The organism is Streptomyces sp. TRM68367 (genome assembly GCF_014495685.1).
Lineage (GTDB): Bacteria > Actinomycetota > Actinomycetes > Streptomycetales > Streptomycetaceae > Streptomyces.
Genome location: NZ_JACTVI010000010.1, coordinates 1 through 57,671, shown reverse-complemented (window position 1 = coordinate 57,671; position 57,671 = coordinate 1). Strand labels below are relative to the sequence as shown.

At 71.3% G+C, this 57,671-nt stretch carries 38 protein-coding genes and 6 pseudogenes; 17 read left to right on the top strand and 27 right to left on the bottom strand.

What is annotated here, in order from left to right; genetic code table 11:
- Positions 1 to 2: 2 nt before the first annotated feature.
- Positions 3 to 1,250, bottom strand: a pseudogene (locus tag H8R17_RS10120) (beta-ketoacyl-[acyl-carrier-protein] synthase family protein); the annotation flags it as partial.
- Positions 1,251 to 1,663: 413 nt separating this feature from the next.
- Here H8R17_RS10120 and H8R17_RS10115 point away from each other — a divergent pair.
- From H8R17_RS10115 to H8R17_RS10105, 4 genes and pseudogenes are all read left to right on the top strand, one after another.
- A complete protein-coding gene (locus tag H8R17_RS10115) occupies positions 1,664 to 1,834 on the top strand; it encodes a hypothetical protein (RefSeq protein WP_187822810.1) in 171 nt (56 codons plus the stop codon).
- Positions 1,831 to 2,241, top strand: a pseudogene (locus H8R17_RS48610) (gluconolaconase); the annotation flags it as partial. The gene H8R17_RS10115 and the pseudogene H8R17_RS48610, both read left to right, overlap by 4 nt.
- Before the next feature lie 62 nt (positions 2,242 to 2,303).
- Positions 2,304 to 2,669 carry a hypothetical protein gene (locus tag H8R17_RS48605; RefSeq protein ID WP_316959371.1) on the top strand — a complete coding sequence of 122 codons (366 nt, stop codon included), beginning with the start codon at positions 2,304 to 2,306 and terminating at the stop codon, positions 2,667 to 2,669.
- 361 nt (positions 2,670 to 3,030) lie between these two features.
- Entirely contained in the window at positions 3,031 to 4,092 is a 1,062-nt protein-coding gene (locus H8R17_RS10105) for a CdaR family transcriptional regulator (protein ID WP_187822809.1), read from the top strand.
- 193 nt (positions 4,093 to 4,285) lie between these two features.
- On the opposite strand, the gene H8R17_RS10100 is transcribed toward H8R17_RS10105, so the two are convergent.
- Positions 4,286 to 5,983: an amidohydrolase gene (locus H8R17_RS10100; RefSeq protein ID WP_187822808.1), complete on the bottom strand. Its 1,698-nt coding sequence runs from the start codon at positions 5,981 to 5,983 to the stop codon at positions 4,286 to 4,288.
- A gap of 89 nt (positions 5,984 to 6,072) precedes the next feature.
- The gene (locus H8R17_RS10095) at positions 6,073 to 6,549 is read right to left on the bottom strand and encodes an ABC transporter permease subunit (protein WP_316959369.1); all 477 of its coding nucleotides are present in this window, start codon (positions 6,547 to 6,549) and stop codon (positions 6,073 to 6,075) included.
- A gap of 516 nt (positions 6,550 to 7,065) precedes the next feature.
- Here H8R17_RS10095 and H8R17_RS10090 point away from each other — a divergent pair.
- Positions 7,066 to 8,091, top strand: a complete 1,026-nt coding sequence (locus H8R17_RS10090) for a LuxR C-terminal-related transcriptional regulator (RefSeq protein WP_187822807.1) — start codon at positions 7,066 to 7,068, stop codon at positions 8,089 to 8,091.
- A gap of 36 nt (positions 8,092 to 8,127) precedes the next feature.
- Here H8R17_RS10090 and H8R17_RS10085 read toward each other — a convergent pair whose 3' ends face one another.
- A complete protein-coding gene (locus H8R17_RS10085) occupies positions 8,128 to 9,774 on the bottom strand; it encodes a cytosine permease (protein ID WP_187822806.1) in 1,647 nt (548 codons plus the stop codon).
- A gap of 198 nt (positions 9,775 to 9,972) precedes the next feature.
- Positions 9,973 to 10,500: an ATP-binding cassette domain-containing protein gene (locus tag H8R17_RS10080; RefSeq protein WP_262505169.1), complete on the bottom strand. Its 528-nt coding sequence runs from the start codon at positions 10,498 to 10,500 to the stop codon at positions 9,973 to 9,975.
- A 98-nt stretch (positions 10,501 to 10,598) separates the two neighbouring features.
- Between H8R17_RS10080 and H8R17_RS10075 the strand changes: the two genes are divergently transcribed.
- Positions 10,599 to 11,201: a hypothetical protein gene (locus H8R17_RS10075; RefSeq protein ID WP_187822805.1), complete on the top strand. Its 603-nt coding sequence runs from the start codon at positions 10,599 to 10,601 to the stop codon at positions 11,199 to 11,201.
- 413 nt (positions 11,202 to 11,614) lie between these two features.
- Here H8R17_RS10075 and H8R17_RS10070 read toward each other — a convergent pair whose 3' ends face one another.
- The 7 genes and pseudogenes from H8R17_RS10070 to H8R17_RS10040 form a co-directional block, all read right to left on the bottom strand.
- Complete coding sequence (locus H8R17_RS10070; RefSeq protein WP_187822804.1) at positions 11,615 to 13,219, bottom strand: ABC transporter substrate-binding protein; 1,605 nt, start codon at positions 13,217 to 13,219, stop codon at positions 11,615 to 11,617.
- Between the two features lie 6 nt (positions 13,220 to 13,225).
- A complete protein-coding gene (locus H8R17_RS10065; protein WP_262505157.1) occupies positions 13,226 to 15,388 on the bottom strand; it encodes a collagen-like protein in 2,163 nt (720 codons plus the stop codon).
- 312 nt (positions 15,389 to 15,700) lie between these two features.
- A complete protein-coding gene (locus H8R17_RS10060) occupies positions 15,701 to 18,919 on the bottom strand; it encodes an NACHT domain-containing NTPase (protein WP_187822802.1) in 3,219 nt (1,072 codons plus the stop codon).
- A 205-nt stretch (positions 18,920 to 19,124) separates the two neighbouring features.
- Complete coding sequence (locus H8R17_RS10055; protein ID WP_187822801.1) at positions 19,125 to 20,471, bottom strand: sensor histidine kinase KdpD; 1,347 nt, start codon at positions 20,469 to 20,471, stop codon at positions 19,125 to 19,127.
- Positions 20,472 to 20,518: 47 nt separating this feature from the next.
- The gene (locus H8R17_RS10050) at positions 20,519 to 21,181 is read right to left on the bottom strand and encodes a response regulator transcription factor (RefSeq protein WP_187822800.1); all 663 of its coding nucleotides are present in this window, start codon (positions 21,179 to 21,181) and stop codon (positions 20,519 to 20,521) included.
- Complete coding sequence (locus tag H8R17_RS10045) at positions 21,135 to 21,911, bottom strand: phosphatase PAP2 family protein (RefSeq protein WP_187822799.1); 777 nt, start codon at positions 21,909 to 21,911, stop codon at positions 21,135 to 21,137. Before H8R17_RS10045 ends, H8R17_RS10050 begins: the two co-directional genes overlap by 47 nt.
- A 38-nt stretch (positions 21,912 to 21,949) precedes the next feature.
- Positions 21,950 to 22,237, bottom strand: a pseudogene (locus H8R17_RS10040) (DedA family protein); the annotation flags it as partial.
- 112 nt (positions 22,238 to 22,349) lie between these two features.
- Between H8R17_RS10040 and H8R17_RS10035 the strand changes: the two are divergent.
- Positions 22,350 to 22,721, top strand: coding sequence for a BlaI/MecI/CopY family transcriptional regulator (locus H8R17_RS10035; RefSeq protein WP_187822798.1), 372 nt, complete (start codon positions 22,350 to 22,352; stop codon positions 22,719 to 22,721).
- A complete protein-coding gene (locus H8R17_RS10030; RefSeq protein WP_187822797.1) occupies positions 22,718 to 23,647 on the top strand; it encodes a M48 family metalloprotease in 930 nt (309 codons plus the stop codon). The genes H8R17_RS10035 and H8R17_RS10030 overlap by 4 nt, the downstream gene beginning before the upstream one ends.
- A gap of 357 nt (positions 23,648 to 24,004) precedes the next feature.
- Here H8R17_RS10030 and H8R17_RS10025 read toward each other — a convergent pair whose 3' ends face one another.
- The 6 genes from H8R17_RS10025 to H8R17_RS10000 all read right to left on the bottom strand — a co-directional run bounded on the left by H8R17_RS10025 (position 24,005) and on the right by H8R17_RS10000 (position 30,572).
- The gene (locus tag H8R17_RS10025; RefSeq protein WP_187822796.1) at positions 24,005 to 24,850 is read right to left on the bottom strand and encodes a hypothetical protein; all 846 of its coding nucleotides are present in this window, start codon (positions 24,848 to 24,850) and stop codon (positions 24,005 to 24,007) included.
- 71 nt (positions 24,851 to 24,921) lie between these two features.
- The gene (locus H8R17_RS10020; RefSeq protein WP_187822795.1) at positions 24,922 to 25,686 is read right to left on the bottom strand and encodes a response regulator transcription factor; all 765 of its coding nucleotides are present in this window, start codon (positions 25,684 to 25,686) and stop codon (positions 24,922 to 24,924) included.
- A gap of 38 nt (positions 25,687 to 25,724) precedes the next feature.
- Positions 25,725 to 28,448 (bottom strand): ABC transporter permease, encoded by a 2,724-nt coding sequence (locus tag H8R17_RS10015; RefSeq protein WP_187822794.1) that lies wholly within the window; start codon positions 28,446 to 28,448, stop codon positions 25,725 to 25,727.
- Entirely contained in the window at positions 28,445 to 29,131 is a 687-nt protein-coding gene (locus H8R17_RS10010; RefSeq protein WP_187822793.1) for an ABC transporter ATP-binding protein, read from the bottom strand. The genes H8R17_RS10015 and H8R17_RS10010 overlap by 4 nt, the downstream gene beginning before the upstream one ends.
- Positions 29,128 to 29,856 carry an ABC transporter ATP-binding protein gene (locus H8R17_RS10005; protein WP_399476512.1) on the bottom strand — a complete coding sequence of 243 codons (729 nt, stop codon included), beginning with the start codon at positions 29,854 to 29,856 and terminating at the stop codon, positions 29,128 to 29,130. Before H8R17_RS10005 ends, H8R17_RS10010 begins: the two co-directional genes overlap by 4 nt.
- A 5-nt stretch (positions 29,857 to 29,861) precedes the next feature.
- A complete protein-coding gene (locus tag H8R17_RS10000) occupies positions 29,862 to 30,572 on the bottom strand; it encodes a hypothetical protein (protein ID WP_262505155.1) in 711 nt (236 codons plus the stop codon).
- A 113-nt stretch (positions 30,573 to 30,685) separates the two neighbouring features.
- Between H8R17_RS10000 and H8R17_RS09995 the strand changes: the two genes are divergently transcribed.
- Positions 30,686 to 31,990, top strand: coding sequence for a HAMP domain-containing sensor histidine kinase (locus H8R17_RS09995; RefSeq protein WP_187822792.1), 1,305 nt, complete (start codon positions 30,686 to 30,688; stop codon positions 31,988 to 31,990).
- A 624-nt stretch (positions 31,991 to 32,614) separates the two neighbouring features.
- On the opposite strand, the gene H8R17_RS09990 is transcribed toward H8R17_RS09995, so the two are convergent.
- Positions 32,615 to 33,934, bottom strand: a complete 1,320-nt coding sequence (locus tag H8R17_RS09990; RefSeq protein WP_262505154.1) for a S53 family peptidase — start codon at positions 33,932 to 33,934, stop codon at positions 32,615 to 32,617.
- 334 nt (positions 33,935 to 34,268) lie between these two features.
- On the bottom strand, positions 34,269 to 36,113 hold the full coding sequence (locus tag H8R17_RS09985; protein ID WP_187822791.1) for a CocE/NonD family hydrolase C-terminal non-catalytic domain-containing protein: 1,845 nt from the start codon (positions 36,111 to 36,113) through the stop codon (positions 34,269 to 34,271).
- A gap of 513 nt (positions 36,114 to 36,626) precedes the next feature.
- On the opposite strand from H8R17_RS09985, the gene H8R17_RS09980 reads away from it, so the two are divergent.
- Positions 36,627 to 37,304, top strand: a complete 678-nt coding sequence (locus H8R17_RS09980; RefSeq protein ID WP_187822790.1) for a DUF429 domain-containing protein — start codon at positions 36,627 to 36,629, stop codon at positions 37,302 to 37,304.
- A gap of 233 nt (positions 37,305 to 37,537) precedes the next feature.
- On the opposite strand, the gene H8R17_RS09975 is transcribed toward H8R17_RS09980, so the two are convergent.
- On the bottom strand, positions 37,538 to 38,089 hold the full coding sequence (locus tag H8R17_RS09975; RefSeq protein WP_187822789.1) for a retropepsin-like aspartic protease: 552 nt from the start codon (positions 38,087 to 38,089) through the stop codon (positions 37,538 to 37,540).
- A gap of 38 nt (positions 38,090 to 38,127) precedes the next feature.
- Between H8R17_RS09975 and H8R17_RS09970 the strand changes: the two genes are divergently transcribed.
- Positions 38,128 to 38,433: a hypothetical protein gene (locus H8R17_RS09970; protein WP_187822885.1), complete on the top strand. Its 306-nt coding sequence runs from the start codon at positions 38,128 to 38,130 to the stop codon at positions 38,431 to 38,433.
- A gap of 45 nt (positions 38,434 to 38,478) precedes the next feature.
- Positions 38,479 to 39,942 (top strand): MFS transporter, encoded by a 1,464-nt coding sequence (locus tag H8R17_RS09965; protein WP_187822788.1) that lies wholly within the window; start codon positions 38,479 to 38,481, stop codon positions 39,940 to 39,942.
- A gap of 329 nt (positions 39,943 to 40,271) precedes the next feature.
- Here the strand turns inward: H8R17_RS09965 and lgt are convergent, their stop codons facing one another.
- Both lgt and H8R17_RS09955 read right to left on the bottom strand, forming a co-directional pair.
- Positions 40,272 to 41,153: a prolipoprotein diacylglyceryl transferase gene (gene lgt, locus H8R17_RS09960; protein ID WP_187822787.1), complete on the bottom strand. Its 882-nt coding sequence runs from the start codon at positions 41,151 to 41,153 to the stop codon at positions 40,272 to 40,274.
- Between the two features lie 428 nt (positions 41,154 to 41,581).
- Positions 41,582 to 42,079: a DinB family protein gene (locus tag H8R17_RS09955; protein ID WP_187822786.1), complete on the bottom strand. Its 498-nt coding sequence runs from the start codon at positions 42,077 to 42,079 to the stop codon at positions 41,582 to 41,584.
- Between the two features lie 305 nt (positions 42,080 to 42,384).
- Between H8R17_RS09955 and H8R17_RS09950 the strand changes: the two genes are divergently transcribed.
- Positions 42,385 to 43,809 (top strand): MFS transporter, encoded by a 1,425-nt coding sequence (locus H8R17_RS09950; RefSeq protein WP_187822785.1) that lies wholly within the window; start codon positions 42,385 to 42,387, stop codon positions 43,807 to 43,809.
- Positions 43,810 to 43,929: 120 nt separating this feature from the next.
- Positions 43,930 to 44,157, top strand: a pseudogene (locus tag H8R17_RS09945) (transposase); the annotation flags it as partial.
- A 564-nt stretch (positions 44,158 to 44,721) separates the two neighbouring features.
- Here H8R17_RS09945 and H8R17_RS09940 read toward each other — a convergent pair.
- Positions 44,722 to 47,097 (bottom strand): transglycosylase domain-containing protein, encoded by a 2,376-nt coding sequence (locus tag H8R17_RS09940; protein ID WP_262505152.1) that lies wholly within the window; start codon positions 47,095 to 47,097, stop codon positions 44,722 to 44,724.
- A gap of 735 nt (positions 47,098 to 47,832) precedes the next feature.
- On the opposite strand from H8R17_RS09940, the gene H8R17_RS09935 reads away from it, so the two are divergent.
- The 3 genes and pseudogenes from H8R17_RS09935 (at position 47,833) to H8R17_RS09925 (ending at position 51,898) form a co-directional block, all read left to right on the top strand.
- Complete coding sequence (locus tag H8R17_RS09935) at positions 47,833 to 49,203, top strand: MFS transporter (protein ID WP_223124853.1); 1,371 nt, start codon at positions 47,833 to 47,835, stop codon at positions 49,201 to 49,203.
- A gap of 398 nt (positions 49,204 to 49,601) precedes the next feature.
- A pseudogene (locus H8R17_RS46550) lies at positions 49,602 to 49,898 on the top strand (hypothetical protein); the annotation flags it as partial.
- A gap of 323 nt (positions 49,899 to 50,221) precedes the next feature.
- A pseudogene (locus tag H8R17_RS09925) lies at positions 50,222 to 51,898 on the top strand (SWIM zinc finger domain-containing protein).
- 157 nt (positions 51,899 to 52,055) lie between these two features.
- Here H8R17_RS09925 and H8R17_RS09920 read toward each other — a convergent pair.
- The 3 genes from H8R17_RS09920 to H8R17_RS09910 form a co-directional block, all read right to left on the bottom strand.
- Positions 52,056 to 55,640 (bottom strand): GH32 C-terminal domain-containing protein, encoded by a 3,585-nt coding sequence (locus H8R17_RS09920; protein WP_187822782.1) that lies wholly within the window; start codon positions 55,638 to 55,640, stop codon positions 52,056 to 52,058.
- A gap of 85 nt (positions 55,641 to 55,725) precedes the next feature.
- Positions 55,726 to 57,255: a glycoside hydrolase family 32 protein gene (locus tag H8R17_RS09915; RefSeq protein WP_187822781.1), complete on the bottom strand. Its 1,530-nt coding sequence runs from the start codon at positions 57,253 to 57,255 to the stop codon at positions 55,726 to 55,728.
- Positions 57,252 to 57,581 carry a hypothetical protein gene (locus H8R17_RS09910; protein WP_262505151.1) on the bottom strand — a complete coding sequence of 110 codons (330 nt, stop codon included), beginning with the start codon at positions 57,579 to 57,581 and terminating at the stop codon, positions 57,252 to 57,254. Before H8R17_RS09910 ends, H8R17_RS09915 begins: the two co-directional genes overlap by 4 nt.
- Positions 57,582 to 57,671 lie beyond the last annotated feature (90 nt).

The following is a 57,671-nucleotide window of genomic DNA, read 5'->3' as shown; positions in this document are numbered from 1 at the left end:
CCCTACTCGAGCTTCCGCAGTGCCAGTACGGCGTTGTGGCCGCCGAAGCCGAAGGAGTTGCTCAGGGCCAGGTCGCCGTCGGGCGGCAGATGGCGGGGGGTGTCCCGGACGACGTCCAGGAGGATCGTGTCGTCGAGTTCGGCGCAGCCTACGGTCGGGGGGATCACGGCGTGGTGGAGGGTGAGCGCGGTGGCGAGGGCCTCGACGGCGCCGGCGGCTCCCTGGAGGTGTCCGAGGTGGCCCTTGAGCCCGGTCACCGGAACGTTCCGACCGTTGAACACCGCCCGTAGGGCCACCGCTTCGGCGAGGTCGCCGTCGATCGTGGCGGTGGCGTGGGCGTTGACGTGGACGACGTCCCCGGCATGTCCTCCCGCGTCCCGCAGCGCCCGTCGCAGGGCGAGGGCGATGCCGGTACCGGAGGGGTCGGGGGCCGCGACATGGTGGGCGTCGGCCGACAGGCCCCAACCCGCGGCCTCGCAGTACACACGCGCGCCACGCGCCCGAGCGTGATCCTCGGCCTCCAGGACGAGCACCCCGGCACCCTCCCCGTTCACGAACCCGGCGCGGTCCTTGGCGAAGGGCCGCGAGGGCGAGCCCTCGGTCGGCTCTCCGGCCGCCAGCGCCCGCATCGCGGCGAAGGACGCCATGATCGCCGGCGTGACGACCGCCTCGGCACCGCCCGCGAGGGCGACGTCGACCCGGCCGTACCGTATGCGGTCCACGGCCTGCCCGATCGCCTCGGTGCCGGAGGCGCACGCGCTGGTCACGGTCCGCGCCTCGCCGGTGATGTGCAGGTCGAGGGAGACCTGGGACGCGGCCTGGGATGGCACGGTCATCGGCGTGGTGAGCGGCGAGACGGCCCGCGGCCCCTTCTCCCGCAGCCTCCGGTCCCCGCCGACCAGCACGGACGCGTCCCCGAGAATCGCACCGAGACTCACTCCGACCCGCCCCGGATCGAGCCCGCTCTCCCGCGTACCGCCCGGCGCAAACCCGGCGTCGCCCCAGGCCTCCCGCGCGGCCAGCACCGCGAACTGCGCGGCCCGGTTCATCCGCCGGGCCGCCGGTCCGGGCAGCAGCGCGGCCGGATCGACCGGTACGGTTCCGGCGACCCGCACGGGCAGTTCCCGGAACTCCTCCCCCGCCAACTCCCGTATGCCGTGCCGCCCCTCGAGCAGCCCCCGCCACAAGTCGTCCACTCCCACGCCCAACGGCGTGACGGCGCCGAGCCCGGTGACGACGACGCGCCGTCCCATGCCCCCGGGTCGCTCTGATCTCTGCGGACCTGTCGTCGTACCGGATGAATCAGGCATGTCGCGAAGACTCCCTGTGACCCGAACGGCCGTTGTTGAATAGGAAACTTCCCAGTTCGCCCTGGTCGGCAAACGGCTTTCCCGGACTGGGCGCTGAAGTGCCCGGCGCCGAGCCGGACTTCGGCCCTTGCCTCTGCGCCGGCGGCTGCCGCGCGATCCGTGTCGGGTGCGGCGTATGGACTCTGCCGGCGATCCTGCCCGGGCAGAACCCCGACGGCGGGTATCGCGCTCACCGGCCCCGCCCGCGCCTACAGCAGGGCACGCGCCGCCTGGTCCTGCGCCGCTACACATGACGCGCGGTCACAGACCCGACCCCCCTGACGCACGGCCACAGGCCCCGCTACCCCTGACGCATGACCACGGACCACGAGCGGCGGGTGTTCATCGTCGCCTACGACGGCGCGCAGATCCTCGACAGCGTCTCGGGTGGTCCCGGAGTGCGGAGTTGGCCGCGCAGGAGTGTCCTCGCACGAGGGTGGGACCCGAGACGTTTCCGTGACCACCGCCAGGAGGCACTCGCATGAGGCGACTGAATCGCCGTACGTTCATCAGCGCGGCCGCCGCCACCGCGTCCACGGCCGCCGCCCCGCTCGCCGGCCGGGCGCACGCGGCGCGGGACGGCCGGGGGTACGAGGTCGTCGGCCGGTTCTGGGGCGCGATGCCCACCGGGGTCACCGTCTCGCGGCGCGGGCGGGTCTTGGTCAACTTTCCCCGGTGGGGCGACGAGGTGCCCTTCACCGTGGCCGAACTGCGCGGCGGGAAGCCGGTGGCCTGTCCCGACGCCGAGGTGAACCGGGAGGATCCGTCCGACCTGGCCGGGCATCTGCAGTCGGCGCAGAGTGTGGTCGTCGATCCGGATGACCGGCTGTGGATTCTCGACACCGGGCGGCCGTTGACGGGTCCTCCTTCCTACGGCGGTCCCAAGCTCCTCGCGGTCGACCCGCGCTCGAACCGCATCGTCCGGCGGATCCTCTTCCCGCCGGAGGTCGTGCTGTGTCCGTCGCCGCCCTCGCCGACCCGGACGCGTCCGACGCCGAAGTGGCCGCCACCGTCGAGGACTTGGGCCACAAGCCGATGGCCGACGGGCTGGAGAGCGACGACCGGGGGCGGATCTACGGCGCCGACCTGGAGCGCAACGCCCTCTGGCGCCGCGGCCGGGACGGCACGTACGCCACGCTCGCCCAGGGGCCCGAGCTGGTCTGGCCGGACACGCTCTCCGTCGCCGACGACCGGCACCGCTATGCGATCGTCAACCAGCTCAGCCGCCAGGCCCGCTTCCACGAGGGCCGCGACCTGCGCCGCAAGCCCTACCTCCTCGTCCGCCTCCCGATCGACGCGGGGCCGGTACGACTGGGGTAGGGCTCGGCCCGGTGCCGGTTACACCCAGGAAGGCCGGCTGGAGGCCGGTCAGGATGCCGACGACGCAGCACGCCTCGGCGAACGTACGGGCGACGACCATTGTCCCGCCACATGCGCCAGGCGTCCCACACGGCAGGGTCTCCCCGAGGCCGCCGAGCGTCGGCCACGTCCTGCGAGCCGACCGAGACCAGGTGGAGGACGGCGACCGCGAGGGCCGACACCGCCGGCCAGCGCCGCACGAGCCACCGGGCCGGGTGCTGCCCCCGATCCCGGCGACCGATGCGCCGGTGCGGCCCGCGCACTGAAAAGATGTCGGTGACCAGATGACCAGCAGCACAGCGACGGAAGCCGGGAGACGCACATGGCAGGGCAGGACGTGCCCGAGGAGTACCTCGAGGGGTACGCCGGCATCCTCGCGGACGCCTCAGCGACCGGCCGCCGCCTCACCCGGGAGGAACTCGACTCGCGCCGGGTCCTGGGCGAGCAGGCCGCGGAGGCCGGCCTCGGGCTGCGGGCCCTCGTCGCCGCCCACCTGGCCGCCACCCGCGCCACCTGGCCGGCCGGGCCGGGCACGTCCCCGGACAGTGTGCTCACCGCCGCGGCCCTGGCGATCGACGCGTTCGCCGAGGGCTACGAGCGGGCCCAGCGGCTCGCCGTACGGCAGGAGGAGGCGGCGCGCCGGGAGTTCATCGACGACCTGCTGTACGGCCGCAGCGATCTGGGCCTGCTCGCCCAGCGCGCGGAACGCTACGGGCTGCGGCTGTCGTACGAACACGCGGTCGCCGTGGCGAGCGGCCCGGCCGTCTACGACGAGGGCGACGCCGTCCCCCGGGAGGTGGAGCGCGCGCTGATCGGCCGGTTCAGTGACCGCAGCATCCTGCTCACCACCAAGGACGGGCGGCTGGTGTGCATCGCGCCCGGCGACCAGGACGACGTCCTCACGTACTTCGCCAAGCAGGCGTTCGCCGCCACCGACGGCGGCCGGGTGGCGATCGGCCGCCCGCATCCTGGCCCGGCCGGTGTCGTCCAGTCGTACGAGGAGGCGCTGAACGCACTCGACCTGGCCGACCGCCTGGAACTCGACGAACCCGTGCTGCACGCCGCCGACCTCTTGGTCTACCCCGTCCTCACCCGCGACCGGCAGGCCATGGCCGACCTTGTGGAGAGCGCCCTCGGCCCGCTGCGCCGGGCCCGCGGCGGCGCCGAGCCGCTGCTCGACACGCTCACCGCCTACTTCGACTCCGGCTGCGTCTCCGCGGAGGCGGCCCGGCGGCTGTCACTGAGCGTGCGCGCCTTCACCTACCGCCTGGAGCGCATCCACAAGCTCACCGGCGCGGACCCGTCCGACCCGGTGCACCGCTACACCCTCCAGACCGCGGTGATCGGCGCGCGCCTGCTGGACTGGCCGACGAAGCCCTACTGAGCGCGGCCCTGCCGGAATCGGCGGGACCGGCCGCCGCGAAGGGCGTCCGTCCCGGTGGCGACACAAGCCGCCCGACGGCCGTAAGCGGGCGAAACAGGGGGAGAAGGACGGCCCTTGACGTTGGTTTGCGCGCCGATGACCCACTCATCGCGGTCCGGTGACCAACGGCCGTGTCCCGGACCGGTGGGAGCCGTCAGCGTTCGTGGACCACGCGGCCGTCGAACACGGTCAGGTCCACCTCTGCTTCGGTGATCTCATGCGGATCGAGATCCAGCAACGGCCGGTCCAGGACGCACAGATCGGCCACCTTGCCGGCCTCGATGGTGCCCTTCCAGTCGTCGGCGAAGTCCTGCCAGGCCGCGTTGACCGTGTAGGCACGCAGGGCGTCGGCGAGCGGCACGCACTGTTCGGGGCCGCTCGGCCGGCCGCTGGCCTTGGACTCGCGCAGCAGCATCCCGGCCACGCCCTGCCGCCAGTCGGGCGCGGTGATCGGCGCGTCAGAGCTTGCGCACACGCGCACCCCGGCCTCGACCGCGTCCCGCACCGGCCACTGGTACGCCGACCGCTCGGGACCCACGACCTCGTCCATCAGGTCGGAGATGGTCCACTTGATGGCCGGGTTCATGTTGACGCCGTAGCCGTGCTCGGCGAGCCTCGCCAGACTGTCGGCGCCGATGAAGTCGCCGTGGATGACGTAGTGCCGGGCGTCGGGCCGGGGCGCGGCCGCCTGCGCGGCGGCGAAGGCGTCCACGACCGTGTCGATGGCCCGGTCGCCGGTGACGTGCACGCCGAGCTGGAAACCGGCCTCGTGCGCGAGCCCGATCATCTCCCGCAGCTCCGCCACCTGGAGTGCGGGAGTGTCGCCGTGCACGCACAGCGCACCGTGGCCGCCTTCCGGGTACGGCTCGCTCATCCAGGCCGTGCGGTTCGGCGGCACTCCGTCCGCGAAGATCTTGACGCCGATGGCGTTCAGCCGGCGCGGATCCGCCGACGCCGGCCGGCGCAGCTCTTCCAGTCCCTTGCGCAGGTCGGCGGCGGAACCGCCCATGGGGGCGGGCAGCAGGAGGACGCTGACCCGGGCGTCGAGTTCACCGGCCGCCACGAGTTCGGCGTACGCGGTCCAGTTGTCGGTGCTCAGGCCGCCGAAGAGGGTTCCGGTGCCGCCGGGGCCGAGGCCGGGTTCGGTGTAGCTGGTGATGCCACGTGCGTGCAGTTCGCGGACCACGCCCTGGATGGCCTGGCGGCGCTGGGCGATCGTCGGGGAGGGCAGGGCTGCCTGCACGAGCCGCTGGGCCGCCTCGCGCAGGATGCCGGTCGGCTCCCCGTCGACGTCGCGGTCGATGACACCGCCCGGTGGTGGTGTGCTGCCCGCGTCGACGCCGCACCGGCGCAGGGCCTCGCTGTTGGCCCACACCATGTGCGAGGAGAAGTCCGTCAGGCAGACCGGGTGGTACGGGGCGACCGCGTCCAGGTCGCGGCGGTGCGGGAAGCGGCGCGGGTCGGCCAGGCACTCCGCGAGATAGCCGGGGTCCCAGCCGAGGCCGACGATCCACTCGTCGGGGCGGGACGCCCGTGCCGCCCGTCGTACCGCGGCGGCTATGTCGGCGATCGAACCCACCGCGGGGTGGCCGACGTCGATGGCGAAGGGTGGCTTCGTCATGCCGTAGGCCGCCCCGTGAAGATGGGAGTCGTTGAGGCCGGGAAGGACGGTCCGGCCGCCGAGTTCGACGACCCGGGTGCCGGGGCCGGCCAGGGCGCGCATCTCGGCGTCGCTGCCGGTGGCGACGATGTCCCGGCCGCGTACGGCGACGCTTTGGGCGACGGTGAAGTCTCGGTCGACGGTGAGGACCTGACCGCCGGTGAGGATGAGGGTGGGAGCGGTGGCACTCACGGGGACCTCTTTCATCGGAGGATTTCCACGGAGGGATTTCAACAGCGGGATTTCAACGGCGGGATTTCAACGGCGGGACGAGGGATGGGTCAACGCGCCGCGCGGGGCGCGAAGTACGCCAGTGCCGCGCCCGCCACCAGGGCGGTGCCCTGGGCCATCTGCTGCCAGAACGTGGGCACGTCCAGCAGTGTGAGGCCGTTCTGCAGGCAGCCCAGGAAGAGCACGCCGAGCAGGACACCGAGGATCGAGCCGGAACCGCCGGTGAGCGCGACGCCGCCCACCAGTACGGCGGTGAGCACGGACAGTTCGAACCCGGCGCCCGAGGTCCCGGCGACCACGCTGTCCAGCACCGATGCCTTGATGGCCCCTGCCAGGGCCGCCGCGATGCCCGTGACCACGAACAGCATGAACGGCGTACGGCGGATGTTGATCCCGGACAGGTGCGCGGCTTCCCGGTTGACGCCGATGGCGAACACGTGCCGTCCGGCCGGGGGGAGCGCCAGGAACAGGGCACCCGCCGCGAGTACGGCCGCGGCGATGACGACCGGTGCGGCGACGCCCGCGATCCGTGCCCCGCCCAGCCAGGCGAAGCCGGGACCGAAACCGCTCAGCGGCAGCGGGAAGAGCTGCTGCGCCAGCCGCTCGGACGGCGGTCAGCATGCCGAGCGTCACGATGAACGCCGAGAGGCATGTGCCGCCCGAGGCCGAGGACTTGGCCGAGGCCGACGAGCTCGGTGGCGCCGAGCAGCCTGCGGCGGTGAGCGCGGTGGCCCCGACGGCGGCGCCGGAGAAGGCGAGGAACTGTCTGCGCGAAGCCGAGGGGAGGCGGCGGACCTGCTTGGGTTCATGGCGGGGCTCTCCGAGGGGGCGGGCCCGCTCCCGGCGGGCGTCCGGCTGTGTCCCACAGGAAAGACCCCGGCGTACCGCTCCGCCATCCGTACAAATACCGACTCGGCGAGCTCCCTGCGTCAGTAGGACCCATCGCGTCACGAAGCGGTGAACGCCTTGTCCGGCACGGACCGCACCCCTATCGTTGGGGCCCAAACGACCAGATGGTCCCGAGCCGCTCCCCGGAGGCTCGCATGCTCAGCCACCACCAGATCGCGGCGGCCACCCGCATCGGCATGCTCACCCGCGAACACGACACCGCCTCGGCCTGCGACGAGGCCCTGTGCGAACTCGCCCGCGCCCTCCCCCTGGACGCGGCGACGCTGCTCGCGCTGGACCCGCTGACCGGCGCCCACCATCAGATGGCGGGCATCGGTTACACCGCCGAGACCTCGCATGCCCTGGCCGACGAGTTCGTGACGACGCCGTGGTACCGCAATGTCGTACGGAGGGAGCTGCCGCCGTCCATCTCCGCGGACACGGAGGACCCGGAGGAGTTCGGACCGCGCTTCCGTCAGGGCTGGTTCTACGCCGAGCGGGTCCGCCCTGCCGGGTTCCGCGACGGAGTGACCGGGGCGCTGCGGCACGGTAACCGCCTGGTGGGCCTAGTACACCTGTCCACGGAGAGCCCGGACGCCTACGACGTCGAGGCGCGCCACCTGCTCGCCTGCGTCATGCCGGCCCTGGCGGCACTCGCCGATCCGGTGGCCCGTGCCGCCGGCCTGCACGACCTCCCCGTGGACGGCAGGGCGAGCCTCGTGACTCCTGACGCGGTGATCGACCTGCCCGGCCGGGACCGTCCGCAGGTGCTGCAGGACGACGAGGTGCACAGCCTGCTCCGCGCCTTCGCCGGGACGGCCGGACACCGGGTGCGGCTGCTGTGGCCGACGCAGGGCACCTGGTACCGCGTCGTCCTCCATCGGAACCGGCCCGGCCCGGGGATCACGGCGGACGCGGTACTGATCCACGAGACGCCCGCAGAGCTGCCGTACGGACTCAGCCCGCGGGAGCTGGAGGTGCTCACCCGCGCGGCCATGGGACAGACCAACCGGGCCATCGCCCAGGTGCTGTTCCTGTCCCCGCGGACCGTGCACAGCCACGTCGAGCACCTGCTCCGCAAGACCGGCGCCGCCTCCCGCGCCGAGGCCACGGCCCTCGCGCTCCGCGACGGCCTGCTCCGCCCGGCCCCCGACGACCTCGCGTTCTTCGTCGAGCGCTGAGCGGAGCAGTGGGCCCGTCCATAAGGGCCTGTCCGGTCAGGTCGCCGGCAGCACGTGGTCGCCGACCTTGTCCGTGCTCAGGCACAGCGAGCACACCACCGCGTCGTGCGTGGCGCAGGCCGCCAGGTCCGGGCGCTCGTACGGCTGGTGGCAGACGTGGCAGTCGTAGGTGACCGCGCTCGGATTGCCCTCGGAGTCCAGCATCGGCTCGTCGATGCCGTCGTCGGTGCGGCGCAGGTAGTACTTGCCCTTGGTGACGATCGCCATGAGCGGCGTGAGGACGAAGGCCAGCACCGCGGCGGCGACCGGGGAGTACGGCTGGAGGGTGTCGCCGAGGACGTGGAAGTACATGGCGATGGACAGGCCGGAGGCGGCGACGAAGGCCACCACGCCCACGGGGTTCACGGCGTACAGCATGCCGCGGCGGAACTCCGGGGCGTGCGGGGAGAGCTTCAGCAGATACTTGTTGATCATGATGTCGGTGGCGACGGTGACCACCCAGGCGATCGCGCAGTTCGAGTAGAAGCCCAGGATGCTGTTGAGGACGCTGAACATGTCGCCCTCCATCAGCGCGAGCGCGATGCCGAGGTTGACCAGTACGAACACCAGGCGGCCCGGGTAGCGCTTGGTGACGCGCGTGAAAGAGTTGGTCCACGCCAGCGAACCGGAGTACGCGTTCGTCACGTTGATCTTGATCTGGCTGATCACGACCAGGGCCACGGCCAGCGGCAGCACCATCCAGGACGGCATCATCGCGTCGAAGGCGCCCTTGAACTGCTGGATCGGCTCGGTCGAGGCGGCCGGGCCGACCTTGGCGAGGATGTACACGGCGAGGAACACACCGATGGCCTGCTTCAGCGCGCCGAGCACCACCCAGCCGGGCCCGGCCATCACCACGGCGGTCCACCAACTGCGCTTGTTCGCCTCGGTCCTGGGCGGCATGAAGCGCAGGTAGTCGATCTGCTCACCGATCTGCGCGATGAGGGACAGACACACGCCCGCGCCGAGCAGCACCGAGGCCGTGTTGACGCCGCCGTCGCCGTCGGCGCCGGCGTAGGACAGGAAGCGGTCGACGGTGCCCGGGTCGGTGGAGACCAGGTAGACCAGCGGGGCCACCATCAGCAGCAGCCAGACGGGCGTCGTCCACACCTGGAGCTTGCTGAGCGCCTTCATGCCGTAGATCACCAGCGGGATCACCATCAGTGTGGAGACGGCATAGCCCAGCCACAGCGGCATGCCGAGGCCCAGCTTGAGGCCCTGGGCCATGATCGAGCCTTCGAGGGCGAAGAAGATGAAGGTGAAGCTGGCGAAGATGACGCTCGTCAGCACCGAACCGTAGTAGCCGAAGCCCGAGCCGCGGGTGATCAGGTCCAGGTCAATGTTGTAGCGGGCGCCGTAGTACGCGAGCGGGAAACCGGTGACGAAGATGACCACCGCGGCGACGGCGATCGCCACGAGCGCGTTGCCGGTTCCGTGGGCCAGGCCGATGCCGGCGCCGATGGAGAAGTCGGCCATGTAGGCGATGCCGCCGAGCGCGGTCGTGGCCACCACCATGGGGGTCCAGCGGCGGTAACTGCGCGGCGCGAAACGGAGGGTGTAGTCCTCCAGGGTCTCCTTGGTCGCCTGGCTCGTGGCGGGCTTCGCGGGATCTGGTGCTGTCAGCCGTGACTCGGTGGTGCTCATGTCACGCCTCCCGGGGCGCTGGGGTGCTGGGGACGGGTGCTGCGAGGGGGATCCCCGTGTGGCGTCGTCGGCAGGACAGGGAAGTCGAGCGGCCGCGCGGCCAACGGGCGCCGCGGGGCGGGGGTTAGGCCTCAGAGGCGGCACAGAGCGACCGCCCTTGTACACGGCTCCGAGGCATGCGAGATCATGCCGCGTACGCTAGGAAGCGGTTGTTTCCCGAAAGTCGCCGTAACGGTGAACGGGAAGTTTCTTGGAACTCACTCCCCGTTCAGGGGCGTCCCGGGAGACCGTCCGGTCGCACAAGCACTCCAGGAGCGTACGGTCGTGGCCGACTGCGAGCAGGCCCGCGCCGGTGCCGGCGCGACAGTCCTCGACAACCGCGGCCACGGCGGCCGTGGTGGAGGCGTCGAGCATCGCGGTCATCTCGTCGCAGATCAGCCGGCGCGGCCGCAGCACGAGGGTGCGCGCCAGGCAGGCGCGCTGCGACCGGCCGTCACTGACCTCGGGCGAGCGCCTGCCCAGCAGGTCCGGAGTGAGGCCGACGGTGGCGGCCAGCTCGGCGACCCGTTCGGGTACGTCCGCGCGCCGGCCGGTGGCGCGCAGCGGCTCGGCGATCATGTCGGCCGGCCGCAGCCGGGGGTCCGCGGACAGCCGGGGCTGCTGGAAGACCACGTAGTGCGGGTTGGCCTTGAAGGCGAGCTTCTCGCCCTTGCTCCAGCCGGTCAGGACGTAAGGCCCGCAACACGCAGGCAAACGGCGCCTGGAAGGAGTCGGACCGCGTCACCGTGGGCGACGTCGACGGCTGGTTCTGGCACGATCGCCCCATGCCCTCCTCAACGGCCGTTTGCCGCAACCCTCTTACCGCGGCTGCCCTGGTACTCGCCGCCCTGACCCTCACCGCATGCGGTGAGCTGCGCGCCTCGGACGGGGCGGCCGGAGCCACGCCCCGTACGTCCGCTGGATCCTCGCCCGGTGCTGCGGGCGCCGCGCCGTACGTGGAACCGGGGGCCGGTGACGGGGCACCGCACTACAACGAGAACAACGCCCATCGCCGCCCGGGCGAGATGACTCCGGCCCACGCGGCGGACGCCGAGCGGGAGGCCGACCGCATCAGGCCGGTCCTCAAGCGGCTGTGGGAGCGGGGCGAGTGGGACCCGGCGACGGTGCGGGCGGCCCTGCTCCGGCTCGGCTACGAGGAGGAGCGCGGCACGCGGGACGGCAGGCGGCTCGGCGGCACACTCACCGTCCGGAAGATGTCCCCGCGCTACAAGAACGGCGGCTACGTCACGCCGGAGGGGGCGAAGGCCGCCCTGCGCGTTCATGACGACGCATGTGTCACGGCGTTCGTGCAGAAGTCCAACTACGGCGTGCGGGCCACCGGCCCGTACCTGGAGACCGGGTGCTTCGAGCCGCCCTACGGCCACTGAACGGCCTCTGCCGCTCGCTCAGGGCACGCGCGTCGCGCTGAAGCCCCGGGGCCTGCCGGGACGACCCGAACCGCCGTGCGGGGCGGTGGCGTTGTCAGTGGTGGCTGTCAGGATCGTCGTCATGACGGATTCGATCGACGACTGGCGGTCCTTGCTGGCGCGCTGGAGCCAGGAGCGAGCGCCGCGCCCTGGACGCCCTCGCGGCCGAGTTCGGTGTCCGGCTGCCCCGTTTCGCCATCAAGCACGGACGCCTGCACACCTTCCGCACCCGATCCTGGACCCGCCCCGCGCCCGGGCGAAACCTACGTGACACTCCGCCTGGTACGGCACCGGACCTTTTGATCTTTGAGACTTTTCGGCTGCAAGCCCGAGCGCCCTTCAGGAGCGCGGCGGAACCGTGCACGGACTGCTCTTCAGCTGCCGGAGGACTTGGGGCACCCCTCGCCGGAGGCGCCGCGGAACGTACGGAGCAGCGGCAGCGGCTCACGTCCCGCCGCGCCGGAGTCCGAGGGGTGCAGCACGAGCGGCACCGGCTTGCACACCGCCCACTGGTCGTTCTCGCCCGGTCCCTCGAAGCCATACGTGCCGGCCGCGCCGCGCAGGCAGCCGGAGCAGGTGTCGCCCGCCACGCTCGGGAGGATCAGGGTGTTGTACACGTCGTCCTTGGTGGGCATGCGAACCGCCTCAGGGGTCTGCTTGCCGCCCTCGTTGACGTCGGCGAAGGTGCGGTCCACGGCGTCGGCGAGCAGCACGAACGCGTCGTGGTACATCACCGCGTAGCCGTCGTCCAGCGCCTTGGGCCCGAGCTTGTGCTCCTCGTGGATCTTCTCGAAGCGGTTGAGGAACCGGCCGAGCGCCGCGGGCGGGTCGTTCTCGCCCTTCCACCAGGCCGGGTCCACCGAGGACGCGTCGACGATCGTGGCGTTCGCCTCGGCCAGCCAGCGGGTGGGTGCCTCGGCGGAGAGCGTGGGCTCCAGGCCGATGCCGACCTTCAGGATGCGCAGCTCGCCGGCGCGACCGCAGTCGCCCGCCCGGGCCAGGCGCTCGATGAACGCGGGCAGGTCCTGGTCGCGGCCGGCGAACAGGACGGTGTCGGCCTTCTCGGTACAGATCTGCGTGACGGCGTGCGTGAAGCGCTGCGGGATGCCCTTGTCGGTGCCGGAGGTTCCGGTGAAGTTCGAGTTGTGCTCGTCGAGCCGGTACTTCTTGCCGAAGTGCCGCTCGAAGACCTCGCGCAGGTTCTGCGAGTACACGTCCTCGGTGCGGTTGTCCCAGACCAGGAAGCCCTTGCCCTGCCCCGGGTGCTCGTTGACGTAGAGCATGAGGGCGCGGGCCAGCTGGTCATTGTTCGGGGACGTCTTGAAGAAATAGCGGGAGTTCATGTCGGTCGCGGTGATCACCGGGCCGACGGTGGGGATGCCGTGCTCGCTGAGCGCGTCGATCGCCTCGCGCGTCTCCTCGGTGCTGCTCGGCGTGCCGGTGACGCCGACCAGCGGCGTGCTGTCGTCCGCGGCCAGCTCGGCGAGCCGCTCGACGACGCCGGGCCACTGGCGCAGGTTCCGTCCGTCGGGCGCGAGGAGCAGCTGGTAGTGCGGGCCGCCGGAACGATTGGCCTGCAGCTGCGCGGTGAGCGAACCGGCGAGCGCGCGGCGGATCATGTCGGTGGTCATCGCACTGTGCTCGTCCGCCGTGAACGGCATCATCAGGGCGATCCGGACGTACGGGATCCGTGGGGCGTTGCCCTGCGGGTCCGCCCATTCGCGCTGCACCCGGGCGTTCTCCGCCGCGATCGCGTCGATCAGGCTCTCGACCGCCGGATCGGCCTCGAAGGCGCGCGCGGTGACGCCCACGCAGTCGCCGTCGATGTCCTTCAGGTCCGCGCCGCACCGCCCGGGCCCCTGTAGCAGGTTGGCCAGGAGCACGAGCGCGCCGACGACAAGCACCACCACGACCCCGCCGGCGAGCCACTCGACCGGGCCCCACTCGCGGGGATGACGACGGAACAGACGCAGCAGCATGGTTCCTCACTGACCGGGGGCGCCGGGGACACCAGGGATGCCGGGGGTGCCCGGGGCGCCGGGGACGCCGGGAACGGGGAAGGGCTGTTTCTTGCGCGCGGCCACCGGCCAGGTGCGGGCGGCCTGGCCGAGCACGGCATGCCAGGTCGGATGGCGCGGCGAGAGATACGCCAGTTCCTCCCCGACCGCCTTGCACAGGTCGCGGTCCGGTTCGGTGTCCGGCTCGGAGACCTGCCACAGGGCGTGCAGGAGACGGTTCACGCACCGCTCGATCTCGTGCAGGTCGGCGTACCGCCCGTCGTGCGCGCCGAGTGCCACCGGTAGGCGTTCGTCGGTCCAGTCACCGTCCGGTTCCGTCGGCGGGGTCGGGGCCGTGGCGGCGTACCAGAGGCAGGTCAGCCAGTGGGCGGCGGCCTGCTCGTCCTGCTCGGACCGGAACTCCTCGGTGAGCGCGGCGACCACCAGCTTCGCGTTCCCGGTCGCCAGGGTGTGCCGCAGCGCGTCCGCCTCGCCGTCCTCGCCGCGCTGGGCGTGGTGGGCGCGCAGGAACCGGTGGATGCCCTGCCAGCTGCGGTCGTCGTCGGGCGGGCGCGCGGACCGGCGGGCCTCGTGCACGAGCAGGGTCTGCAGGAGCGGGTCGCCGACCAGCGGCGCGTCGGGGTGCGTGAGCGGCTGCCACTGCTGCTCTTCGAGGTAGTCGGCGGCCGAGTTGGCGGCCAGCTGGTCGGGGCCCTCCAGCTTCAGATGGGCGGCGAGCGCCTCCGCGGCCGTGCTGTCCCGGGCGAGCGACAGCACGGTGAGCCGGTCCCGCTGGCGCCGGTCCGGCAGCAGTCGCAGCAGCAGCGCCTCGGTCACGGGCCGGCCGTCCTCGGCGTCCAGGCGCAGCAGGTCCCCGGGCCTCACGGACGCGCCCTGCTCCGTCGCCCGCAGCGCGGCCGAGCACAGCGCGGTGGTCGCCGCCGGGTGCCCGCCGGTCAGGGAGTGCACGGCGGAGGCCAGATAGGGGTGCAGCGGCCTGGAGCGGTGCCGGGGCACCAGGAGCAGCAGGATGTCGTCCCGGCTCAGCGGGGTCAGGGGGACCGCGAGCAGACCGGCCGACGGTTCGAGCCCGGCGCGCTTCCAGCCGGTGGACTTCACCAGGTCGGGCAGGGTGCGGCGGACCGCGGCGGGCGCCTCGTCCAGCACGTCGCCGAGCCGGGTCGCCACCACGACGAGCTCCTCACGGTCGGTGCGGCCGGGTTGCGCGCGGTGTTCGAGGAGCAGGTCCAGGAAGGTCAGCCCGGCCGCGCAGTGCGCGTCGTCGAGCAGCACCAGGGGCCGGGGCTCGCGGTTCCAGCGCTGCAGCCTGCCGTACGAGCTCGCGACGTCGTGCAGGAACGCGGCCATCAGGGTCTGCTCGGCGGCATGCCGGTAGTCGCCGCCCTGGTGGAACCACTCGCCGAGCAGTTCGAGCGGATCCCCGAGGGCGCCCGCGTCGCCCTCGGCGCTCTGCTCGGGGAAGCGCTCCCGGTACCAGGCCCGGGCCGCGTCGGGCCGGTGCCGCTCGGCGTACTCGGCCACGACGGCGGCGGTGACGGCGGCCTGGTCGCGCGGGCCGCTCACGCGCGCGAGCCGCTGGTCCACGGCGGTGGCCCAGGACTGCCGCAGCCGCGCCTCGTCGCCCGCGGCGAGCCGGCAGGCGAGCAGCAGCCGGGCGTACCGCAGACAGGCCGCATCCCGCTGCCCGGCGTTGTCGTACTCCCAGGCGGAGACCGCGAACAGGCCCGGCACCAGGACCGGGAAGTGCCGGCGCAGCTCGGGCCCGAGCCCGCAGACCACCTCGGCAAGGAGCTCGACGAAGGTCGAGGCGACGGCGGGCGACGCCCCGCCGGGCGCGTCCGGCGCGAAGGGGGCCCCGGCGGGCCCGGCCGGTGCCGGAGGCGGCAGGTCGGGGTCGGGCGGCACGGCCCGCACGTAGGCGAGGGGCAGGCGCCCCGCGTAGTGCTCTGCGAGGGACCGCAGGACGGCGCTGCGCCCCATGCCGTGCCGGCCCGTCACGAGGACCACCGGCAGGTCGCCGTGGAATTCCCGGGCCGCCCGGACACGCTCGTCGAAGGCGAGGCCGGTCAGCCGGGGGAGCAGCGAGCGCAGCAGCGGGTCCCGGCCATACAGCGGTGGCCCTTCCGTCATGCGCATCTGGCTGCGTCCCGCTTCCGTCGCCCTGGTCTGTCGGCGGCCGCGACTCGGAGACGGGCCCCCCGTTCCCCCCGGTACATCAGCTGCTGACGTCCGTACCAACTATGCCTGGAGCACGAGAACTTACCGCTACGGCCCGTCGCTCGCCAGACGCCCCGGAGACCCCGTCATGCGCTTGTGACCTGCGGTGGCGGGCGGGTGTGCGCCAGGGAGCGGGGAGGGCGCAGAGAGGGCGTATCGGGGCACTGGGAGCGCAGACGCTCCGTCAGGAGCGCTCAGCCGACCGAACGTTCACGGAGGGGTCGTTCACGGTCGCGGATAGACGTCGAGCGCCACGCTCTGCGGCAGCGACTCCGCGCCCCGTAGCTCCCCCGGATAGGCGAGCCGCACCCGGCGCAGCCGCCGCAGGCCCGCGAGTGAGGTGAGGTCGACGTCGCCGGCCTGTGAGAGGTGGAGCTCCTCAAGGCCGGGAAGCCGCAGGGCGATTTTCCGCAGCGGTACCGGCGTGCCGGGCGTCGCCGGTACGTCGAGGCGGGTCACCTGCGCCATCTGGATGCCCGGCATGAACAAGAGCATGGTGAGCTGCTGCGGCGACAGGCCGAGCCGGCGCAGATTCGGCAACGCCCCTACGAGGGAGCCCCATTCGTCGGGCACGAGCCGCTCACTGGCGTCCTGCAGCCGCAGCTCCTCCAGTCCGGAGCAGGCGGTGATGTCGGTGAGCCGGGTGGCCGCGGGCGGCAGTGCGAGCAGGCGGAGCTCGGCGGTGCGCGGCAGGTCCGACAGGCCGCGCCAGGGCACATCGGCGCCGACGAGCAGGGCGTCGAGCTGCGGGCAGTCGGCGAGTGCGAGCAGCGGCTCGAACGCGGGCAGGTCCCGCAGGGCGAGCCGCCGCAGGTTGGGCAGCCGGGTCAGCGGGGCCGGGTCGCGCAGGTTCCGGCAGCTCTGCAGGGCGACGACCGCCAGGCCCGGATAGGCGTCGAGGACCCGCAGGTCCTCCAGCTGCAGGGCACCCGCCAGGCGGAGTTCGCGCAACTGCCGAGGGTCCAGGGAGCCGATCTCGTCCGGCGTGAAGTCGCCGTGCAGCGCCACGCGGCGGTAGCCGGACATGGTGCGCAGGGCATCGAGCTCGGCCGCGGAGCGGACCGTGACGAGCTCGTCACCCCCGGCCTCCAGGAGTGGCCGGACGATTTCCTCGGCGTACACATCGGTGTCGAACCGGTCCCAGTGACCGAGGAGTTGGGCGCGCACAGCGGGCTGCCGGGTGGTCAGGAACTCGCGCAGGCGAGGGAGCGCGGCGTCCCCGCCGATCTGGCAGACGGCGTGCACGGTGGCCAGTTCCTCGTCCCCGGCGAGCTCCTGCGCCGGGGGGAGCACGCCGAGCAACAGGGGGCCGGTGCGGGCGAGTTGGCGGGCCTCGCGCAGGCTGCGCGGCGGCACCATGCGGGCGGCACGGTCCTCGATGGTCTCGCGTACTTCCGGCTCCAGGCGGGTGGCCTGTTCGAGCGAGGCGAGCGCGAGGAGACGGAGCCGGGAGCGGACCGCGGCGTCCTTCTCGCGGTCGCCGCGCTCCCGCAGCCGGGTGAGGAGGTCGGCGCGCTCCTGGTGGCGGGCTTGTGCCACGGCCATCTGTACGACGTCCTCCCACTGGTCCAAGTGCGCGTTGTTCACCAGCATGCCAATGTCCCGCTCCTCAAGCACCGCCTTGGCACCAAGGAAGTCCTGAAACGTACGGTGGATGAAATCGACCACGCCGGTGGCCGGTTCACGCAGGATCCCGGAGCGTTCGAGCAGCAGTTGCAGCGCGTCCTCGGGTGCGCCGACGTCCGCGAGCCGGGGCACCGAGGGCTGCAGGCGGCGGATCACGTCGACGGCGTCGTCCCAGTTGAGCCGGGTCCGCTCGTTCCGGATCAGCCAGTACGCCAGGCGCTGCAGCGGCTCCGTCGCGGACTTCTGGTCCAGCTCGGGCTTCCGGCTGCGCCCGTACACCTCGCGCTCCAGGTCGCGGCGTTCGAGCAGCATGGAGAGCGCCGCCTCGTACAGCGAGGCGCGGCCCTGCGGCAGAAAGCCGCGCCGCTCCCGGTGCAGGGCACAAATGAGCGCGCACATCAGCGGGTTGGTGGCCAGGCGGCTCAACTCGGGACTGCTGCGCAGCGACAGGGTGAGCGACTCGCCGAGCGCCTCGGAGGTCCCGGCGGCCCGGTGCCAGTGGCGCACGAAGCGCTTCATGTCGGCGGGGCGCATCGGCGAGAGCGCGAACTCCTGGAAGCCCTCGCGGACCAGCCAGCCGCGCTCCACGGCCGAGGGCCGCGCGGTGAGCAGCCACAGGTTGCCGGGGAACACCGCGAGCAGCTTGCGCAGCCAGTCCCGTACCCGGGCTCGGTCCTCGCGGGGGATCTCGTCGGCGCCGTCGATGAGCAGCACCCCGCGGCCGTGCTTGAGCACCCGGACCGCCCAGCCGTCCGGCTGGGTGCCGACCAGCGGGCAGCCGATCCAGTGCAGGAAGTCCTCGGGCATGGGCAGTTCGCTGTCCTTGCGGGCGAGGGTGCGCAGCGGCAGGACGAACGGGACGCGTCCGAACAGCTGTGACAGGCCGCCGGGCACGCGGTCCTGCTGCGCCGTGGTGAGGGCAAGCCACTGTACGAGGGTGGTCTTGCCGGTGCCCGCGACGCCGCGCAGGACCACGCGCTCGTGGGTGCCGAGCACCGCCTCGGCGGGGCGGCCGTCGGCGCGGTCGGCCTCCGGGTCGCGGTCGCCGCCCGGCTCACCGTTCGGCTCCAGGGCGGTGTCGCCGCCGCGGTATGGGGTGGCCTGCAAGCTCAGGTAGGCGGTTTCCAACGGCCAGGCCTGGCCGCCGGGTTCGCGCAGGTCGACGCCGTAGATGGTGAGCCGGCCGTGGTACTCCACGACGTAACGGGCGTACTCCGCTTCGAACGCGGCGTCCTGCCGGGACACGTCGGGAAGCCGCTCCAGGATCAGGGCCAGTTTTTCGCTCTGGGCGCGCAGCTCCCGGCTCTGCTCGATCTGGGCGCGGGCTGCGAAGCCGGGCCGCTGGCTGAAGAACCGGACGAGGTGGAGACAAGCCGTCTCCAGGAGCCGGTCGTGGAAGCGCGCGGCGTCGTCGCTGAGCAGCCGCCGAGTGTTCGGGCCCGCCCGTTGCGAGAGCTCGGCGGCGAGCCGCTCCGGGCCGAGCGCGAGGGCCTGCACGTCGTCCATGTCGAGGTCGCCGAGCGCGTGCAGGGTGCGCGTCAGGGCCTGCCCGACGGCGTCATGCTCGTCGGGGGCTACGGGAGGGTCGTGCGGCCCGGCGGCGCGGACGGCCCGGCGGACCAGCTCGCGGGCGAGTTTGTGCAGATCGTCCTCGGTGAGCACGCGGTGCTCCACGGCGAACGAAAGAAGCCGCCGGACGGGCACCGGCCGGTCGCCGTACTCCGCCTCCGGAGCCTTGGCGGGTGGCAGCAGTAACCGTTTGAGCAGGGGCGCGACCACCGCCGAAGCGATCCGCAGCCCAACGGCAGCGCCGTCCACAGCACCCGCCCCCTCGTGGTCGCCCGCGTCGCAGCAGTCGCGGCAAGGGTATCGGGCGGGTGCGGCCGGACGTCAGGGCGTACGGGTGCGCGCCGAAACTGTGGGTCGGCGCCTGGCGGGTGGGCCGAGAACGAGTTCTTCGCCCGCTCGAACGCCGACCGCACCTGACAGCGGGGCCTTGACCCGGAGCCTCCGGCGGCCGCCGTCACCCGGCAGGCAGGCTGACCACGAACCGTGCGCCCGGTGCCTGCCCAGGGTCGTACGTCACCTCGCCGCTGGCGGAGCGGGCCATGCGCCGTGCCAGCGGTAGTCCCAGGCCGGCTCCGCTGTGTCCGTCGCCGGGATCCGCCCGTCGGCCGGGCTGGAAGAGCTGTTCGGCGAACCGAGGTGGTACGCCGGGCCCATCGTCGATGACGTCGATGCGTACGCCGTCGGGTCCGCGATACGCGCGGACGGTGACGCTCGAGTTGGCGTAGCGGCAGGCGTTGGTGAGGAGCGGGCTGACGATGCGCTCGAGGAGGGCGGGTGGGACACCGGCGGTCAGTTGGGGGACGTCGGTGGTGATCGCCAAGTAGCTTGGCAGCTCCAGGAGTTCGGCGAGGTGACGGAGCGTGGGCAGGACCTCGGCGGTGCCCGGAGCGGTGAGTGTGCCGTCGCGGGCGTCGTCCAGGAGGGTGTCGCAGATGGTGCACATGGAGTCGGCGGCTTTCGCGATGACCTTGTGAGTGGCCCGCGTCTGGGCGGTCGAGCGGGGGCGGGCCTGCCACCAGTCGAGTTCGGCGATGATCCGGCTCAGTGGCGTACGCAGCTCGTGCGAGAGTTCCCCGGTGAGCTGCCGCTCGTGACGCAGGACCGTGCGGATGCGGTCCAGCAGCGCGTCCAGTGACGTACCGAGGCGGGCGAGTTCGGCCGGGCGCCGCATGGTGCCGAAGCGTTCTTCGGAGGCGACGGCGCTCCACTCGGTGGCCTGGTCGGTCATCGTGCGCACGGGGCGCAACGCGCGGCCCACGGCCAGCCGGGTCAGGGCGTAGGTGCAGGCGAGCATGACGGCGTCCAGGGCGAGCGATCCCAGGAGCAGGGTGTCGGCCGAACTCCGGTAGGGGGAGAGGTCCAACGCGGTGACCACGGTGGCCTCGCTCCTGTCTCCGGATACGGGCTGGGCGCACAGCCGCAGGGGGCCACGGGTGTCGGCGGTGACGCAACGTCGCCCGCCCCGCCGGGTGAGTGCGTCGGCGACGCGGGTCAGTGGGCCGGCGGTCGGCGGCTCTTCCAGCAGGCGTCGGCCGGCGTAGATCCACACGTTCGCGTCGAGGAGGTTGTCGTGCGGGGTTTCCAGGACGCGTACGGTCGTGCCGCTGGTGTCGACGGTCGTCGCGACGGCGGCGGCGCGCGTGCGCAACTCGTCGTCTGCCTGGTGCTGAAGGCGTTGCTGGGCCACGGCGTTGAAGGCGATGGTGAGGATCACCATCAGGAGGGTGGCCGTGGCCAGCGCCACCAGGGACAGCCGGCCGCGCAGCGTGCTGGGAGTCAGCCGGTGCACAAGCGCGGTCATGACAGTCCCTCCGCGGCGGCACGGCTGTCGCCGGTGGCGGAATCTGCTCATGACAGGCGGTGGCCGATCCCTCGGGCCGTGCCGATCCTGTGGTCGCTGCCCGCGTCGCGCAGCTTGCGGCGCAGCCGGGTCAGGTACTGGTCGAGGGTGTTGTCGCTGACCTGGGCACCCTCGGGCCAGCCCGCTCGGAGCAACTCGCGGCGGCGCACGATGCCGCCGGATGCCGCCATGAGCGCGGCCAGGAGGCGGAACTCGGTCGGTGTGAGCGCGATTCGGGTGCCATGAGCGCTGATGCCGTGCCGTACGGGGTCCAGCACCAGGTCCCCTGCTGTGGTCGCGGGTCGTGGTTCGGTCCGTTTGACCGCTGCCCGCAGGCGGGCCGCGAGTTCGGTGAGGTGGAACGGCTTGGGCAGATAGTCGTCGCACCCGGCGGAGAAGCCGGACAGCCGGTCGGCGAGCCTGTGATGGGCGGTGAGGAAGATGACGGGGGAGAGGAATCCGTTCGCGCGCATCGCCTGGCACACGTCTCGCCCGTCGGCGTCGGGCAGGCCGACGTCGAGCACGGCGGCGGCGATGTCATCGGTGGCCAGCCGCAGGGCGGTGGCACCGTCCGGCGCGGGCACCGTGTCGAAGTCATCGTCGCGCAGTCCGCGCACCAGCACGTCACGCAGAGCGTGATCGTCCTCGACGACCAGGATCTTGGGGTGCATGGTCCTCCTTCGGATCTCGTGCCTTGTCCGTCCGGCCTGCGGTGCCCATCGGCTCTGTCGCCTCCCGTGCCGTGCCCGTCGTACCGGGGATCCACCTCTCGGGCAGCTGGCAGGCCACGGCCCACAGGCACACTCCCAGCCAGCCGAGGGCGAAGAGCCAGCCGGCGACTACATCGGTGAACCAGTGCACTCCGAGGTACACGCGGGTCAGCCCGACCAGCGCGCCCCAACCGCCGATGACCAGGGTGAGCGGGGTCCTGCCGCGCGGGCCGCGCACGCGGACGGCGATGACGAGCAGTCCGGCGGTGAGGGCGGCCGTGGTGGCGTGACCGGACGGGAACGCCCACCCCGATGCGTGCGCTGCCCAGTCCGCGTGTGGCGGCCGGGGCCGGGCGACGAGCGTCATCACCCCGTACCGCAGGGCCTGGCCTGCCCCGAGGCAGGCCAGACAGAGGGAGACGGCCGTCATCCTCTGCCGCGGGGTACGCCCCGCGGTGATTCCGGCCAGCACGGCCAGCAGGTACGGGACGGCACCCGTCCCGGTGGCGGTCAGCCCGCGGGCGAACGCCACCGCCACGTCCGGTCGATGGCCGACGGACCACGACAGAAGGTCGCTGTCCGCGAACAGCGGCACGCCGTCGCCTATGACGACCATGCTCAGCACACCGAACGCCGTCCACGCGCCGAGCCCGGTGCTGCCGGCCAGCTCGGCCACATCGCCGCGCTTCATGACGCCACCAGCAGCGGACGCAACCGCGTGGCCGTGATCCGTCGGGCGAGGGCCTGCGGAAACTGCGAGCCGGCCAGAGCCCCCACCGCGGCGGCGACCAGCAGCGGGGCGAGCGACAGCTTCAGGCCGCGGTCGGCGGTGCCGGTGCACAGCAGGCCGGCCGTGAACAGCAGCGAGTCGCCCGGGAGGAAGAAGCCGATCAGCAGGCCCGTCTCGGCAAACAGCACCACACCCACGCCCAGCACGCCGAAAGCGGACAGCAGCGACCGGGCGTCCAGCACATTGACAGCGAGCTGCGACGATAGGTGCATGGGTGTGGTCGTCATCGAGAACCCCTTCATCCGGACCGTCGGATGCAGCGGACCGGCACCCGAGAGCGACTACAGTGTTGTAGACGGTCTACTGAACTGTAGACGATAGTGGGGTGAGGAAGGTTCCATGACCAACGCGAAGGACGAGAGGCGTCCGGCGGGCGAGCTCGAAGCCGCCGTCATGGCCGCGCTGTGGGCCGCGGGGGTCCCGCTCACCGCAGGCCGGGTGCAGACCGGACTCGGCTCCGGCCTGGCCCGGACGACGGTGACGACGATCCTGACCCGTCTGCACGAGAAGGGCGTCGTCGGCCGTGAACGGCAGGGGCGCGGCTACGCCTACTTCCCCGTGCAGGACGCTCCCGGCCTGACCGCCCGGCGTATGCACACCGAACTCGACCGGGACACCGACCGGGAGACGGTCCTGGCGCGCTTCGTCGCCGAGCTCAGCCCCGACGACGAGCAGCTCCTGCGCCAGCTGCTGGACGGTGACAAGCAATGACCTCTCTGCTGCTCGTACCGCTGATCCTGCCCTTCCTCGCGCCGGCGCTGGCCCGCCGTACCCTCGATCACCTGGCCCCGGTCACCGCGTTGTGGGTCCTCACCGCCTCGGCCATGGCGCTGGCCGGTTCCTGCGTCACCGCCCTCGGTGCCCTGGTCCTGATCGGACTGCTCAAACTCCCCGCCTTTGCCGCACTCGGCGAGCTCGTCCATCCTCTGCGCACGCCGTCGGACTTCCTTGTCCTGCCCTCGGCCGCGGCGGCCACCGGAGTGCTCACGCTCGGCGCCTGGACCCTGGCGCGCTCGGCGCTCCGGCAGGTCCGCGTCTTCCGCATCGCCCGGACCCAGGCCGACCGCCGTCCCGCCGCCGGTGACCTCTGCGTCGTCGACTCACCGCACCCCGATGCGTATGCCCTGCCAGGACGCCCCCACCGCATCGTCGTCACCACCGCGATGCTGCGCAGCCTCGGCCCCGGCGAACGCGAAGCGCTCTTCGCCCACGAACGCGCCCACAACCGGGCCGGCCACCACTACTTCCTGGCCGTCGCCGAATTCGCCGCCCACTGCCACCCCGCCCTGCGCACCACTCGCGCCGCCATCCGGCTCGCCGCCGAGCGGGCGGCCGACGAGGCCGCAGCCACCGCCCTCGGCGACCGGCGCCTGATCGCCACCGCCATCGCACGCGCCGCCCTCGCCGGCCAAGCCTCCCGAACCACCCGCCCGGACTTCGCACCCGCGGCCACGACCGGTCCCGTTCCGCAACGCGTCGCCGCCCTCCTCACGCCCTTCGAGGGACGCTCGCGCGCCACCCGCTGTATCGCTCTCCTCCTGGCTGCCTGCGCGGTTCTGTCGGTCTCCGCCGGGGCAGCCGGCGTGCTCGCCTTCCATCACGACGTCGAGGTTGCCCAGGGAGAGGAGAGCCACTGACCGGTTGTCCCTCACCGTCACCGCACATCGCCGCATCCGGCGAGGCAGGCATCGACGCCACCCACGGCGGACCGGCGGTGCCGTCCGCGGTCGTCGGGCAACTCTTCCTGCCCAGCCGCCGTGCCGACCCGGACGCGAACACGGCGGAGCGGGCCTGGGGCTGCCGCTGGCGCGACGCTGGCCCGCTCCGCCGGTGGATGCGGTGTCGTACGACGCCGGGCACGTGCTCGGCGCACAGTTCGGGGCCTGCCTGCCTGCGGGCCGACCGCGCTTCCTGCCACATGGGCGCAGCCCATCAGCTCCGGCAGGACTGCCAGGAGCACGGCCCGACGCGCCCGTCGGGCCGGAGCCGAGGCCTCACGAGTGCTGCGGCTCCGGCTCGGTGACGTCCCTGCGCGTGACCGCCAGGAAGACCACCAGACCGAGGATGACCGCGAGGAACAGCGCGCTGGTGACCACGGTGCCCAGGCCCAGGCCGCCGCCGTTGGTGGGCTGGGAGAGGTAGTCGCCGACCGAGGCGCCCAGCGGGCGGGTGAGGACGTACGCGATCCAGAAGCTCCACACCGCGTCCAGGCCGAGCGCGAAGTGTGCGACGGCGACCGCGCCGATCGCCAGCGCGAACAGGCCGGCGGAGAGCCAGTAGCCGAGGTTCATGCGCTCGGAGACCAGGTCGCCGGCCGCGGTGCCGAGGGCGAAGGTGAAGAGGACCGCGAGCCAGTAGTAGGACTCCCGGCGCACTGTGTCGATGCTGTGGATGGACAGGGTGTGCTCGCTGCGGTACCAGGCGGCGAACACGACCGCCAGGACGATCGCGAACACGGTGGTGCTGGTCTCCAGCGGTACGCCCATGTTGTCGGTGAGGTTGTCGCTGATGAGGGTGCCGACGACGCTGATCAGGGCGACGGCGAGCCAGTACACGCCCGCGCGGTAGGCGCTGGTGCGGAACTGGACGACCAGTACGGCCGCCAGCAGCACGCTCATCAGCAGTGACACGCCGGTCAGGCCCAGGCCGGCCTTCTCGTTGAGCAGGTCGGCCGCGGTCTCGCCGACCGTGGTGCACAGCACCTTGATCACCCAGAAGTACACGGTGATTTCGGGAACCTTGTTCCAGCGAGGGCGGGAATGACGGCGGTGGCCGGGTGCGGCAGCGGTGGGGCCGTGGATCAGCGGGATCTCGGAAGTCTCGGATGTCTCGGATGTCATGGGTCGACCGTGTCACCGGGAACCTGAACACATCCTGACTGCCGTAGCGGCGCTCAGGAACTGGTTATCACTCAGGTCTCCAGTCGGTATCCGTGGCCGCGCAGGGTGGTGATCCGGGGGACGTGTACGGGCGCTGTCGCGGCGGCCTCGGCCTCGGCGAGGCGGCGGCGTAGGGAGGCCATGGTGACGTCCAGGGTCTTGGTGGGCCCGAACCAGTTCTCGTCCCACACCTGGGCCATCAGGGTCTCGCGGCTCACGGCGCTGTCCGCGTGCCGGGTGAGCACCGCGAGGAGTTCGAACTCCTTGGGGCGCAGGGTCAGTTCACGGTCGCGCAGGAGGCAGCGGCGGGCGGAGGTGTCGATGGTCAGGTCGCCGAGGCGGAGGGGTTCCTCCTGGGGCGAGGCGGGCGGGCGGCGGCGCAGATGGGCGCGCAGGCGCGCCAGCAGGATGGTGAGGCTGAAGGGTTTGACCAGGTAGTCGTCGGCTCCCGCGTCGAGACCGGCGATCACGTCGATCTCCTCGCCGCGCGCGGTGAGGATGACGATCAGCAGCTCGGGGAAGCGGGCGCGCAGCCGGCGGGCGAGGTCGAGGCCGTCGGCGTCGGGCAGGCCGAGGTCGAGCAGGACGACGTCGTACGCCGTCCGCTCGGCCTCGGCCAGTGCGCCGGTCCCCGTTCTGGACCAGGTGGGCGCGTAGCCGCCGCTGGTCAGTCCGGTCTCCAGGTGGCGCCCGATGGTGTCGTCGTCCTCGACGACGAGCACGCGGACCCGGTCGCGGTCACGCTCGGGAGCGCGGTGGCGGCCCGCGCGGTCCGGCGGTGGAACGGGAGTACGCATGGTCGGAAGCGTAGACGGCCCGTCGGCGCCAAGCGGCGTCACAGCTCGCGCAGCTCCTCCACGGCCGGACGGTGCGAGCGGCGCACGCCGTTGAGGGCGGCGGCCGTCACCGCGGTCAGTGCCACCAGCACGGTGGCCGTCACATACGCCCACGGCACGGCCACCGTCGCGGGTGGCGGGTCGAAGACGCCGGTGAGCACCTTGACCAGCATGTCGGACAGTGCCCAGCCGCTGAGGGCGCCGCCCGCCAGGCCGGCGGCTGTGAGCACGGCCGCCTCGCTGAACACCAGGCCGCGCAGCTGCCTGCGGCTGGCGCCCAGGACGGTGGCGATGGCGAAGGTGCGGCGCCGCTCGGCGAGCCCGAGCGCGAGGACGATGCCGCCGGCTCCGGCGGCCAGCACGATGGCGTAGGCGAGTTCGATGCGGGTGAGTCCGGACAGGTCCACGGAGGTGAGGCTGGAGCCGACCGTGGAGCGGGCCTGGGTGAGGTCGGTGACGGTCGCCGAGGTGCCCAGGCGGTGGCGCAGACGGGCGGCCACGTCCTTCTGGTGGGTGCCGCCGGTGTCCACCAGGAAGGCACCGACGGCGTCGCTGCCGGTGGCCTTGGCGATGTAGGAGGCGTTGGCGACGAAGAAGCTGTCCTTGGGGGCGGTGGGGAACTCCTTGACGATGCCCGCGTAGTGGAAGGGCACGGTGCGCAGTGCCTTGGTGCGGCTGTCCTGTACTCGCAGCCGTACGGTGTCGCCGGGGGAGAGCTGGAAGTCGTTGACGGTCTCGGCGCTGACCAGCAGGGCGTCGGGCCGGTGGGCGAGGGTCGCCATGAGCTGTTTCGCGGTGCCGCCGGCGAAGTAGGCGTCCTGGAGGGAGGTGGCGGCGGCGATCGTCGAGGGCCGTACGCCGTACAGGTCCTGCAGGTCGGAGCCGACGTAGGCGAACCGGTGCTGGAGCGGTTCGACGTGCCGTACTCCGGTTACGGCAAGGGAGTTCGCGGCATGGGGCCCGGTCCGTGTGCCGGGCGGCTCGGTGACCGTCACGTCCGCGCCGTTGGTGAGGCGGGCGTCGACCTCGGCCTGCTGCTTGTAGGTGGCGTTGAAGGTGGCCGTGGACAGCGCGAAGGACAGGGCGAGTGCGAGCAGCACGACGGATCGGGCCAGGGGGCGTCGGCGGCGGGTCATGGTGGCCGCGGTCATGCCGGACAGGGGGCCGGTGAGCGGCCGGGACAGCAGGGCCAGTCCGCGCCGTCCGTGCGCGAGCGCGAGCGTGGCCAGGCGCCACAGCAGCAGGGCGCTGCCGGCCCACAGCAGGCCGGGGCCGAGGAAGGCCCAGTAGGACACGGAGATGCTGGGCACGCCTTCGGGGGCGAGGACGAGCGCGTACTGGTTGCCGCTGGAGGCGCGGAAGACGAGCAGCGAGGCGGCCAGGAGCAGGAAGTCCAGGCCGCAGCGCATCCACCACGGAGAGCGGGTGCGGCGGCCCACGTGCCGGCGCGCCCCGGCGACGGTGACGGCCCGCAGGTCCCGCAGGGCGGGCGCGAGGACCGCCAGCGCCGCGACGGCGAGGCCGAGCGCGAGGGCGGCGGCGGACCACACGGTGGCCGAGGTCGCGCTCGCCCCGAACGAGGCCGTCCCGAAGGCCAGTCGGCCCACGAGAGCGGCGAGTCCGATGCCGAGCAGGCCGCCGGTGACCCCGGTGAGGCCCGCCTCGATTCCGGCCAGGGCCGCGATCTGCCGGCCCCGCAGCCCGCGGGTGCGCAGCACGGCCTGTTCGCGCCGCCGCCGCTCGGCACCCGCTCCGGCCACGGCGGCGGTCAGCGCGGCGGCGAGCACCGCGCCGGGAACTCCCAGGAACAGGAAGAGGATCTGTGCGTACAGGGCGTCCTGGCGGGCCGCGTCGAGTGAGGCGCCGAGGTTGTCGCCGACGAGCGCGCCGCCCGAGGTGGCCGCCTCGAGGTGGTGCGCCGCGCGGGTGACGGCGGTGAACGCGGCGGCCGGGTCGGCGGGCAGCCGGGCGTCGCGGGCCACGTGGATCTGGGTGGTGACGGCGGCCGGGTCGGCCGTGGCGACCGGTGCGGTCAGCTTCGTGAAGAGTCCGGCGGGCAGCAGGATCACGTTGTCCGGCGGGGCCGTGGGCTGTGATTGCGGCGGAGCGCCGACCTTCTGGAACAGGGAGTCGGCCTGCGGCAGGTCGATCACCCCCGCCACTCGGACGCGGCTCGCCGGAGCTCCCGGCAGCGCGACGGTGACGGCATCGCCGGGCGCCACATGGAGGTTGGCGGCGGTCTGCTGGGCCAGCAGCACCCCGGAGGAGGCGCCGGTCAGGTGACGGACCGTGTGCGGGAACAGTTCCTGGTAGCCGCTGGGCAGTCCGAGCACCATGCCCGGGCCGGTGGTCTGCGTGCTGCCGCCGGAGCTGGCCTTGAAGCCGCTGCTGCGGGCGAAGCCGACCGGGACGGCGGCCCGCACGCCGGGCGTGGTCCGCACCGTGTGCAGGACCGACTGTGCGTCGGCGCCCGGCTGTACCTCCACCTGCCAGTCCACGGCGACCGAGCGCACCGCCCGCTGCGTCATGGTCGACTTCGAGGCGGTGAGGAAGGAGCCGAGCGCGGCCACCAGGGAGACGGCCAGCGCGATGCCGGCGACGGTGGCGAGCAGCCGGCCCGTACGGTGGCGGACGAGTCCACGGGTCCAGAGGGCGAGCGTGCCGGACCACGCGGTGGCCGTGGCGAGTCGTGCGGTGACGGGGCGGGACTGGTGGGTGTTCATGACCTCTCCTCGGCCGGGTCGAGCAGGCGTCCGTCGTGCATGGCCCGGCGGGCGGGCAGGCGTTCGGCGATGGCCGGGTCGTGGGTGGTGACGACGAGGGCCGCACCGGTCTCGTCGGCCGCTGTCACCAGGACGTCCAGGACACGCTGTCCCGTGGCCCGGTCGAGCTGCCCGGTGGGTTCGTCGGCCAGGATCAGCCGGGGGGCGAGCGCCACGACCCGGGCTACGGCCACGCGCTGGCTCTGCCCGCCGGAGAGTTCCTCCGGCAGCCGGTCGGCCAGGTCCGCCGCGCCGACCAGGGCCAGCGCGGCGAGCGCGGTGAGGCGGACGCGCTCCTCGGGAACGCCCGCGAGCACGAGCGGCAGCGCGGTGTTCTCCACGACGTTCAGGGCCGGGATCAGGCTCGGTCCCTGGAAGACCAGGCCGATCTCGCGCGGCCCGGCCAGAGCGGGCCAGGACACCTCGCCGCTGGTGGGACGTTCGAGCCCGGCCAGCAGATGCAGCAGGGTCGACTTGCCCGACCCCGAGGGACCGGTGATCGCGATCCGGTCTCCGGTCCGCACCCGGAAGGTGGCGCCGTGCACCGCCACCACCGCGGCCTCACCCCGGCCGAAGGTCCGGGCAGCGTCCCGGCACTCGACGAGCACGGCGTTGTCCGCGCCTTGTTGCAGGGACCCGTTCATGGCGCTTCGATCCTTCCGTCCCGCAGGGAGATCACCCGGTCGGCGATCCGTACGGCCTCCACGCTGTGCGTCACGACCAGCACCCCGCGCCCGGCCTCGGCCCGCTTGCGCAGCAGCTCCAGCACGCGCTGCTCGGTGGCGCCGTCGAGCTCGCCGGTCGGCTCGTCCGCCAGCAGCACCTCGGGGTCGTTGGCGAGTGCGACGGCCAGGCCCGCGCGGGCCAGTTCGCCGCCGGACAGCTCCTGTGGCAGGGCGTGGGCGCGGTGCCCGAGCCCGACCTGGTCGAGCAGGACGGCGAGGTCCTCGCGGCGGCCGTCGCCGGCCGCCGCGGCCCGGGCCAGCCGGACGTTGTCGCGGACACCGAGGTGGGGGAGGAGGTTGCCGGACTGGAGCATGACGCCGATGCGCCCGGCCCGCAGCCGGGCCCGCTCTGCTTCCGGACGATGGCTGATCCGCACTCCGCCGACATGTACGGCACCGCCCGACGGCTCGTCGAGCCCGGCCAGGCAGGCCAGCAGCGTGGATTTCCCGGAACCCGAGGGGCCGGTGACGGCGACGGTCTCCCCGCGCCGCACCCGCACCGAGACCCCGCGCAGGGCGAGCGTCTCCTCCTCACCGGCCCGGTAGAACCGGTACAGCTCGTGCGCGTCCAGGACGACGTCGAGGTCGTCGGTCCGCGGGGCGCGCGTACGGGCGGGGACGCCGCCCGCGACCGTGCTGTCCACGGCGGTCACCGCCAGGTGAAGGAGTCGGTGACGATGCGCCACGGGTCCACGTTGTCGGCGTGCAGCGGCCCGGAGAGGGTCACGTCCACCTCGTGGCCCTGGCGGTAGAACGCGTATCGCTCGAAGGCGTCCCGCACCACCTTGCCCGTCACCGGGTCGGGGGCCGAGTCACCCTGGTAGGTCAGCAGTACGGCCTTGCCGGCGTGCCGGGAGACCACGGAGACGTGTCCCATCGCGAAGTGCGACACGCTGCGCCGCAGTTGGGGAACCGTCTGCGCGGTGACGGAACCGGTCGTGGGGGCGGACGCGGCCGACACCGGCGCGAGTTCGATGCGGTTCAGCTTGTCGGTGAAGGAGGTGACGGTGCCCTTGCTGGTGCGGGCCCAGCCTTCGGGCACCTTCACGGAGAAGCCGCCGCCGGGCGGAGTGAAGGCGACGTACGCCTGGTTGTCGGGGATGTCGCCCGCCGGGTTGGACTCGGGCGCGGGCGCGGCGGGCGACGACTGGGTCGTACGACTGGTCGTGGACGGGCCGCCGGACCCGCCGGAGCTGCCGGAGCCCCCTGATCCACTGCATGCGGTGATCGCCACCGACGCCAGGACGGCGCCGGCGACGGGGAGGACCAAGTGTGTGCGGTTCATCGTCATGTTGCCCTTCTGCGGAGTCAGGCGCCCGACGCGGGCACCCGGGCCGGGCGCCCGCAGGCAGTCGGCCATGTCCGTGACGCTAGGCAGCGCCCGGTTAACGCCCTGACCGCCGAGGGTTAGACGACGGCAAAACCCCGCGCCGTACGTCCCTCCGGGCCCGGAAGTGTCCCGATGATGAGGGCATGAGACAGCGTGTGCTCCGTGTTGCCCTGGTGGCCGTCCTGGTCGCCCTCGTCGTGCTGGCCGTGCCGCTGGCGGCGGCCATGCGGGCGTACTTCTTCGCCGACGAGCGCGACGAACTGGAACGCGACGCGCTGACCGCCGCCGTCCGGGTGGGCCCGGAGTTCGCCTCCGGCGATCCCGTGGAGCTGCCGGCGGCGGGCGGGGATGTGCGTCTGGGCGTGTACGACACGCGGATGCGGTTGCGTGCGGGCGAGGGCCCGGCCCGGGCGGACCCGGACACCCGCCGCGCGAGCACGGGAACGGTCGTCCGCGGACGCGCCGGCGGGGACCTCGTCGTCGCGGTCCCCGTCTCCGAGAACGAGCAGGTCATCGGCGTCGTCCGTGCCTCGTCCCCGGCGTGGGGCGTGTGGCGGCACATCCTGCTCGCGTGGCTCGCACTCCTGGGGGCGGCCCTGGGCGCGCTCGCCGTCGCCGTCCTGGTCGCCCGCCGCCAGGCCCGCGTCCTGACGGCGCCACTGGAAGCCCTCTCCCGCCAGTCCCGGGCGGTCACCGAGGGGGACCTGACGGCCCGGGCCGCGCCCTCCGCCGTCGCCGAGATCGACCAGGTGGCACGCACCCACAACGCGATGGTCGAACGACTGGCCCACCTCCTCCAGCGGGAGCGGAACTTCACCGCGAACGCCTCGCACCAGCTACGCACCCCACTGGCCGGCCTCCAACTGGGCCTGGAGGCCGCCCTGGCCGATCCCCGCACGGATCCGCGAACAGCCCTGGAGGAGGCGCTGGAGAACACCCACTACCTGCACCACACCATCGACGAGGTCCTGCGCCTGGCCGGCCCCGAGCGGTCCCCTGTGCCGGAGCCCGCAGCCACCCAACTCCTCGGCGAGGCCCTCGACTCCGCCGAGCAACGCTGGCACGGTCTCTTCGCCGACTCGGGCCGTCGGCTCATCGTCACCGCCGAGCCGGGAACCCGCGAGATGCCCGTACCCGGCCGGACCCTCGGCCAGATCCTCGACGTGCTCCTCGCCAACGCCCACGGGCACGGCAGAGGGACGGCCGAGGTGACGGCCCGGTCCCTCGGCGAGACCGTCGCCCTCGACGTCCGGGACGAGGGAATCCTCCGTACCGACCCACGAGTGCTCTTCGACCGCGGTCACACCACGGGCCCCGGGGCGGGCATCGGACTCGCGCTGGCCAGAGAGCTGGCCGAGGCGGCGGGCGGCCGGCTGGCCCTGGCGGGCACCGACCCCACGACCTTCACCCTGCTGCTTCCCCCCGGACCGGCGGAGACGAACGACTGACAGTGAGGAGTGCCATGGCGTCGCTCGGGGGTCTGACTCTTCGGCTGACTGACGCTTCGGCTGTCCCGCTCTCGGGGACTGCGGACGAGATACGGAACCGACTGCGTTCACCTGTCGGATCGGATCGGATCGGATCGCGGAAGCTGAACGCGAGGGCCGGCTCGAGGAAGGAGGATTTGGCCAGGCATCCGACACCACGGCCATCCGCACCCCCCGTCGGTTCGACTCCTCCAGTGTTTCCACGACGTCCGGGTACGTCTCCAGGTACACGGCCGCACCCGCCCCCATCGAGCGGACAGCACCATTCAAGTTCAGTTCAGTAGTGACCGGAAATCGCCTAGTTCAGAGAAGGGGCCCACGCTGCCCATCCCCGCTAACTCACCTGCCCTGAACAGGACTTCACGGGCGTCATCCATCTCGACGCTCTGCTCTCGGTGTACGCCGCAAGCCGTCGGCGCTCCGTTTCGGGCAGCCACGATGCCGTGAGCGCTCCTACCGAGCAAGAACTGGCCCTGGCTACCGGGCATGACGAACGGGCCGCGGCTGGGTGCCGCGGCCCGTTCGTTCCCCATTCCGTCGGTGGGCCCCACCGGGCCACTGTGATGTGTTCTTGGTGACTGGGCGTCAGCCGGTGAAGGCGCCGACTCCTTCCGGGGTGCCCCAGCCGGTCGGGCCGTCGTAGCCGGACCCGGCGCTGCAGTAGTAGCTGGTGAGGCAGATGCCGTTGCTGCCGGACGTCACGTCGTTGAGGGACGAGGTGTGCTCGTACGGGAACCTGGCCGGGTAGGAGCCACTGGACGGAGTACCGGCGAGGGCGTACACACCCGCGATGATCGGTGCGGAGACGCTCGTGCCGCCGAACGTGTACCAGCCGGGTGTGACGCCGTACGAGTCGTAGACCGAGACCCCGGTCGCCGGGTCGGCGACGGCCGAGACGTCAGCGATCATGCGTTTGCTGCAGCCGGTGTCGGTCTGCCAGCTCGGCTTGGCGTCGTACGAGGAACAGCCGGAGCCGGTGCCCTCGAAGAGGCTGGTCTGCCACACGCTCTCGGTCCAGCCGCGGGTGGAGGAGGAGCGGGAGAGCTTGGTGCCGCCGACGGAGGTGACGTACTTGGAGGCGGCGGGGTATTCGGCGCCGTAGCCGGAGTCGCCGGCGCTGACGGTGATGGCGACGCCGGGGTGGTTGAAGTACGAGGAGTCGTACGAGGGGTCGGAGGAGGATTCCGAGCCGCCGTAGCTGTTGGAGACGGCCGTGGCGCCGAGGTTGACGGCCTCGTTCACGGCCTTACCGAGATTGGCCATGGTGGCGGACTTGGCCTCGACCAGCCGGATGTTGCACTGCGGGCAGACGGCGCTGGCCATGTCGAGGTCGAGGGAGATCTCCTCGGCCCAGCCGCTGTCGGCCGAGGGGAGGGCGGTGGCGGAGCCGGTCTGGCTGACCTTCTTGAAGCAGCCGTTGGAGGTCGTGCAGGAGGAGAGGCCGTAGTGCGAGCGGTACTTGGCGAGGTCGGCCTCGGCGTTCGGGTCGTCGTACGCGTCGACGATCGCGATGGTCCTGCCTTTACCGCTGCTCGCGGACGCGCTGGTCAGGCCGTAGGCGTCCTGGAGGTCGGACGGGCCGTAGCCGGAGGGGGTGGAGGTGTCTGCAGCCTTCGGCGTGATGCCGTCCACCTTGGCCAGCTGCTTCTGATAGGCGGTCAGGCCACCGGTGAGACGGAGGGAGTTGCAGGCCATTTCGCCCTTCTGCTTCGGCGAGGCACAGGGGGTGGCCGTCCAGGTGACGTTGGAGCTGTGTGTGGGGGTGGCGCTGGCCTGGGCCGCGGTGCCGAGTCCGGCGAGGACGAGCGCGGCGGTGCCGACGGCGGTGGAGGCGATGCGGGCTATTCGGTGCCGTATGCCGGGGGCGGCGCGGGTGGCGGGGGAGTTTTGGGATCTTGTACGCAAGGGACAGCCTCCTGGGCGTGGTGGACAGAGGCCTGCAGGTTGGGGGGATCCGCCGGTAGGTTCCCGGCGGGGGGCGGAGGCCCGCGACGACTGTGCGCTTGTTCGGGACGTGACAACAAGGAGGCTTTCGGATTCCTGACTTCCGCGTTACTCAAGGAGGCAGGGGGCTTACCCGTCGATGGCACGTGGATGGCGGAGGAAGGGGTGTGGCTTTGCCTTGGGTACGGGTGGGCGCGGCTGGGCACGGGGCCGTCTCCAAGCGCATCGCCGCGCTGGTCCGAAACCGGGCGGCCTGTTTCCCTGCTACCGACGGGCCGATCCCGGAACGGCCACGTCAGGACGTGCGCACGGGAAGGGTCAGCTGCAGGCCGCTCAGTGAGAGGGACGACGCTTCGTTGTCGGGCCGCCACGTCGGGCTGTCACCCTGGCTCAGCTCCAGCTTCAGCTGGTGCCCGGACTGTACCTGCCATCCGGCCGGCCACATCTGGAACGCCACAGGCAGGGACTGTCCCGGGGTTCCGGTGATGCGGTAGACGGCGCGGGTGATGAGCGTCTGCGTGCCGTTCGCCGGGTCGACGTCGAAGAGTCGGGCCGCGAGCTCCGCGTTGGAGCCCTGGAGGGAGGCAGTGAGGTGGACGACGGGGGAACCGGCCAGGCTGCCATCCGACGGCGGGGTAAAGGTCCAGCTCGCCACGCCGGGATCGGACTGGACCGACATGCTGCGGCAGCCTGAGTTGACGATCGGATCGAGAGCCGCGGATTCCGGGCCTCCGGGGGTGGCGCTCGTCGTCGTGGCACTGGCCTTGCTCGTGAAGGACCATCGCCCATTGGCAAGTTGGCCGTAATAGTCGGCCGTCAGCGTGTCCGCGCTCTGGCCCGGCTCGCACGCGGTCGTGATCATCGTCGTCTTGGGGGCCGACGGCGCGGCCTTGGCGAGCACTTGGGTGAGCCAGGCGTTCGCTTGGTCGTTGGCAGCGGCCCACACGGCGTGCGGGTTGTTCGCGTAGGAGTGTCCGAGATCCCCGAAGAACGCCCACACAGGGTATCCCGGCCGTGCCGCACGCAGTCTGCTGATCATCTGTGTGGTCTGCACGCCGGGGAACAGCGGATCGGTGGTGCCTTGGACGCTGAAGACGGGCACCTGGGCGGAGGCAGAGGGCACCGGCGCGTAGTACGCCGACCGGTAGGTGCGCAGCTGCCGGAAGATCTCATCGACCGTCGGGTTGGCCTCGTACGGTTCGCCGGCGTTGATCGCCGCGTACCACCCCGGGATGTCAGCGGTGGTGTCCTGCGGGCCGGCGTATTGGGCGTGCTGCTGACCGAGCGCATACAGCCCGTCGAGGTAGGACTCCTTCGCGACTCCGACGGGGTTCTCGCGGGGCCCGTCCGGGGGCGCTCCTGACGTCCCGTCCGAGCCGCGACCGTTGTCGACCAGGGCCTGCCCGAGATCGGACCAGCCATACTGCGGTATGGCTGCGGCCAGTCGGATCGGTACGCCACGCGGCGACGTCCAGGGCACCAGCGTTCCGTCCGGCTGCATCACCTGGTCCTGGGACATGGCCAACAGCCAACTCTGCCCGCCTCCGTAGGAGTCCCCGGTGACGGCGACCTTGGTCGGGCTCGCGATCCCGGCGTCCACCAGCAGGCCGGTGAGGTACTGGGTGTCGTGCACCTCCCAGCGGCGGTCGGCCAGGTGCGTCCAGCTTGCCCGGTGGGAGCACGCCGGATCGGAGGCATACGTGTAGCCGGACGACGGGTCCTGACCGCAGGACCGGTAGAAGCCCCGGGCCGTGTAGTTCAGCACCGCGTAGCCTTGACTGGCGAACCACGCGTTGTTCCAGTGCCAGGTGTTCTGCCCGTTGCCCTCCGGGCCGGTGGACTCGAATGCGGTCTTCGAGCTGCCCCAGCCACCCAGCATGGCCATGAGGGGCAGGGGCCCGCTCGCACCGTCTGGGAGGGACACGTCGACGTCCAGCGGTGTGCCGTCGAAGCTCGGCACCCGGCCCGAGCACACTGTGTACGACCCACCGCCGGACGGCGTGACATGGGCCGTCGCGGTCAGTCCGAGAGGGCAGGGGGGCGCCGCGGCAGCGGAAGCGGGCGGGCCCGTGAGCGTCGCCGCGGCGACGGCCGTCATCGCGGCGCAGGAGATCAGCAACCGGTGCAGGCTTCGTTTCACGGCCGCTCCTCGTAAACGCATGGGGTGGGTGGGGCGGATGCTACGAGGGATCCAGGCGGCTGACCATCCCTCAAAGGTCAAAGCCTCAGCGGTGCCATGCACCGCAGGGCGGGTGTCTGCATGCCAGGTGACACGGTGATGGCCGGGCAGAGAGCCTGCCGCGAGGCATGGGGTTCTTCGTGCCGGCGACCACTCCTCCCGGAGCGCCACGCCCCAGGACGGCCTTGGAGAGCCGGCAAGCGGAACCGACCGCGGGCTGCAGGGCCTGCCGATCGCCTTCGCCCTGACCGGTGCCAGGGCCGGCGAACGCGAGACCCTGCTGGACCTGCTCGCCGCCGAACCGGGCCTGACCGCCGCCCGGCCTGGACAGCTGCTGATCGGCGACAAGAACAGAGGTCGCAGGTGCGAGTCCCCGGCAGGGCACAGGTAGACGGGAACGGTGGCGGGCGGCAGTTTCTGGGACCGTGGGTGCTGCTACGTTGCGGCTCGGCTTGTGCGCGAGGGGTGGGTGGGATGGACGTCCTTGGGGTCGACGCCTGTGGTAAGCAGGGGTGGGTCGGGATCAGACTCACGGACGGCGCGTACGCGGGCAGCCTGGTGGATCCCCGGCTCGAGAGGCTGATCGAGCGCGCCGCCGAGGTGGATGCGATCGCGGTGGACATGCCGTTGGGCCTGGTCGAGAAGGGCTGGCGCGCCGCAGATCTCGCGGCCAGGGCGTTGCTCGGGGTGCGGCGCAGCAGCGTTTTCCCCATAGCGCCAAAAATGGCGTGGCAGGAGCAGGACTACAGGGCGGCCGCCGGCCGATGCCAGGAGCTCACCGGTAGTCGGCTGAGCCAGCAGGCGTGGGCGCTGAGACCGAAGCTGCTTGAGGCGCGGGCGTGTTGGCTCGCCGATGAGCGGATCCATGAGGTGCACCCCGAGGTGTCCTTTTACGCCTTGGCCGACGGAGTGCCGCTGGCTTACGCCAAGAAGACCTGGCGCGGCCAGAACCTGCGCCGCTCCCTGCTGGCCGAGGCCGGCCTCGTGCTCCCGGACGAGCTTGGTGAGGCGGACCGCATTCCCGTGGACGACGTGCTCGACGCCGCTGTCGCGGCCTGGTCGGCGCACCGGATCGCGCTCGGGACAGCGAACCGGGTTCCTGAGGTGCCCGAGCCCGATGCAGAAGGGCGCCTCGTCGAGATTCGATACTGATCAATCCATCGAGTATCGAATGAGTTCGCGGGGTACTGAGGAGACCATGTGCCGAAGACGACGGCCAGGCCCACCCAGCCCCCACTCCAGGCGGCGGCTTTCCGTAAGCCGATGACACGTGCCCGCCGGTGTGCCAGCAGATCGACCGCCAAGGCCACCACAACGGCGACCGCGAAGATCATCCCCATATGGCTCGCCATGCCTGCTGGGGCAGCATCGGCAGGCCCCAGCCGTCACAGAGCGGGGATTTCGAGGACGCCGTCCTCATAGTCGACGGTGATCGATCTGTAGTCGCTGAGCACGTCCGAGCCGAGCAGTCCCTGAATGCCGCCGCCTCCCCTGGGAGGGCCGAGGTCGATGACCGTGACCTCACCCGGGTCGATGGGTACGTCACCGACCCTCCACTGGTCCACCCGGGCGACGGGAACCTGCCCGGTGCCCAGGATCCCGCTCACCGACCGGCGCTCGCCGGTGCGTTCGAGACCGACGCGGTCGGCGACGTCCTCGTCGACGACGCTGGTGGAGGCACCGGTGTCCAGGGCAAACATGAAGGGCCCCTCGCCTTCGATGCTCACCGGCACGAACGCCAGCGTCCGGTCGCCCTGCTCCACGACCCGGAGTGGCACCTCGCGCACGGCACCAGGAGAGGTCCGCTCCGCGTCTGCGTCCTCACGATCCTCGTACAGGACGCAGCCGGCGAGCAGCAACGCGGCCAGAGGCGCGGCTACGAGCCGGCTCGCCGGTCGGTGTCTCGTGGCGGGCGCTGGGGCGTCCCGCATGCTCATGTGGCCGGGGTGCCCACCCGGTCACCGCGCAAACGCCGGTGAACGCCGACCGGTACGGGAGGGTGGTCGCGCTCGCGCCCCGCAGCGTCAACGCGCTGGCCTCGGTGCCGTGGGTGACCCGCGTGGCCAAGGCGCTCGGCGGCATCGCGCCCGAGCGTGATGTGCCAGTCTTCGCCGAGCAGCGCTTCACCGACTGGTGTGCCGCGCTGAGCGGCGGCTGCCTGGCCACCTTCTGGCAGGAGTACCGGGCACCTCAGGCCCCCTGGCATCGCGCACACCCGCTGGCGGGGCCGGGGCTCGTCGACTTCCCTGGCGGAGCCCGCGACAGCACCATTCGCCCGTGATGGGACGGTAGCAGAATAGTTCGGTACCCGATGTAATGTGGGGTCATGGCCACGCAAACGTCCCCCAGCCGGTCCAGAAGCCGATGGCCCGCCGCCCTCATACGGGAGCGGGCCCGCCCGGACGGCATACGGTCGCGACCGAATGCCTGGTGGCTGGCGGTGGGCACGGTGTGCTTCGGAGCGTTCATGGGGCAGCTGGACGCCAGCATCGTGACGCTGACCTACGGCAGCCTGCGCACGGAGTTCCACACCTCGCTGGCGGCGGTGGAGTGGGTGTCGCTGGCCTATCTGCTGACTCTGGTGGCGCTGCTGGTGCCGGCCGGACGACTGTCGGACGCACACGGCCGCAAACTGCTGTACCTGTACGGGTTCGCCCTGTTCACGCTTGCGTCCGCCGCCTGCGGGCTGGCCCCGTCGCTCACGGCACTCGTGGCGTTCCGGGTCGTGCAGGCGGCCGGGGCGGCGCTGATGCAGGCCAACAGCGTGGCGCTGGTGACGACCAGCGCGCCGCGCGAGCGAATGCGTACCGCGCTCGGGGTACAGGCCGCCGCCCAGGCGCTGGGCCTGGCGCTGGGCCCGACGGTGGGCGGGGCGCTGGTGTCCACGCTGGGCTGGCGCTGGGTGTTCGGAGTCAACGTGCCGATCGGGCTGGCCGCGCTGGTGGCCGGGCACTATCTGCTGCCGCGCACCCGGACCCGCACGCGGGTGGCGGGCTTCGACTGGGCGGGGCTCACGCTGCTGGCCGTGGCGACCACGAGTGCGCTGCTGGCGGTGTCGGCGGCGTCCGGGCTTCCGGTGCCCGGGTGGGGCGTGGGTGTGCTGTTCGCCGTTGCGGCCTTGGCGGGCTGGGGTTTCGTGGTGCGCCAGGGGCGGGCGGACTCTCCGTTGGTCGAGCTGGCGCTGCTGCGGGTGCGGGCCGTCACGTTCGGCCTGGTGGGGGCGCTGAGCGGTTATCTGGTGCTGTTCGGTCCGCTGGTGCTGGTGCCGGTCGTGCTGACCGCACGGGGCTCGTCGGCGCTAGCCGCGGGGGCTGTGCTGACCGCGCTGCCGGCCGGGTTCGCGCTGGCGGCGACCGGCGGTGACCGGCTGCTGCCGCGCTCGATGACGGACCGGAACCGGTGCTTGCTCGGCGCCGCCGTGTTCACTGCCGCCGTGGCCGCACTCCTGGTGGTCCCGCTGACTCTCTCCTGGCTGGTGCCGGTCCTGGCACTGACCGGACTGGGGCTGGGCACCTTCACCCCGGCCAACAACGTCATGATCATGGGGGCGATCCCCGCAAGCTCCTCAGGAACCGGCGGCGGCCTGGTCAACATGGCCCGCGGGCTGGGCACCGCACTGGGCGTGGCGCTGGTGACCTTCGCCCTGCACGTCGGAGGCCGGGCGAGCGGGGGGCGGGAGGCCGCGCTCATCCTGCTGGCCGTCGCGCTGCTGGCCCTCGGCGCGGCCTGGGCCGGTCCGGCCGGGGCCCGATCGGGACCCGGGCAGAATGGGGGCCGTGATGAGGCGTGACCCCGCCCTGGCCGTCGTGCCCCGCTCGAGGCGCGACGTGTGGCTGACTGCCGTCGATCTGGTGGTCTCGCTGGGGGTACTGGCCGACGGACTGGCCAACCATCACCGCTGGCTGGGTGCGCTGGCAGGGGCCTGGCTGGTCCTCACTCTGCGGCAGGGGCTGCTGGCCGTGCGAGCCCGCGATGAGCAGCGCGGTGAAGGCCAGCTCCACCCATGGCCGGGGCCGCGTGAGCGGACGCAGGCGGGCGGGCGGCAGCGGGCCGATGCGCCATCCCGTGTACGGCCGCCGGCCGCGGCCCGCGACGTCTCCGCGTCCGGGAGGGCCGTCACTACTGCTTCCCGCAGGACGCCTGGGCCGGCTCCGGCACCGTTTCTTCGCCGTCGGCACCCGGGTAGGGGGCGTCGTCGTCCGGGTGCGGACGGCGGGTGGCGATCAGGTACACCAGCGCGCCGGTGAACAGGACCAGACTGACGTAGTCGTTCAGCCGCAGGCCCAGGAAGTGGTTGGCGTGGTCGATGCGCAGCGCCTCGATCCAGGCCCGCCCGGCGGTGTAGGCGAGCACGTAGCAGGCGAACAGGCGCCCGCGTCGAAGCCGCGTATGCCAGCGGCGGTCGAGGCAGAGCAGGAGCGCCATCACGCCGAGGTCCCAGAGTGACTCGTACAGGAACGTCGGGTGGTACAGGGCCACGTTCGGGCTGTCGGCGGGGCGGTGGGCCGGGTCGATGTACAGCGCCCACGGCAGGTCGGTGGGGCGGCCGTACAGCTCCTGGTTGAAGTAGTTGCCCCAGCGGCCGATCGCCTGGGCCAGCACCAGTCCGGGCGCGGCGGCGTCGGCGAAGTCGGCCAGGCGGATGCCGCGGCGGCGGCAGCCCAGCCAGGCGCCCACCGCACCCAAGGCCACGGCGCCGGGGATGCCCAGGCCGCCGTCCCAGATGTAGAGGGCCCGGATGGGCTGCTTCCCGGCGGTGAAGTACAGCTCCGGGTCGGTGATCACGTGGTAGAGGCGGCCGCCGAGGATACCGAACGGCACCGCCCAGACCGCGATGTCCGCGATGTCCTCCCGCCTGCCGCCCCGCGCCTCCCAGCGGCGTCCGGTCAGCCAGATGGCGGTGAAGATGCCTGCCAGGATGCACAGCGCGTAGGCGCGAATCGGCACCGGACCGAGGTGCCACACCCCCTGGGAGGGGCTGGGTAGGTACGCCAGGATCATGAGCTGGAACCGTTCTCCACGTGCAAGATCCGGCCGGCGGCCGGGGATGACCCGAACGACAATACATCGGACACCGAAGCATTTGTCGGGCGGGCGTCTGTGAGTGCCGGGCAGGTCCGCGTCGGCCGTCCCATTAGGCTTGCCCCATGCCCGCGCAGCCCCGGTAGGCGCGGAAGCGGGCCACGGCCAACTCGGGGTCGCCGGCCGGTGGGGCGGTGCCGGGCACCCTGGTGCAGGCCGGGCTGAGGCAAACGGGGCCGAACAGCTGGGGCCCAGTTCGGTGAAGGACGTCAAGGGCTGACGTCCGGGCTGACGTACTTCGGAGTGCGCGCGAAGACCTTGGTCACCCCAATGTGCTGCCTTTGCACTCACGCCGATCGGGAGCCGGCGCATTTGGCATCCCCAGCGAGATTGGTGGCTCCTGCGGCTCAGGCGTCTACCGTCCCGTCGACGCCCTCACACAGACAGTCCGCGTGCCCGTTGTGGCGGCCGTACTCCAGAAGTACGTGCATCATCACCATCCGCAGCGACACCTCCTCGCCCCATCTCGGCTGATACCCGGCCTGGTTCAGGGACTGAGCCTCCCGCTCGATACGACGCGAGTTCTCCACCTCGGCCTCCCAGGCCCCGAACGCCTCGTCTCTGGTCGACGCGCTCGCGTCGTACGCCGCCTGGAAGTCGATCTTGTCGGACCACACCATGGGTGCGTCGTTGTCCTCGAACGCCCGACGGAACCAGGCACGCTCCACCTCCGCCATGTGCCGCAACGACAGCGCGGATGGCGGCATCGACTGCTGCCGCAACTCCTCGTCGGTCAGCCCTTCGCACTTCATGGCGAGGGTCGCGCGGTGGTAGTCGAGGAAAGCCCACAACATGTCGCGTTCGCTTCCAAAGCTGGGCGGTCCTATGCGATTGTCGCCGGTCACTGGCCGTGCCCCTCAACCGCGCCTGCAATCAGGGCCAGTATCCACGCCGTCGGCTGTGCTCGTACGAGGGCTCTCGATGGCCGAGGCGCTCTTGGGCTTGAACCGCGCGCGTGTTGACCCAGGCCGCCGAGGAGATTCTCGATCGCCGGCAGCATCTCGCGAGCCCGTAGCCGGAGCGGAAGCAGTTGACGATGACTTATACATCTCTTAACGTCACATAGATATATCAGTCCTCAACAAAGGATGATCATGAATCCACGCCACAGTATGTCCTCGTTGCGCATCGGACGGAACGGAGCGGCAACGTGAGCGGGCCGACCGAAGAGCCTCGGCCTGTGGTCAACCCGGTAGCCATCGCGGACGCGCAGACCATCCGTCGCGCGACCACGGCTGCCACCCTGGGAAACGTCGCCGAATGGTACGACTTCGGCATCTACTCCTACCTCGCAGCCGTTGCCCTGCAGCACGTGTTCTTCCCCCACGCCGGAAACTGGGCGGCGGTGTTCACCCTGGGTACCTTCGCCGCCGCGTTCGTGGCTCGCCCGCTCGGCGGAGTCATCCTCGGACCGCTGGGTGACCGCATCGGCCGCACCAAGGTCCTCGCCGCCACGGTGCTGCTGATGGCGATCGCGACCGCGCTGCTCGGACTCGTGCCCAGCTACGGCACGATCGGCATCGCGGCCCCGTTGCTCGTGCTGTTCATCCGAATGCTGCAGGGCTTCTCTGCCGGCGGCGAGTACACCGGGGCACTGACCCTGGTCGCCGAATACGCCCCGGACCGGCGGCGCGGCTTCTTCGGCAGCTGGCTGGAATTCGGCACGCTCGTCGGATACACCCTCGGCGCGGGCATCAGCGCGCTCCTGGTCGCCACCCTGTCGGAGGACGACCTGCTGGCCTGGGGATGGCGGCTGCCCTTCATGCTCGGTCTCCCGATGGGCATCATCGGGATCTACCTCCGGATCCGCCTGGAAGAGACGCCCGCGTTCCGGCAGCTGATGGAGCGTTCGCCAGCGATGGCCACCATGGCCCTCCGCCGCGTATTCCAGATACTGGTGCGCCATTACCGCCCAGAGGTACTGATCGCGAGCGGACTGATTGTGGCCTGGAACGTCACCAACTACGTGCTGACGAACTACGTGCCGACCTATCTGACGGACACCCTGCCGGAACACGGCAAGAGCGGAACCGAGGACGCACTGTCGACCACCCTCCAGATGGCCGTCACGCTGGCAATGCTCTGCGCCATCGTGTTCGTCGGTAAGCTCAGTGACAGGATCGGCAGAAAGCCCATCCTGATCACCGGCAGCGTCTCGCTCATCGTCCTCGGCCTGCCCTCGGTGTGGCTGCTGCGAGCGGGGCTGACCGGCCAGGTCCTCGGCTTGTTGATCATGGGTTTTGCTCTGCTCTGCTTTGCAGCGGTGACCCCCTCAACACTGCCCGCACTCTTCCCGACCATGATCCGGTACGGCAGCCTCGCCATCATCTTCAACGTAATCGTGTCCGCCTTCGCGGGCACCGCGCCCACGATCATCGGAGTCGCGGTAACCACGACCGGCAACCTCGACTGGCCTGGCTACTACCTCATCGGGGCAGGTGTGATCGGGCTCGTGAGCGTCTTGTTCCTCAAGGAGTCAGCCGGACAGCGTCTGCCAGGGGCGGCACCGCTCGCCTCGAGCGAGGATCTGCCCGCCCTGAAGAGCTCGAAGGGCGGTGGGTCGTTGGAAGACTGATCGGCGCCTTGGTAAGCGCAGCACCAGCATCGCCCGCTTGCACGGGCTCAGCGAACTCCCGCACCGCCGGTGAGGGGTTCGGCTCCGCCGGACCTTCGGTGGTGGGGATGAGGTGGAGCCTACGGCGCGAAATGGCCGAAGGCCGTGAAGAAGATCACCGACGAGGCCGACGAGCTGCTGGCGTTCTACGACTTCCCTGCCGAGCACTGGATCCACCTGCGGACCACCAACCCCATCGAGTCGACCTTCTCCACGGTGAAACTCCGCACGAAGGTCACCCGCGGTGCGGGCAGCCCGGCCGCCGCACTGGCGATGGTGTTCAAGGTTGTCGAGTCCGCCCGGGCCCGCTGACGCGCTGTGACCACGATGGCGATGTCTCCGTCCTTGAGCCGAGCGGGGCTGGTGCCCAGTTGCGCGAGGAACGCCCGCAGTCCGGCGGGCGTGGTGGTGAACTGCACGTAGAGCTCGCTGGACGCCCAGGCGTTGGCCTCGAAGAACCGAACGCCGGTGGCTCCCTGGGGATGGGGACCCGGTAGCGGCGGCGTTGCGCGTGTGACGGCCAGGCGTGGACCAGGCCGGCCTCCTCGGCGTCGAGTTTCCGCATGGCCGCGGCGCTGTGGCTGAGCATGGCCGACATGACGAAATAGCCGACAGCCCCAACGGTGGTCATCGTTGCCATGGCCCGCCGGGCCCATCGGTACGGATGCCGGCCGTGGGCTGCGTTACGGGCCATGGGCCGAGCTCCCTTCGTTGCGCCTCGCGGGTTCGCCGCCCATTTACATCTGATGCAGAATTATTCTGTCACCGTAGCTTTCCGGCGGCGTTCTCGACTTCTGGAGGGACCGGAGCCGGAGCTTCGGTTGGCCCCCGCTCCGTACGTGGCATCGACAGGCTGCGGTAGGAGCCTCGCGGTCATCGGTGTGGTGATTGCGCGCCACCGCTCCCGTGCTTGCCGCCTCCTGGGCCGAAGAGGCCGCCTGACAAGCCGTTGGTGCTGGTCGGCGAGGGGGAGGGGGTGGGAGCGGTGGGGGAGGCGCACCCGCCAGGGATGTCGCTGCACGGCGTGATGGACGGGGACGGTGCGGGTGTGGTTGGTGAAGGCGGGCTCGAGGGCGACTCGGTGGGGGATGCCGAGGGGGTGGGGGACGGGGCGCCGTTCTCGTTGGCTCCCTGGCCGAGTGGCGGTGTCGGAGGGAAGGACTTCACGGGCCGGCCCTGGAGCGCGGCGGACATGTAGCCGAGCCACACCTGGGTGGGCATGTCCGCTCCGAAGACCTTGCTGTAGCCGCCGACTCCGGCCATGCCCTTCAGGCCCGAGTTGCCGGGACCCTCCTTGAACATGCTGACGGCCGTGGACAACTGCGGTGTGTAGCCGATGAACCAGGCCGACTTGTAGTCGTCCGTGGTGCCGGTCTTGCCGGCGGCGGGCCGTCCGAGGGCCAGGGCGTTGGTGCCGGTGCCGTGCTCGACCACGTCCTGCAGCACGTTGGTGACGGTGTCGGCGGTCGAGGCGGGCATGGCCCGGGTGCCGGACGGCGCGGTGAACCCCGACAGCTGTCGGCCGCCGTCGAGGACCTTGGTGACCGAGTAGGGCTCGTGGTGGACCCCGTCGTCGGCGAAGGTGCCGTAGGCGTCGGCCATGCGGATGGCCGACGGGGTCGAGGTGCCGATGTAGAAGCCGGCGGTGTCGTACTGGAGGCTGCTGCGCAGCAGGCCGGCCGCCAGTGCCTCGTTCTCGACGTTGTCGTACCCGACGTACTCGCCGAGTTGGACGTACGGGGTGTTGACCGACTGCTCCATGGCCTTGCGCAGGGTGATGTAACCCCACTTGGTGGAGACGTCGTTCTGCTGGTGGAGCAGCCCGGTGGGGTCGCTGCCGTCCGGGAGGTACTGTCCCTGCTGGTTCTTGATCTCGATGCCGTTGTCGCCGTCGAACCTGCTCTCCGGCGTGACCGGCGACGGAGGCTGCCCGGGGGAGAGGACCGCGCCGTGGTCCAGGGCGGCGGCGAGGACGAAGGGCTTGAAGGTGGAACCGACCGGCACGCCAGAGCTGTTGGCGTTGTCTGTGTAGTGGCCCTTGTTCCAGCCGTCACCGCCGTACAGGGCGACGATCGCCCCGGTGGCCGGGTCGACGGAGGCGGCACCGACCTGCACGTTCCGGTCCGCCGACCGGTGCTTCGGGTCCAGGTGCTGTTTGCGCATCCTGGCCACGGAGGCGCTCAGCTCGGCGACCTGGTGCTTGTCGAAGGTGGTGTAGATCTGGTAGCCGCCCTGGTTCAACTGCTGGTCGGTGATGGACGAGTGCTGCTCGACGTACTGCTGCGCGATCTGCACCAGATAGCCGACCTGCCCGCTCGTCGAGCCGGAGGCGGTCATCGGTTTCGGCACCGGGAAGCCCTCCCGCAGATACCGTTGTTCCTGCGTGGCGCTCAACTTGCCGATGGCGACCATCCGGCCCAGTACGTACTTCCAGCGGGCGGTGGCCTGGGGGCGGACATGCGGATCGTCGGCGTTCATCATCACGCTCGGCTCGTTCACCGTGGCCGCCAGGAACGCTCCCTGGCTGACGTTCAGCTTCTCCACGGGACGGTGGTAGTACGCCTGGGCGGCGGCCTCGATGCCGTAGGCCCCGCGGCCGTAGTAGTTGCTGTTCAGATAGCCCTGCAGAATCTGCTGCTTGCTGAGCTTCGCACCGATCTTCAAGGAGATCATGATCTCCTTGAACTTGCGTGACAGGGACTGGTCCTGGCTGAGGTAGGTGTTCTTCACGAACTGCTGCGTGATGGTCGACCCGGACTGCACCTGGCCGCCCTCCGCCATGTGGTACAGCGCCCGGAGAATGCCCTGCGGGTCGACGCCCGGGTCGGTGTAGAAGGAGGCGTTCTCCGCCGCGAGGAAGTCCCACTGCACATCGGACGGAACCTGCGACAGGCTCACGTTCTGCCGGTTCACCTGGCCCACGCTGGCCATCCGCGAGCCGTCCGACCAGTAGAACAGATTGTTCTGCAACTGTGTGCTCGGGTTGACGCTCGGAATGGACACCGACGCGTAGGCGAAGCCGACCGCGCCGACCGTGCCGCCGAACAGCAGCACGAAGACGGTCAACACCTGCTTCCAGGACGGCAGCCAGCGCCGCAGACCGCGTCTGCCCGTCCGCGGATAGTCGATCAGCCGCCGCTTCCCGGGAGCCCCGCGCCGGGAGGAAGCGGCCGGACGCGCACCCGGGCCGTGTCCCTCCGTCTTCCTGCGCGACGAGCGCCGGTTCGCCGTCTGGGTGGCCCTGCGCATCCCCGCTCGGATCATCCGGGGCTGTCCGCCCGCGGGCTCCGTCCCCTCCGGCACCGGATTCGGGCCGGAATGACCCCAGGAATTTTGCGAAGGAGGCCTGCTACGGTAATCGCTCATCCTTGCTGCCTTCAGTGAGATACGCATGCCGGAGTCGGTCCTCCGGCACTGTCGGTGCCTGCCCCGTGATGGTCCCGGCGGAAGTCCGGGAGTCTGGGCTGCCGCTCCATGGCCGACGCGGCAGTTGTAGGCGTTCGTTGCCGTAAGAGGCGTAGCAGCCCGGTTCGGTTGCCTCCCGTAGCCAGCCGATCGGCTCAGCCGACAGACCGCCCCGCCGTCCGTGCCTGCGCGCGCATGAGACGGCTCCGCCTTACCGGAAGTGTTGGACTGTCAGTCTCCCGCACAGCGGTAGCAGGTGAATGGCCCGCCGCTTTTGCTTCCGCGTCAGTTCAAGGGACCGGCGTCAAGCTGAGCCTAAGAGGATCAGACCAGGCAGAGACGACTATTTGGCGCCCTGTTGACTGCTCCATCGATTCGAAATGGCCTCCGACTGACCGACTCAATACTTCGGTGTGCGAAGCTTCAGTCTGCCCGGGTGTCGTCGACGGTTCCCAGGGCATGGCTGAGGGTGTTACTGAACCCAGGGACAGGAGCCGCCGCACCATGGCCGACAACCCACCCATAGCAATCACAACGGCTCTCGATGAGGCCCCGCTCAGCAGATTTCACGCTCGTGCCGTGGTCACCGCGGGAATGGGATTCTTCACCGATGCCTACGACTTGTTCATCGTAGGAACCGTCAGCACGCTGATTGCCGCGCAATGGCACCTCAGCGCGTCAAAGATGGGCCTCATCAATTCGGTCTCGCTGGTCGGCGCATTCCTGGGCGCGTTCGTCTTCGGACGCATCGCCGACATCGCCGGCCGCAAGCGCGTGTACGGTCTCGAGGCACTGCTCATGGTCGTCGGCGCCTTGGCCTCGGCCTTCGCTCCGAGCCTCGCCTGGCTGGTCGTCTTCCGGTTCGTCCTCGGTATCGGAGTGGGAGGGGACTACCCCGTCTCCGCCGTGCTGATGAGCGAGTACGCCAACCGACGCGATCGCGGCAGGCTCGTGGGCATGGTGTTCTCCATGCAGGCGCTCGGCACGGTGGCCGGTTACGTCGCGGGCCTCGCGCTGTTGTCCACCGGCATGAGCCACGGCCTGGTCTGGCGGCTCCTGCTCGGGCTGGGCGCCGTACCCGCGGCGGGTGTGATCTACCTACGCCGGCGGATGCCGGAATCCCCGAGGTACACCGAGCGGGTCAGGGGAGACAGCGCCAAGGCTGCCTCCAACCTCGCGGCCTACACCGACGGCGTGGTCTCCGCTACGGGCGGCCCTCTTCCGACCTCCCAACGCAAACCGATCGGCCTGCGCACGCTCCTGACGCACCCGCGCTACCTGCGTATGCTCGCCGGCACAGCGGGCACCTGGTTCGTTTTCGACTACGCCTACTACGGCAACTCCGTCTCCGCACCGCTGATCGTGAAAAGCGTGCTGGGAAGCGGCGATCACCCCGCCACCCAGGCGATTGCGTTGAACCTGATTGTCTTCTCCGTCGCCGCAGTGCCTGGCTACTACCTCGCCACGGCATTCATGGACCGGATCGGGCATCGCAGGCTGCAAATCATCGGATTCTCCTGCATGGGGCTGGCCTTTCTTGCGATCGGAGTCATCCCCGGCATCACGGGAATGGTCGTCCCCTTCCTGATGCTGTTCGGCATGAGTTACTTCTTCGCCGAGTTCGGCCCGAACACCACCACGTTCGTGTTGTCCGCTGAGTGCTTCCCGACCAGCGTGCGCAGCACGGCCCACGGCATCTCCTCCGGCGTCGCCAAGATAGGTGCCTTTATCGGTGTGTTCCTCTTCCCCGTCATCCAGAAGGAGTTGGGCACGGCTGGAGCCCTGGAGTTGTCGGCCGGCTTCTCGCTGCTCGGTGTTCTGATGACCTTGCTGATCCCGGAGACCGCCCAGCGCAGTTTGGACGAGGTCTCCCAGGAAGAGCGGGTCGTGGCCGAGGCAGAGCGCATCGTCGCCGAAAGCGTCACCCGCCGCAGCGCCGACCCCACGTAGACAAGTGCGGCTTCGCTCGGTGGCAGGGTCCCCGCACGGTTGTCGCTGCCGTCTGTGGACAGCACGCTGACGACGGCTGTGCCCACACGGGTGGCAATCAGCGTCGTGCCACTCTCCCAGGCGCTGTCGGTGCGTGATGGTGTAGGCGTCGTCCCCGAGCCCCGCCGTGGACGTCCCGGTGACCGTCACCTTGGAGTCTTGGGTGAACCCTGTGGTGATCAAGGAGCGGAGTTTCCCGATCACGGGGGAGCGGTCGGTTACGTTGCGTTCCGCTTCCGGCGCCGTGCGCATATCGCCGTGCGCCGTTTCAGGGGGCTCGGAACGCGTTTCATCCCGCGGTCGTACGTCGCTCGGCGCCGTATGCCGTCACGTATGAACGCATGGACTCTGGGGTGGGGATGGCCGGGTATCGGCAGTCGAAGAGGCCCAGATACCTCACGTGGACGGTGGCCGGTGCCGCTGTCGTCGCAGAGGCGGGTATCGCCGCGCAGAGCTCCATGGCCGCCACGAACTGGCCTGCCCAGAAGACGTAAAACCTCACCGCACCCTGGGTGAAGTCGGTCAGCCATATCAGCTGGAAGGTCATCCGGATCTACGTCGCCGCCCAGCCGCCCAGCCGCCCTGCGGTGGAGCCGTACGCCGTCACCAACACGGCGGGCAACGACGCCGTCCTGACCTACGTGCGCGCCTTCGACATCAGTAGTCCTCCACAGGGGCGGCGACGCTGCCGTGGGCGCAGTGTCGCGGCCCGGGTGTGCACCCACCCGTGGGACGGCGTGCCCCCAACCGTGCGCTTTGCCGCGACCGGCTCAGGACGTCCAGTCGACGGACTCCTCGATGACGTTCTTGAGGGGATGACGTTCTTGAGGGCCATGGAGGCTGCTCAGCGGGCGGGCGGTCAGATCTCGGACATGATCGGGCGAGTTGGGGGTCAAACTCACGGAAGTCGTCGGCTTGCAACCCTCCCCTAGGCTGGCGGAGCATCGACTGCACAATCACGGCAGGGTGGAAAAGAATCATGCGCGGCCTCACTGAGGCGGGTCTCAAGACGCTGGCCGGTGCCCGTTCCTTCGAACGCGCCCTCGGATATCTCGACGCGGTGTCCGGGGTCGAGGTGGGTGACGGCTGGGTGACCGCGAGTGTCCATGGGACGGAGCGGTACGAGGTGGAGCTGACCCTGGACGGACCCGGCGGGCTGTCCGGCGTATGCGGCTGCCCGTATGGTCTGGAGGGCAACTTCTGCAAGCACCTGGTCGCCCTCGGCCTGAGCGTGCTGGCCCAGCGGGAGAGCCTGCCGCGGCAGAAGAAGGCGGCCCGGGAGCGCGCGCAGGACCTCGACGGGTGGCTGTCCGCCCTGTCCAAGGACGAGTTGCTCGCCCTGCTGCGGGAACAGGTCGACGAGGACCGGCAGTTGGGGCGGCGCCTGGAGCTGCGGGCCGCGAGCGCTCGCGGGGACCTCACCGCGGTCCGGTCCCGTATCCGCGATCTGCTCGACATCGGCCCCTTCGCGCAGTACGGCTACGTCGAGTACGCCGATGCCCGCGCCTACGCCGACCAGGCCGGGCAGGCGGTGTCCGCGATCGGCGCGCTGACCGGCACGGGCCGGGCCGCCGACGCGATCACCCTGGCGCGGGAGGCGATGCGGCTGCTGGCCGAGGCGGCGGAGAGCGTCGACGACTCCGACGGCTGGCTCGGGCAGATCGGCGCCGACCTCGCCGACGCCCACCTCGACGCGTGCCGCGCGGCGCGCCCCCACCCCGAGGAACTCGCGCGCTGGCTGGTCGGCCATGTGCTCGACGACGTCGACGACGGCCTGACCGACATCGATCCGCTCGATTACGAGGATGTCCTCGGCGAGGAGGGAATGGCCGTCCTGCGGACGCTGGCCGTCGAGGCGTGGCAGGGCAATCGTCGCGGCTGGGCGGAGAAGTACCTGATGGAGCGTCTGGCCAAGGCGGGAGGCGATGTCGACGCGGTGATCGCCGTGCACGCTGCCGACCTCTCACCGAACGGCCACACGCACCTGGTCATCGCCCGCGAGCTGGATGCCGCCCGGCGCCCCGACGAGGCTCTGGACTGGGCAGAACGCGGTATCCGGGACGCCCGGGAACTCTCCGCCGTAGACACCGCCCTCGTCGACTATCTCTGCGACCGCTACGCCCAGGCGGGCCGGCTCGCCGACGCTGTCACCATGCGCCGCGACCACTTCGGCGCCCGCCGCTCGCTGCTCGCGTACCAGCAGCTGGGCGCCGCCGCGCGGGCCGCGGACTGCTGACCGGCCGAGCGTGAGGGGGCCCTTGCCCTGCTGCGTGCCGACGCGGAGCGGCGGCAACACGGCTGGTACGGCGACCCCGTACTGGTCGACGCACTGCTCGACGACAAGGACGTCGACGCAGCCTGGCAGGCCGCTTCCCAAACTCGTGCCCATGACCGGCAGTGGCTCACGCTTGCCAACCAGGCGCGGGCCACCCGCCCCGCCGACGCGCTCGGCGTCTACCTGCGCCTGGCCGAGCCGCTGACCAAGCAGACGGGCAACGCGGTCTACGAGCAGCTCGTCGGCCTGTTGCTGAGCATCCGCGACTGCCACCGTCGTCTGGGCACCGAGGACGAGTTCGCTGCGTACGTCACCGCCCTGCGCGCCGCCCAGAAACGCAAGCGGAACCTGATGCGCCTGATGGACGAACACGGTCTGTGAGCCAGACGGTGTCTCGCGTCCCTCCCGCCAGATCGGCCACCGTCGTATAACGAAACCCTGTGGTCCCAGATGCGAGGTCCTCACCTGGCAGTACATGCACCACTGCTCTGTGGAACGCAACAAGGAACGAGCGTGCCGTGTTCAGCCTGACCGGAGGTCACAGCTCCTTCGCGTAGGTGTCCTGGTACGCCGCCCTCCCTCCGAACACATTCAGGCCGATGTGGCCATCGGCGTACGTCGTGTCCGTCACGTCGATGATCCGCTTGCCGTTGAGGAACACCTTTATGCGGTCGCCCTCGGTGAGGACGCGGACGGGGTATGTCGTGCCGCGGCGGACCAGGGCCGGGACGCGGGCGAGGGCGGCGCCGTCGTCGAAGTAGCCGTTGGCCTTGGCGACCAGGCGGATCACCCGTAGGTCGGGGTCGATGTTGAGGCAGTAGGCGTTGGTGCCGTCGGAGGAGGCGCGCCAGAGGAGAGAGAGCGCGCCACCGGTGTCCGGGTCGGGGCCGCCGAGCCTTACCAGGGTGTTGAAGTCCAGGTCCGTCGCCGTGCGCGCCGAGATGGCGTTGGAGTCCTTGTCGAAAGTTCCGGCGCGCCCCGCGCTGTCCGTGGACCAGTGACCGGCGGGAGTGACCGTCAACTTGCCGAGGTCCGAGCGGAATTCGCCGCCAGTCGGGCCAGCCACCAGTGGCTTCACCCGGTCCACCAGTCGGTAGACGCTGTCCAGCCGGTGCACCTCGAGCGACTCGATGTGTGCGGTGCCGCCCTTGACGTAGAGGGCCATGCCGTCGGCGGCCGGGGAGGGGAAGATCAGGCTTGTCACGGCAGCCCGGCCGTCCGCTCCGAATGCCTCGATCGACGACGAGTCCATGTACAGGCGCATGATCACGCGGCCGTCCGTCGCCTTCATCGGTGCGGTCGTGCGGCCCGCGAAGTACTGCGTGAAGTCGCTCACGCCAGATGCCGACCGGTCCACGAACAGCTGGTTCGCCTCGGCGTCGTATCCGACGGTCGTGTGCTGGTCGTCGTCTGCCCGGAGCCGGAAGCCGATCTCCGTGGCGGTGCCGAGGGTGATCTCGGCCTCGATTTCGTAGGCGATGCCTGTGACGCCCGCGAGCGGGTTCGCGGAGGCGGGGCCTACGGAGAGGTCCTTGCGGGTCGTGGTGGACGTACGCAGAGGGATCAGTTCCTGGACCGGGGTCTGCACCAGGCGTACGCCGTCGGCGGTGTCCGTGAGGGTCAGGTCGCGGGGGATGCTCAGCTGGCCGTTCCAGGCGCCGGTGGGGGCGCTGAAGGGGTAGTCCCAGTTGCTCATCCAGCCGAGCCAGACGCGGCGGCCGTCGGGCAGGCCGGAGAAGGACATGGCGGCGTAGTAGTCGCGTCCGGAGTCGGCGCGCAGGACCGTGCCTGCGGTTTGGTCGGGGGTGAAGTCGGTGCCGTTCCAGTCGCCGGTGAAGTACTGGGCGGCCGAGCCGTTCGTGGCGCGTACGGCGCCGGTGCTCAGGGTGAGGACCCACTTCACCTTGTCCTTGTCGCCGTCGACCGGCAGGGGGAAGAAGTCAGGGCATTCCCAGACGCCGGGCGTGGCCCAGTCGCCGTAGCCGAAGGAGCTGACGTGGGTCCAGGTGAGGAGGTCGGTGGAGGTGAAGAAGCGGATGTGGTCGCCGCCGGAAACGACCATCAGCCACTGGTCGTGCTTTTCGTCGCGGATGACCTTCGGGTCGCGGAAGGTCCAGCCGGCGTCGGGGCCGCCGGGGTTTTCCACAGCCGGGGGCGAGCCGCCGTGCCAGTGCCAGGAGCGGCCCTTGTCCTTGCTGTACGCGATGCGCACACTGGCGTTCCCGCCCGGCTTGTCCGGGTGGTAGCTGGTGTAGTACGCGATCAGGCCGGATCTGCCGTCGAAGAGGCCGGAGGTGTCTTCCTCGTCGACGATCGCCGAGCCCGACCAGCAGTTGCCGTACTCGTTCCATGGCAGGGCGATCGGCAGGGCCTGCCAGTGGATCAGGTCCGTGCTCACCGCGTGCGCCCAGCGGCCCTCGTCCTGGTGGAAGAGGTGGTATTCGCCGTCGTAGTACACCAGGCCGTTCGGGTCGCTGGTGCGGCCGGTGAGTTGGGAGTAGTGGTACGTGGGGCGGTACGGCTCGGTGAAGTAGTCGGCCGTGCTCCTGGCCTGGACGTTCTGGAAGTACGACGTCCCGTGCGCGGCCGCGGTGCCGACCGCCCCGCCCGTGGTGCGGGACACGCGGGTCTGGAGAGCCCGCACGCCGTCCACGTACACCTCGATGGTCCTGCCGGTGGCGCGGACTTCCACCCGGTAGGTGCGGCCCGCGTTGAGGCGCCGGACCGGTGCGGTGGCTGTGGCGAGGTGGGCGCCGGAGGTCCGGTCGATCAGGCTGACGGTGCTGCGGGTGGTGTCGAGGCGTGCCTCGTAGCCTCCGGAGCCGTTCGCGGACGCCCGCAGGACGAGGCCGGCCAAGGCCGACGGCCCGGCCGGCGTGATGTCGGCCCTGACCACCGCATCGCCGTACGCGAAGGGGGCCGTGCGCAGGCCACCGTCGCCTCGGATGCCGCGCAGGTCCGGGGTCCAGGTGCCGGACCTGGTCGTCCAGCCCTGGACGTCGGTGACGAGGTCGGCGGCGGCGAGGTTGTCGAAGGAGGCCGCGCCGTCGGTCACCAGGACGCCGAGCCGGCCGGAAGCGTGTGCGGAGTCCCGGGCGGTGATGGCGGGGGCGTAGCCGTCGGGCGAGAGGAAGTTCGTCTGCCAGTGCACCCGCAGGTCGTTGCCCTCGGCCTCGATCCGCAGCCGGTAGACGGCCCCCGCCCTGATGGTGGTGTTGTAGGTGCCGAGGGTGACGTTCCCGTCGATGCGCAGCAGCCTGAGCCGGCCCTGTCCGGGGTCGACCTGGACGCCGTAGCCGCGGGTGCCGGTGGCGTTTGCGCGCACCAGCAGGGTGGCCACGGCGGACGCGTCGTGGAGCATGAGGTCGGCCTGGAGCGTGGTGTCGTACGCCTGGGTGGCGGCGATGGCGCGGGCGGTACCGCCGTCGGATGCTTCGGCGCGCCAGCCGAGGGGGGTCGCGGTCCATGTGCCGCCGCCGGTGGCCCAGCCGGTGAGATTGGTGGTGACTTCGGACAGGGCGGGCGGGCCGAAGACGACGGTGCCGCCCTGGGCGAGCAGGCCCACGGCGCCGGAGTCGTAGCGGTGGTCCTCGACACGGATGCATTTCTTGCCGTCGACGCTGACGGTCAATTCGGGCCCGTCCACGGTGACTTCGAGGTCGTACGATCCTCCGCTCCGCGCTCCTGCCAGCCGGGCGGTGGCGATGGTGTGGCCGTCAGCGAGGTCGAGGAGCCGTACGCGTTCGTGGGCCGGGTCCACGGCTGCCGCGTATCCGGCGGAGCCGTCGTCTGCGGCGCGGAACACCAGGGCGCCCACTGCGGGTTGGGACGCGTGGGTCACCTGGGCGGCGTAGGCCGCCTTGGTGGCGAGCTGCTGTTCGGACAGGGCGAGGGCACGCTCGCGTGTGGTGCCGGTGGTCTTCCAGCCGCCGTCGGCGGTGCGGTTCCACTGGCCGATGACGGGGAGGGGGTCGGGGACGAGAGCCTGTGCGGAGGCGCCCTCGAGAAGGGCAGATCCTCCCGCGCCGGTGCGTGGGGCGGCCTGCGCTGAGGGGACACCACCGGCGAGGGGCAGCAAGGTGATTCCTCCGGCGAGCAGGAGGGTACGGCGGGACACGCTCATGGCGGCTCCTGAGGGAGAACGGGGGAGGGTGGGCCACGGCCCGGGGGGACGTCCACCCCGCGGGCCGTGGTCGTGTGTAAGACGGTCACGGCCACAGCGGTCGGGGTCCGCCGGTGAAGGCCGACGCCATCTGCCAGGCGTCGAACCGCTCCAGGGTCACGTCGCCGTCGGCACCGATACCGACGCCGACGGCCTCGTCCGGGCGTGTGGGGTAGATGCGGGCGGTCAGGGCACGCCCGTTGGCGAAGATCTCCAGTGCGGAGTGGTCGACGAGGGCACGCAGGTCGACCCGCCCGTCGGGGCCCAACGGCAGCTCTCCGTACCGGCGTTCGGTGTCGACCGTCCGGTCGACACTGCTGGTCTCGCGGCGCAGGCGGAGCGTGCCCGCTCCGTTGTGCGACCGGCTCACCTCCACGACCGTGCGTTCCGCGCCGTCCGGTGTCTCGCGGACCACGAGCCGGGCGGTCGCTCCGGGGGCGATGCGCAGGGTCGTCTCGATGTCCAGCTGGTCTCCGCGCACGGCGGGCAGCCGGGTGTACGGGTCGGCCAGCCGGCCCGGAGCCACCTCTACGCGCTCCCGCCGCAGCTCGGTCAGCTCCGGCACCGGGGCCTGGTGCAGGCAGCCGTCCGCGCCGAGCGTGACGACCCTCGGCAGGGACATCACGCCGCACCAGCCGACCTGCGCGTTCGCCTCGTCCGTCCGGCCCTCCTGGAGCCAGCCGAACATGATGCGGCGGCCGTGCTCGTCGCGAGTGGACTGGGGTGCGTAGAAGTAGCGGCCGCCGTAGTCGAGGCGGTGGAGGGCGGTCGGGGTAAAGGTGTCGCCCTGGTAGCGGCCGGTCCAGTACAGGGGGTGGTGGGTGGTGCCCTCGTCCCAGGCGGAGAAGACGAGGACGTCGGTGCCGTCCGTCTCTTCGCTCCGGCCGAGCCGGAAGAGGTCGACGCACTCCCACATCGTGCCGGTCCATTCCAGCTCGCCCCGGTTCTGTGAAACGTCACCGGTCAGCAGCGGGCCGACGTAGCGCCAGCTGCGCAGGTCGTCCGACTCATACAGGAAGGCCGTTCCGCCGACGCCCCGGATTCCCGAGCCCACCAGCTGGCGCCACACCTCGCCCTCCCGCCAGACGCAGTGGTCGCGGAAGGCCGTGATGTCGATGTCCTCCGGCGGGGCGGCAATGACCGGGTTGGTCGGGTCCTTGGTCCAGTACCTCAGATCCGCCGATCCCCTGGCCACGCAGGGGAGTTCATGCTCGCCATGCCTGCCCGAGTAGACGAGCGTGGGCACTCCCCCGTCGTCCACCAGGACACCGGACCAGCAGCCGTCGCGGTCCGGGCCGTCCGAGCCTGGCACCAGGGCGACTGGCTCATCGGCCCAGTGCACGAGGTCGGTACTGGTGGCGTGGCCCCAGTGGATGCGGTGGTGGGCGGCGGCGAGCGGGTTGTACTGGTAGAAGAGGTGGTAGACGCCGTTCCAGTGACTCAGGCCGTTGGGGTCGTTGAGCCAGCCGCCGGGCGAGGTGAAGTGGAAGCGGGGGCGGTGGGGGTCGCGCAGGGCGCGTTCGGCCAGCCCCTCGGCCATGGGGGTGCCGGAGGGGAGGGTGAGGTCGTGGGTCATGCGGCGGTGGTCTCCGCTTTCTCGGTGTCGCCGGTGGCCTTGCCGTCCGGCCGGTCGGTGGCCTTGAGGACGCGGCGGGCGATGTCGGAGGCGGGTGCGCGCAGGTGGCAGCGCACCCAGTGGGGCTGTCCGTCGTTCTCGCCGACGATGTGGCGGATGGGCTCGGTGCGGCTGCACGTGCCGTCGTCGCCGTAGGGGCAGGACGTGGGGTTGAGGATCTCCTCGCGGAGCCTGGCGCGCTCGACGGGGTCGTAGCTGCCGGCCCGTTCGGGGTCGGGTACGGCGGACAGCAGCAGGCGGGTGTAGGGGTGGGCGGGGGCGTCCATGACGGCTAGTCCCGTACTTCGCGGGTCGTTGATTCGTATGGTGTGACCGGCCCGGGGGTGTCTCGGGCCGGGGGTGTGGCGTTGGGCCGG

What these genes read in the sequence shown, in the direction of transcription:
- H8R17_RS10115 (WP_187822810.1), top strand. Translation starts at nt 1,664, where the DNA reads ATGACCACGGACCACGAGCGGCGGGTGTTCATCGTCGCCTACGACGGC.
- H8R17_RS10105 (WP_187822809.1), top strand. Translation starts at nt 3,031, where the DNA reads ATGGCAGGGCAGGACGTGCCCGAGGAGTACCTCGAGGGGTACGCCGGC.
- H8R17_RS10090 (WP_187822807.1), top strand. Translation starts at nt 7,066, where the DNA reads ATGCTCAGCCACCACCAGATCGCGGCGGCCACCCGCATCGGCATGCTC.
- H8R17_RS10085 (WP_187822806.1), bottom strand. Translation starts at nt 9,774, where the DNA reads ATGAGCACCACCGAGTCACGGCTGACAGCACCAGATCCCGCGAAGCCC.
- H8R17_RS10075 (WP_187822805.1), top strand. Translation starts at nt 10,599, where the DNA reads ATGCCCTCCTCAACGGCCGTTTGCCGCAACCCTCTTACCGCGGCTGCC.
- H8R17_RS10070 (WP_187822804.1), bottom strand. Translation starts at nt 13,219, where the DNA reads ATGCTGCTGCGTCTGTTCCGTCGTCATCCCCGCGAGTGGGGCCCGGTC.
- H8R17_RS10065 (WP_262505157.1), bottom strand. Translation starts at nt 15,388, where the DNA reads ATGACGGAAGGGCCACCGCTGTATGGCCGGGACCCGCTGCTGCGCTCG.
- H8R17_RS10055 (WP_187822801.1), bottom strand. Translation starts at nt 20,471, where the DNA reads ATGACCGCGCTTGTGCACCGGCTGACTCCCAGCACGCTGCGCGGCCGG.
- H8R17_RS10050 (WP_187822800.1), bottom strand. Translation starts at nt 21,181, where the DNA reads ATGCACCCCAAGATCCTGGTCGTCGAGGACGATCACGCTCTGCGTGAC.
- H8R17_RS10045 (WP_187822799.1), bottom strand. Translation starts at nt 21,911, where the DNA reads ATGAAGCGCGGCGATGTGGCCGAGCTGGCCGGCAGCACCGGGCTCGGC.
- H8R17_RS10035 (WP_187822798.1), top strand. Translation starts at nt 22,350, where the DNA reads ATGACCAACGCGAAGGACGAGAGGCGTCCGGCGGGCGAGCTCGAAGCC.
- H8R17_RS10030 (WP_187822797.1), top strand. Translation starts at nt 22,718, where the DNA reads ATGACCTCTCTGCTGCTCGTACCGCTGATCCTGCCCTTCCTCGCGCCG.
- H8R17_RS10025 (WP_187822796.1), bottom strand. Translation starts at nt 24,850, where the DNA reads ATGACATCCGAGACATCCGAGACTTCCGAGATCCCGCTGATCCACGGC.
- H8R17_RS10020 (WP_187822795.1), bottom strand. Translation starts at nt 25,686, where the DNA reads ATGCGTACTCCCGTTCCACCGCCGGACCGCGCGGGCCGCCACCGCGCT.
- H8R17_RS10015 (WP_187822794.1), bottom strand. Translation starts at nt 28,448, where the DNA reads ATGAACACCCACCAGTCCCGCCCCGTCACCGCACGACTCGCCACGGCC.
- H8R17_RS10010 (WP_187822793.1), bottom strand. Translation starts at nt 29,131, where the DNA reads ATGAACGGGTCCCTGCAACAAGGCGCGGACAACGCCGTGCTCGTCGAG.
- H8R17_RS10000 (WP_262505155.1), bottom strand. Translation starts at nt 30,572, where the DNA reads ATGGCCGACTGCCTGCGGGCGCCCGGCCCGGGTGCCCGCGTCGGGCGC.
- H8R17_RS09995 (WP_187822792.1), top strand. Translation starts at nt 30,686, where the DNA reads ATGAGACAGCGTGTGCTCCGTGTTGCCCTGGTGGCCGTCCTGGTCGCC.
- H8R17_RS09980 (WP_187822790.1), top strand. Translation starts at nt 36,627, where the DNA reads ATGGACGTCCTTGGGGTCGACGCCTGTGGTAAGCAGGGGTGGGTCGGG.
- H8R17_RS09975 (WP_187822789.1), bottom strand. Translation starts at nt 38,089, where the DNA reads ATGAGCATGCGGGACGCCCCAGCGCCCGCCACGAGACACCGACCGGCG.
- H8R17_RS09965 (WP_187822788.1), top strand. Translation starts at nt 38,479, where the DNA reads ATGGCCACGCAAACGTCCCCCAGCCGGTCCAGAAGCCGATGGCCCGCC.
- lgt (WP_187822787.1), bottom strand. Translation starts at nt 41,153, where the DNA reads ATGATCCTGGCGTACCTACCCAGCCCCTCCCAGGGGGTGTGGCACCTC.
- H8R17_RS09940 (WP_262505152.1), bottom strand. Translation starts at nt 47,097, where the DNA reads ATGCGCAGGGCCACCCAGACGGCGAACCGGCGCTCGTCGCGCAGGAAG.
- H8R17_RS09920 (WP_187822782.1), bottom strand. Translation starts at nt 55,640, where the DNA reads ATGAGCGTGTCCCGCCGTACCCTCCTGCTCGCCGGAGGAATCACCTTG.
- H8R17_RS09915 (WP_187822781.1), bottom strand. Translation starts at nt 57,255, where the DNA reads ATGACCCACGACCTCACCCTCCCCTCCGGCACCCCCATGGCCGAGGGG.
- H8R17_RS09910 (WP_262505151.1), bottom strand. Translation starts at nt 57,581, where the DNA reads ATGGACGCCCCCGCCCACCCCTACACCCGCCTGCTGCTGTCCGCCGTA.